Consider the following 56,915-nt stretch of genomic DNA (forward strand, 5'->3'; position numbering starts at 1 on the left):
GGTGCCTTTGAATCCCGAGAAAATGTAGTTGCCGTTGGCGTCGGTGGAATTGCTGAGCGTCATCAGGTTGTCGCGGTAACCCTGCAACTGGGTCGCCATCGACGCGCGGTCGGTATCGTTGAACGAAGCATTGCCCGCGCGGTTGACGAGTGTCTGGATGCTCTGCATCACATTGCCGATGCTCGTCAGCGTCGAATCTTCCTGCTGCAGCGAGGTCAGCGCGGCCGACTGGTTGGTGGCGTATTGCGACAGCGTGGCGGACTGAGTGCTCAACTGCACGGCTTGCGCTGCGCCAAGCGGATCGTCGGACGCGGTCTGGATTCGCTTGCCCGACGAAATCTGCGCGTACTGGGCCGCAAGCGAGGCCTGCTGGTCGCTCATTGTCTGGACGTTCAGCGTGAAGTACTGCGAGCTGGAAATACGCATCGTGAAAACCTCAGTTGAAGATGCCGAGCAGCGTCTGGAACAGCGAAGAAGCCGTCTGGATGACCTTGCTGTTCGCCTGGTAAAGCTGCTGGTACTGGATCAGGTTGGCGGCTTCCTCGTTCAGGTTGACGCCGGAAACTGCCTGCTGCGCCGACGTCGCCTGGTTGAGCACAGCCGTGGCCGACGTGCTCGATGCCTTCAGTGCGTTCGTCTGGTTGCCGATCTGGTTGACGAAGTTCGCGTAGGAACTGGTCAGGGTGTCGGTGCCGCCGTTCATCGACTTGGCGGTGCCGAGGTTGGCCATGGCGAGTGCGTTGCTGCCATCGCTCGTGCCGCCTTTGTTGATGGCGATCGTGAAGCTGTCTCCCGTCGAGGGCGTACCGCTGATGGTCGCGCTCACGCCGGTGCCGTTGGAAATGGTGAGGCCCTTGTTTGAATCGTACGCGAACGGCGTGCCGGCCGGGACCACGGTGTTGTCCGGCAGCGTGACCGGCTGGTCCGCAGTCATCGTACCGGTGGTGGCGTCGTACTTCAGGTTGATGTCTTTCGGCATCGAGTACCCCGCCGTCACGGTCGCCGCGGAGATCTTGCCCACGCCGGTGTTCCCCGTTGCCGCCGATGCCACCGCTGGCGAAGCCGCTGCGATCGCCGATGGATTCGTGCTGGAAAGCGAAAAATTATCGAGCGAACCGCGCGTGGGCAGGATCGTGAACGAATCGCCTTTCGACATCGAACCGCTTGCAATCGATATGTTCATGCCCCCGATGGTGCCGCTCACCGCGCCGGTGGACGAAGCGGTCAACTGGCCGACCACCGCGCCCGACGAGCGGTCGGTGAGCGTGTAGTTCGTGCCGTCGAAACCGAGCGAATAGTCGCCGGTGGGCGGCTGCGTGCCATCGGCAATGGACACGTTCAGCGTTGCATTGCCGCTGTTGCGGGCGTTCGCGTAGACGGTCGGGCTGCCGGTCGAGAACAGCGCGCCGCCGGGGTTGCCGTTCAGGTCGATGCCCAGTTCGTTCTGGTTGTTGAGCTGGGTTGCAAAGCTGGTGGCGATTGCGCCGAGCTTGGCTTGCGCGGGATCGAGCGACTGGCTGCGAAAGTCGAGCAGGCCGCCAATCGTGCCGCCGCCGCTGAACATGGAATCCGGCAGGTACTGGGTTTGTTTCGCCGTTTGCGTGGAGCCGTCGGGCGACGCGTACGCAATCGACAATTCGCTTGGATCCGATGGCGAGGGCGCCGTGGTCAACGCATACGAACTGCTGCCGGCAACGAGTGGCTGGCCGTTGCCGAACGACACGTTGTAGCCGCCGTTGCTGGTGGTGACCTGCACGCTCACCAACTGGCTCAGGTTCGACACCGCGAGATCGCGCTGGTCGAGCAACTGGTTGGGCGGTTGACCGGCCGAGCTTGCGCTTGCGATCTGCACGTTGAGATCGGCGATCTGCTTGGCGTAGCTGTTGACCTGCGACACCGCGCTCGAAAGCGACTGGTTGACGCCGTCGCGCAACTGGTTGTACGTGGTGGCGGCGGCGTTCATCTGATCGGAAAGCGTTTGCGCGCTGCTCATCAGCGTTTGCCGCGTGGCCGTGGTTCCCGGGCTGTTCGCGATCGATTGCAGGCCGGTGAAATAACTGGTGATGCCGGCGCCGATACCCGTCGTCGGATCGCCGACGAGGTTGTTCAACTGCGAGAGCATCGAGTAATACGTGTTCAACGAGCTGCTGTTCGACTGCGAACTGTTGAGCTGCTTCGTGAGGAAATCGCTGTAGGAGCGCGCGACCGTCGCGGTTGTCACGCCTTGCCCGGCGAAACCGGAGGTCGTGTATTGCCCGGACGATTCCTGGTACACGGGGCTTTCGAGCGTATAGCCGGGCGTTGCGGCATTGCTGATGTTCTGGCCGGTCGTCGTCAGTCCCCACTGGGCTGCATTGAGACCGCTCACGCCAATATCGAATAGGTTGCTGGACATGCAAGGATCCTGGTAAAGGCATGACGCCCGGCCCGCCAAATGGCGACACTGATGTATATCGGCCGATATGGAAAAAAGTTGAGTGGCCGCGCGGCATTTCCGTCCATCCGCCGATGCACGACGCACAGAAAACATGCCGCACGCGAACTGCGCCTTGTCCGGATTATTCATCAGCGGGGCACGAGGCAATTCGTGAAGCAGCGGGGAAATTGGGGGCTAATTCGCCAGATGGAGCAAGGGACGTGAAGGCGTCATGCGCCGTTGAACGCATGAGACGAAAAAAAGCCCACGATCAAAACGCGGGCGTCATTCCAAAAGCATCCGGAAAACTCGAAACCGCTTAGCGCGCAAGCGACCGGCGCTTCATTTCCAGTTGGGTAATCAGGCGCTGCAAGGTGTTCTCAGCCGACCCGGGCAGGCTCATGAACTTGAAGCCAAGCGTATAGCGCCGGTCGCCCTTGGCATTCACCACTTGCCGGTTCGACATCAGTTGAACGTCGAGCACGACCTTGCCGGGATTGCTGAAATGCAGTTCGACGTCTTTCAGGATCACGCCGATTTCCAGCGCCGCCACGCGTTCGTCCATGGTCCGAAGCGCGACACCGCCAAGCGACAGGTCGTTGACTTCGAAGCGAAAGCGCTCGCCGCTCGGCAATGTGCCGCTGCAGATATACGGATCGAGCACGGGCGCTTCCACGCGGAAATATTCGCGCCGCTGCATGTAGAACAGAACCGGGGGAAAGTCGGCTTCGAACGCCGGATGTCCTTCGAAAACGATTTCACGCGGCGAACCTGTCGCAAACTCCACGCGAACGCCATCCGGGCTCGCGCTGAACATCAGGTTCTCGGTCGCGAGAACGGCCAGGTTCTGCTCGGCAACCGCGCCCCAGTCGAAAACGAACGTCCGGGCAAGAGGATTCACGTCGAGCAGGCGCGTCACGATCTGGCCCTTACCGTGATCGACGGTCAGGAAATCGCCTCGATTGACGAGATTGCGCAGAGAAACACCAATTTCCAGCGGATTGCGCCTGCCGAAATCGGGATGGTCGGACTCGTCGTCAGCGATGTCGGAACCGTTCGACTCATTCATGTTCATGGGCTTGCCGTGTTCGTTTGCTCGCGCCACCTCGACTGCCGAGGCTTATGCGCGTCCAGCCGGACCCTATGGATCCGGCACTTCGATGTTCCATTTAGCGGCAACAGGGCCGGATTATTTAGGGTTGACCGCGAAAAATTACCCAAAAACCCGCTTGAGACCCGCCTAAGCCCGCTTGGAGCCGATTAACCCCGATTCCGCAAACGAAGACATTCAAAGCGCACGAAAAGAAACAAACCCGCTCTCAGCCCCATTTCTATGCGGCTCGGCCGGCGACCGGTCCCGCGCGACTCTGAATGCGGGAACCGGGCGCCGGCCGGCTTCGTCTTCTATTGCGACTTTGGCCCCGTCGCTTATGACACATTACTCGTATTACTTTTCGCTCACCCGACAAATTGCAGCAAAACGCGCGCCAGTGCACGCTTCGTCACGCAATGTGACGCATGATCGAAATCAGTTTCTTCGCGTATTGCGGGTCCGTGGCGTAGCCGGCCTTCTGCATGCCGTGAGCGAAACCGACGGCGTCGCGCGACGCCTCGACCACCGGCGCGTAGCGCGGATTGCTCTTGAGCACGCTGGCGTAGTCGGTGAGGGCGTCTTCGTACGAGTCGTACGACCGGAACTTCTCCACGACTTTCTGCGGCTTGCCGTTCACGTATTCCGTGGTCACGGCGTTGGTGGTCTTGCCCGTCCAGTCGCTTGTCGCCTTGATGCCGAAGACGTTGTGGCTGGTGCTGCCGTTGGCGTTCTTGATCTCGCGCTTGCCCCAGCCCGACTCCAGCGCCGCCTGTCCAATGATGAAACGCGCGGGAATGCCCGTCGCGGCGGCAGCGGTCTGAGCAGGCGCGGACAACCGGTCCACGAACCCCGCCACCTTGTCCGATCCCACGCCGTGTGCCGGCGGTTCCAGCGCGCTGTTGGCGCTGTAGCCCTTGCCCTGCAGCGCGTCCTTCGACCCGCCCGATGCCGCCGTGTTCGCGTAAGCCTTCGCCATGGCGTTCATCGCGGCAATGTTACCGGCGTTCGCGCTGCTGTCGCCCCCCGCTTCAGCGCCATTCAGGCCGGCTTGCGTGCCCGCGCCCGCGTTGCGCATCAGTTGCTTGAGCATCATGTCGGCCACGCCAATGCCCTTCGAACCCATGTTCTGCGCCATCTGCTGGTCGAGCATGGAGGTGAAGGTGGCGGTGTCGTGGGAATCGAACGGGCTGTCCGAGGGCGTGGCGTCGCGCATGCTCTTGAGCATCATCTGCGTGAAGACGGCGTCGAACTGCTTGGCCGCCGCCTTCAAACCTGCCTGCGGCGCGGCGTTGGCCTGGGCGCGCATGGCGTCGAAACCTTGCACGTCGAGCGCAAACCGGTTCGATAAAGAATTCAGGCCGCCGCTCGTGTCCGAGCCGTTCAATGATGCCAGCGTGCTGTTTGCCGTCCCGTTCGCGTTCATGTGCGCTTAGTCCTTATATGATTTCCAGGTCGGCGCGCAAGGCGCCTGCTGCTTTCATCGACTGGAGGATCGAGATCAGATCAGCCGGCGTCGCGCCCAGTGCGTTCAACGCTTTCACCACGTCGGCAAGCGTCGCGCTCGCCGCAACCGTCTTGAGCGCGCCCGTGTCCTGCTTCAACTGGATATTCGATTGCCGCGCCGCGACGGTCTGGCCGTTCGAGAACGGTCCCGGCTGGCTGACCGCTGTTTGCGTATTGATCACCACGGAAAGATTGCCGTGCGCGACGGCGCAGTTCTGCAGCGTGACCATCTGGTTCATCACGATTGAACCCGTGCGCGCGTTCAGGATCACCTTGGCGGCGGCTTGCGACGGACGGACATCGATATTCTCGAGCTGCGCCATGAACGACACCTGGCTCGTCGGATCGGTCGGCGCGCGAAGCTGGATGGTGCGGCCGTCGAGCGCCACAGCCGTGCCCATGCCGAACTGGTTGTTCACGGCCGCCACGATCTTTTGCGCGTTATCGAAATCCATGTCGCGCAATTCCATCTGCATGGTGCCGCCGGGCTGCGTGAAGGCGCTCGGCACCGCGCGCTCGACCAGCGCGCCGCCCGAGATCCGCCCCGCGCCAAGCGAGTTGACCTGGACCTTGCTGCCGTTCGCGCTCGCCCCGGCGCCACCGATCACCACGTTGCCCTGCGCCATGGCGTAGACCTGGCCGTCCGCGCCCTTGAGCGGCGCCATCAGCAGCGTGCCGCCGCGCAGGCTCTTCGCATTGCCTAGCGACGAAACCGTGACATCGATTGCCTCGCCCGGCCGCGCGAACGGCGGGAGAACCGCCGTGACCATCACGGCCGCGACGTTCTTCAACTGCATGTTCTGCGTGGTCGCGGCGTTCAGCGTGATGCCGAGATTGCCCAGCATGTTGGTCAGGCTTTGCGTGGTGAACGGCGTCTGCGATGTCTGGTCGCCGGTGCCATCGAGGCCCACGACAAGGCCATAACCGATCAACTGGTTGTCGCGCACGCCCTGGAACGAAACCAGGTCTTTCAGGCGTTCGGCTTGCGCCGCTTGCGGCAGCACGGCGGCCAAAGCCAGAGCGAGCGCGCCAAGACAAAAACGGAGAGCGAGTTTCATGATCAGAAGGGCGCCACGTTGAGGAAGAAGCGCTGCAGCCAGCCCATGTTCTGCGCTTCATCGATATAACCCTTCGCCGAATACTCGATCTTCGCGTCGGCGACTTGCGTCGAAAAGACGGTGTTGGCGGCGGAGATGGTCGTGGGATTGACCACGCCGGAGAAGCGCACGAACTCGTTGCCCTGGTTGATGAGCATCTGCTTTTCACCGCTCACGACCAGGTTGCCGTTCGGCAGCACGCCGGTGACGGTCACGGTCAGCGTGCCGTTGAAGGTGTTGGCCGCGCTCGCGCCGCCCGAGCCGTTGAATTTCTGCGAACCGCTCGCCGACAGATTGGTGTTGTTGAAAAGACCGCCAAAAATTCCCGGCGTGGTCGGGACAGCGAAGGCTGCCGCGCTGCCGCGCGCTGCATTCGCTGCCGATGACTTCGTCGCGTTGACGTTTTCCGCGATCACGATTGTCACGATGTCGCCCGTATTGCGCGGCCGCTGGTCTTCGAACAACGGCCGTCCCGCGTAACCCGCGTTGTAGATCGCGCCCGGCGATCGCGCGGTCGTGGACGGCAGGGGCGGACGGGCAGTCATCGGCTGCTGGATGATCGGTTCTTTCGGCACGAGGCCGCATGCGCCGAGCGTAGCGGCGAGAACACCCGCCAGCACGACAGCCATAAGGCGGCGAAACGAGAAAGAAATGAGCGGCATCGTGATGATCCTTCGGAAATACGCAGCGGGCGTCGAGCCGGCTGAACCCATTAAACCTGCATCTGGCTAAGCGTCTGCAACATCTGGTCGGACGTGGTCACGGCCTTGCTGTTGATTTCGTACGCGCGCTGCGTCTGGATCATGTTCACCAGTTCCTGCACCACGTTTACATTCGATGCTTCCACGTAACCCTGCTGCAACGTGCCGCCGCCGTTCAATCCCGGCGTCGTGACGTTCGGCACGCCGGAACCGTTGGTTTCAGCGAACAGGTTTTCGCCTTTTGCATCGAGTCCAGCCGGGTTCGCGAAGGTCGCGATCTGCATTTGCCCGATCGTGGTATTCGCCGTGCTGCCCGGTTGCGTGACCGTGACCGTGCCGTCCGAGCCAATGGTCAGGCTCGTGTAGTTCGCCGGCAGCGTGATTGCCGGCGTGACCGGATATCCGCTCGATGTCACCAGTTGTCCTGTCGGGCTCGCCTGGAACGAGCCATCGCGCGTGTAGGCGGTCGTGCCGTCGGGCATGGTCACCTGGAAAAAGCCGTTGCCGTTGATGGCCACGTCTTTCGAGTTGCCGGTCTGCGACAGGTTGCCCTGCGTGTAGAGGCGCTCCGTTGCGACCTGCTGCACGCCCGTACCCAACTGGCTGCCCGATGCAAGTTCGGTCGTCTGCGTGGAGTTCGCGCCCGGCTGGCGGACGGTCTGGTACAGCAAGTCCTCGAACACCGCGCGCGAACCCTTGAAGCCGTTCGTGCTGACGTTGGCGAGGTTGTTCGAGATAACGTCCATCTGCGACTGCTGCGCATTCATGCCGGTTGCGGCGATGTAAAGAGAGCGGTTCATGTTTTATTGGCCTTTGGGCTAAACAAGCTAAGCACTATGAAAAGCGGGTTAAGCGAGATACGCGGGCGGCGGCTTAGCTGAAATCGAGCAGCTTGTTGGCCGACTGGTCCATCTGGTTCGCGGAATCGAGCATCTTGGTTTGCATCTGGAACTGGCGGGCGTTGGTGATCATGTCCACCATCGCGGAAACCGCATTCACGTTGCTGCCCTCAAGCGATGCCGGCGCGACCGTTACTGCCGGATCGGCGTCGGCCGGCTGGCCATCCGCGGTGCGAAAGAGTCCGTCGTCACCGCGCGCGAGGGTTGCCGGGTCCGGATTGACGAGCTTCAACTGATCGACAGCGGCAATTGCCGTCGCCCGGTCGCCCGGACCGATGGCGTTCACCGTGCCATCCTTGCCGATGGTGATTTCCGCGCCCGGGGGCACTGAAATCGGACCGCCCGTGCCGATCACCGGCAAGTTGTTCGCCGTCACGATCTGCCCGTTCGCGTCCACATGCAGGTTGCCGGCGCGGGTGTACGCTTCCGTGCCGTCGGCGGCCTGGACCGAAAGCCAGCCCGGACCCTGGATGGCGACATCGAGCGGATTGCCGGTCTGCTGGATCGGACCCGGCGTGTAGTCGGCCGTCGGCGTGGAGGCCAGCACGAAAGTGCGCGAGCCCGGATCGCCGTTCGCGTTGCCTTCGAAGTTCATCGGCACCTGGCGGAACGCGGAGAGCTGCGCCTTGAAGCCAGTCGTCGATGCGTTGGCGAGGTTGTTCGCCACCGTGCTCTGCTGTTCGAGCGACTGGGTGGCGCCGGTCATCGCGGTGTAGATCAGACGATCCATGCTGGCTCTCTCTCGCTTATATGTTGCTTATGTTGCTCAAGGCCGCGCTTACAGGTTGATCAGCGTCTGGTCGACCGTCTGCTGCGTCTTGATGGTCTGCGCGTTCGCCTGGTAGTTACGCTGCGCCGTGATCAGGTTCACGAGTTCGCTCGTCAGGTCCACGTTCGAGTTTTCCACCGCGCCGCCTTGCAGCGTGCCGTGGTTGGTCGCACCCGGCACCGAGATTTGCGCCGCGCCGGACGCGCCGGTTTGCGCGTACACGTTGCCGCCAAGATCCTGCAGGCCGTTCTGGTTGGCGAAGTTGGCGAGCGCGATCTGGCCGAGCGCCTGCGTATTGCCGTTCGAGTAATTGCCCGTGAGCGTGCCGTCCGTGCCGACCGAGAAACCCGTCAGGCTGGCCGATGCCGCGCCGTCCTGGGAACTGCTCTGAACGCCGCTCGTGGCGCCGAACTGCGTCGTGCCGGCAAAGTCCATCGATAAAGCTTGCGTGCCGCCGCTTACCGCGCCGTCGGGAATCGTGAAATTGAACTTGCTCGTGCCCGTCAGGTTGCCCGATGCGTCGAAGCTCACATTGCCCAGCACGCCGCCGCCCGCCGCCGAGCCAACCAGTGTCGGAGGCGTGCCGGTCGTGCCGTACGCGGTCCACGAACCGGTGGAATTCTTGACGAAATAGACAGCCACCTGATGCGTGCCGCCAAGCGAATCGTTGACGTTGATCGAGCTGGTCGCGCTATAGGTGCTCGAGTCCGTGGGATCGAAAGCGGTCGTGCTCGGAATATCGGCCGATTGCGAATTCAGGTTGAACGCGAACTTCACGTTCTTGGTTGCGACCGGCGGGAGATTGGCCGTCGATACCGTCAGCGGCACGGTTGCCGCGCTGTTGACGATCCCCGAGTTGTTCGCCGCATAACCCATCAGCAACTGGCCCGCGGAATTGCCGATCGTGCCATCCGCGTTCAGATGGAAAACGCCGTTGCGCGAATACACCGACGCGCCGTTGTCCGAGAGCTGGAAAAAGCCGTTGCCGTTGATGGCGACATCGAGCGCCTGATTCGTGGACGTGATCGTGCCCTGGCCAAACTGCTGCTGCACTTCGGCGAGCTTCGTGCCAATGCCCACCTGGTTGTTCACCGCGCTCGCAACCGAGTTCGCGTACATATCGGCGAATTGCGCCTGGCTTTCCTTGAAGCCAACAGTGTTCGCGTTGGCGATGTTGTTGCCGATCACATCCAAGTCGCTCGATGCACCCGACAAACCCGATAAACCTTGTTGGTAACCCATGACGGTCTCCGCTTTTGAATGTGGTTAGAGAATCGAGGCGACGCTGGTCAGTCCGACCGTCGTGCCGTTTGCGAGGCGCAGACCGGCGGTTCCATCGGCTTGCTGCACCACGCTTTGAACCTGCGACGCCGACAGCACCGTGGCCGTTGCCGCCTTGCCGCTGATCGTGCCAGCCGCCGAAATGGTGTACGTGCCGTCGGGCAGCGTTGCGCCGTTTTTGTCTACCGGCGTCCAGCCCGAGAGCGGCACGACGCCCGCCGGCTGAGCGCCGAGGTCGAGCGTGTTCACAATCTGGCCGGCCGAGTTCTTGACGTTGATCGTGAGGTCGTCCAGCGCGTTCGCGGTCTGCACGCCGAAGCTGGTCGACTTGCCGCTTGCCACCGTCACGCTGTTGCCCGGCGCGAGCACGGTCGAACCGATCAGCAACGCTGCCTGCGCCGACTGTCCCGCCGACAACTGCCCCGCGAGCGAGGTCAGGGACGTGTTCAACTGGCCGATGCCCGACACCGTGCTGATCTGCGCGAGTTGCGAGGTCATCTGCGAGCTGTCGGTCGGGTTCGTCGGATCCTGGTTCTTCAACTGCGTGACGAGCAGCGTAAGGAAGGTGTTCTGCAGGTCGGACGGAGACTGGGCGCCGGTCGCGCTGGACGCGGAACTCGACGACGAAGAACTCGACGTGCCGTTCATGGTGTCCAGCAGCGTCTGGGATACGGTTGTCCCGTTGTTGCCGATCGTGGTGTTGGTTGTCACGGGATTGTCCTCAGGTTCCGATCGTCAGGGTCTTAAGCATGAGCTGCTTGGCGGTATTGAGCGTCTCGACGTTCGCCTGATAGGAACGCGACGCCGAAATCATGTTGACCATTTCCTGCACCGGATCCACGTTCGGCATGGTGACGTAGCCGTCCGGATTCGCTGCTGGATTGGTCGGGTCGTAGCTGGTTTTCATGGGCGTAGGGTCGTCTATCACGCCCGTCACCTGCACGCCGCCCACTTGCTGGCCCGAGGCCGTGCGCGCGCCGCCGAGCGGATCGACGGCGAACACCACCTGCTTCGCCTTGTACGGCTGGCCATCGGGACCGGTCGTGCTGTCCGCGTTCGCCAGGTTCGACGCCGTCACGTTCAGGCGCTGCGCCTGAGCGGACATCGCCGAACCGGCCACGTTGAAAATGTTCATTAAAGATGGCATGGCCTGTTCCTCAGTTCGACGTAATGGCCGAGAGCATTCCCTTGATCTGCGACGAGATCACCGTCATGCCGGCCTCGAAGTGCAAGGCGTTATCGGCGAATTGCACGCGCTCCGAGTCCATGTCGACCGTATTGCCATCCAGCGACGGCTGGCTCGGAATCCGGTACGCGAGCTTGCCGTAGTCGTCGGTGCTGCCGCCGCTTGCCGTGAGCTTCGATGCCCCTGCCATATGTCCCTGCGACGTCACCGCCAACCCCGCGCTGGTCGAGACGCTCACGGGCTGCGCCATCTGCAGCGTGCCTGTGCTCGCGGCGGTGCCCGGCGCTGCGCCGGTCTTTTTCAGCGCGCCGGCCAGGGCGCTCGAGAAATCGACGTCGCGCGCCTTGTAGCCGGGGGTATCGGCGTTCGCAATATTCGACGACAGCAGTTCCTGCCGATACGCCCGCACATCGAGCGCCTCGCGGCCAAACGCAAATTCCTGGTCGAGCTTGTCCAGCATCACGGTTCTCCTTCGGCTTCCTGTGTCCTGCGTCCTGGGTCTTCGGTCACGGCGCTTGATGGCGTCGAAGGAAGACTTTTTGGCATGAGACGAATCTTAGAAGCGGGACGCAAGATGCAATCAGACGAATAACAGGGAAAGGCGGCCTCTATTCGACGGTTGCCTTTGGCCGTCAATATCTAGAATTCGTCTCGTAGGTTGACGAACGATGAGTTTTTGCCTGGGAGAAACGTAATGCACAGCGTCGCTGCGCCTGTCCGCCAGACGGCCACGCGCCGCCCGGAGACGGACGGCTCAACGCGCGATATCGCGTCGCGTTTGCGTGCGTTCCCGTGGGCGCTGGCGCTGGTTTGGGGATTTGCCGCGATGCCCGTCCAGGCGCAGGAAAACGGCGGCGCCATCATGATTTCGGGGCCGGGCGAGACCAATCCGGCAGCTGTCGTGGCGATGGCGAAGAATGCCGGCATGAATGTGAACGCCGCGCCGATGGCCCAGCCGATGGCGCAGCCGCAAGGCAGTGCGCAACCGATAGGAACGCCCAGTCCGCGCGGTTATGCGCGTGCCGTGAATGGCGCCAATGCCGCCATGCGCGCCGCGGCGCTTGCGCTCGATGCCCGCGCCGACGCCGCCGACGCTTCCTCCTCTTCCGCCGATAGCAGCGGCATGATCGTGATCCCGGGCAACGGCGAAGCCAAACCCGCGCCGCAGCCCAAACTGGCGATGACGCCAAGCCAAAGCACGGCCCCAAGCACGCCCCCGAGCACGCCTCAAAGCGCACCCGCGAGCGGCATGATCGAGATTCCCGGCAATGGCGAGCCTTCCGCGGGCGCTGCGCGGCCGCTGCAGCGCGTGGCGGTATCGGCGAGAGATGTGACGCCGGTTATCGTTCAAGCTGACGATCCCGCCAAACAGGACGCGGTCGTGCCGAACCGCATGGCGGCGCGCGGGTTTCAGGCACGGCCGATTGCCGCCGCCGCCGCCGTGCCGGTTGCAGGCGGCATGATGGCTGTATCGATGCGGCCTGCCGCGCCGATCCGCGCGCCCCTCACGCCGGGCGCTGCTACTGTGCAAGCGCCGCAAGGCGCGCAGCCTTCGCAGGACGGCGATTCCATCCGCGCCGCCGCGCTTGCGTTTCTGACGCAGGAAGCGGCCGGATTGCCCGGCAAGGCCGATATCACCGTGACGCCTGTTTTCCCGCGCGGCCTCGCCCCATGCGCGACGCTCGAGCCATTCATGCCGCCGGGCGCGCGCCTCTGGGGCCGCACCACCGTTGGCGTGCGCTGCACAGGCGACCGGCCGTGGACGCTTTACCTGCAGGCGCGCGTCTCGCTGCAGGCAACGTATTACCTCGCCGCCCGCGCCATGGCGCCCGGCGAAGTGCTGACCGCAGCCGACCTGAGCGCGCGCGATGGCGACATCACGTCGATGCCGCAAGCCATCGTCACCGATCCGTCGCAAGCGGTCGGCGCGACGACGTTATCGCGGATTGTCGCCGGGTTGCCGCTGCGCACCGACATGCTGCGCGGCGCCAGTTCAGTCGTGATCGGATCGTCGGTGCACGTGGTGACCAGCGGCGCAGGCTTTTCAATATCGGCGGAAGGCAGCGCCATGAACAACGCCGCGCCCGGCCAGCAGGTCCGCGTAAAAACGGCTGGGGGACAGATCATTACGGGCATCGTAAAGGACAGTTCGACCGTTGAAGTCCAGTTGTAAAAGCCGGGCTTGAGCGGCTTATGTGGGGTAACCCTCAGTTGTTGCACTTTGTTTCAATTAGCCGGAAGCCTTTCGCAATAAGGGTTTCGGGCCGATGTAACCTGACGGCGGGTGGTTCCGGGGGCGGGAGGGGTAAAGTTTTTACACCTGCTCGCCGATAAAAGGATCACATCGTCAGGGAAGACCATCGTGAAAATCGATTCCAGCAACACCAGCCAGATCGCAGCATTGCAGGAAGCTGCGCAACAACGTGCGGCGCAAGCCGATTCGCAAACGCCCTCCACGACGGGCGCAGCCGCGCAGGCCGCCACGACTGGCGGCTCGAATTCGACGGTGAGCCTGTCGGCTTTATCGACGGATTTGCGGACGTCGAGCAGCGCCGATATTGACACGGCGAAAGTCGCGGCGATCAAGGCATCGATTGCGGACGGCAGCTACAAGGTCGATTCGGGCAAGGTCGCCGACGGCATTTTGTCGAGCGCGAGTGAGTTGTTGAAGACGCAAACCCCGCCGGCCGGCGGCTGAGCCCGCGTTCGAGGTTCAGATCAAGCATCGTCGTTTTAGTGGCGGCGATGCAGCGCCGGGCGGCTTTTTTCGACCTTGGCACCGCCATTGAGCGCGGGCCGGAGTTTTTAGCGAGTCGCCCATGAAAGACGCTTTGCTTGACACTGTCATTGAAGAGATCGCCGCTGTGGAGGCGTTCGAATCGCTGCTTGCCTACGAAGAGAAAGCGCTCACGGCTGCTTCGCCGCTTGAGACGTTGCCTTCGATCATCGAACAAAAACTTGCATTGACCGGGCAGATCGCCGCGCTGGAGCGTGCGCGGGATGAGCGGCTTGGCGCGCTTGGTTTGCCTGAAGGTTTTGCGGGCATGGAACAGGCCGTTATTGGCGATGAAGCGTTGCATGCCCGATGGCAGGAATTGCAGGATCTGGCGCGGCGGGCCAAGCGCAGCAATAACAACAATGGTGTGTTGATCCGCACGCGCATGGAATACAACCGGACGGCGCTGGCGGCGCTGACCATCGCGCCGGTGAAGTCGGCGTTTTATGGGCCGGATGGGCGAGTGCCGGGGGTTTTGGGTCTTTAGAGGGGTTGGACGCTGGCGCTCGGGGGGACCCTGGCAACTCCCAACTGCCCCCCAACCGCCAGCGTCAATAAACCCCACATTCGGTGACAATAACGCCCAAAGGCAAATCAAACTCCCCCCGCGGTAGCGCATCGCACTTGGCAGATTCAAACGCCACGCCGATCGTCGTCGGCTTCCGCTCGCCAGGCCAAACCGCCAACGTCCGATCGTAATACCCGCCGCCATAACCCAACCGATACCGCTCGGCATCAAACCCCACGCAGGGAACAAGCAGCAAATCCGGGACAACCACGCGCTCCTCCTCCGGCACGGCAATCCCAAACCGCCCCTTCTTCATAGCGGAATCAGCCCGCCAGGCATGAAACACGAGCGGTTGCCTCGGTGCAACAACCACCGGCAACGCCGCCGTCCTCGACGCTTTCAACGCCAGCCAAACCGCCATTGCATTGCGCGCATCGAACTCACCGGCAACGGGCCAATAAAACCCAATGCACGATGCATCCGGATACCCCGCGACGACCTCCATCAAACGCCGCGCAAGCGCCTCGTCTCGCGCCTCCTGACCAGCCGCGCCGCCTTGCGCTTCGCGGGCTGCAAGCAAGCTCGCACGCAGCGCGCTTTTGGCTTCCATAAGAGGGTTGCATGCTATGCTCTGGATCACTTCGCGCTCCACAAAAAACGATGTCAAAACGTCTCAAACGAGTATATCTCGCGGCCGCCACAGCGCTCGCCACGATCACGCTGATCGGGTGCGGCACCGCGTCGGCAGTTCGCCCATCAGCCGATTATTCGCTGTCGCAAGACGATCGCACTTTCGTTCAATTGCGCGAAGCCGCGCGCTCGAATGACGCCGGCCGCGCCATGCAGCTCGCCGCGCAAATTCCGAATTATCCGGCGCCCGGTTATGTCGAATATTTCACGCTTAAACCGCAGTTGTTCGACTCGCAGGGCCATGCACGCGTGGACGCACCAGACGAGCCGGTGCTTTCGTTCCTGCAACGCTACGACGGCCAGGCAATCGCCGACCGCATGCGCAATGACTATCTCGTGGTGCTGGGCGCGCGTCACGACTGGCGCAATTTTCTCGATCAATATTCGCGCTTCGTCCTGAACGACGATACCCAGGTGAAATGCTACGCGCTCGAAGCGCGGGCTTCACGCGGAGAAAACGTGTCGGACGCCGCCCGCGCATTGCTCGTGGATCCCAAATGGTACGGCGACGGCTGTGTGGACCTGATCTCCGCGCTGGCGGTATCGCAGCAATTCACTTCCGACGACGTCTGGCAACAAATCCGCCTCGCATACGAACAAAACTACACCAACACGGGCAGCAAGATCGCGGACGCGCTCGGGCAGCAACGCCCAAGTCAGACCTCGTTCGATAGCGCCGCGAACACGCCGCCGCTGTATCTCGCGCGCGGCATTGGCCGCGACACGACTTCGCATCAACTTGCGTTGCTCGCCATCACGCGCATGGCGCGCAACGACCCGGCCATGGCGGCGGCGTCGTTTAGTTCAGTGGCGCCAGCGTTGACGCCGACCGAGCGCGCAACTGGCTGGGGGACGATTGCCTATCAGGCTGCGTCAAAGCGCATGCCGAGCGCCGTGGACTGGTACAGGCTGTCGGTGAACGCGCCGTTGTCGAATCCGGCTTACGAATGGCGCACGCGCAGCGCCTTGCTCGCCGGCGACTGGACCATGGTGCGCTGGTCGGTGGAACAAATGCCGCCCACGCTGCGCAATCAGCCAGCATGGATCTACTGGCACGCGCGCGCCTTGAAACAAGCCGGCGATACCGCCACGGCCGCCCAGGAATTCACGAGCATCGCGGATCAGTTCAATTTCTACGGCCAGCTTGCATCGGAAGAAATGGGACAGAAGATCACCGTGCCGCCGCGCACAACCGTGACCGATGCCGAAATTGCCCAAGCCCAGACTATTCCGGGTTTTGCGTTGTCGCAGAAGTTCTATGACATGAACCTGCGGCTTGAGGGAAATCGCGAATGGAACTGGCCGCTGCGGACCATGACGGATCGCCAGTTGCTGGCGGCGGCGCAATACGCGCGGCGTATCGAGTTGTTCGACCGCACCGTGAATACCGCCGACAAAACCAAGACCGAGCACGATTTTTCGCTGCGCTACCTCTCGCCCTACAAGGACGTGGTCGACCGTGAGTCGAAGAATACCGGGCTCGACATTGAATGGGCCTACGGCCTGATCCGCCAGGAATCGCGCTTCATCATCAATGCAAAGTCCGAAGTCGGCGCGGGCGGCCTGATGCAACTGATGCCGGGCACCGCGCAACTGGTCGCGAAGAAGATTGGCATGGGACCGGTCTCGCGTGAGCAGATGAATGACATCGATACAAACATCCTGCTCGGCACGAACTATCTGGCCATGGTCTACAACCAGTTCGACGACTCCGCCGTGCTGGCCACGGCCGGTTACAACGCCGGGCCAGGACGGCCGAAACAATGGCGCTCCACGCTCAACGCGCCGGTAGAGGGCGCGATTTTTGCTGAAACCATTCCGTTCACCGAAACCCGCGATTACGTCAAGAACGTGCTGTCGAACACCGTGTATTACGCGGCCTTGTTCGAGGGGCGTCCGCAATCGCTGAAGGCGCGGCTCGGCTACATCGCGCCATAAGCGGATTGCATCAAGGGTCGACCAAGGCTCGCCGCGCGTTTCGCTTATCCGGCAACCGGCGCGTCGGAAGCTCAAGCGCGGCGCGCCGCCTTGCATTTTCGCGCGCCGCCGCCGTCACTCACAGGGGCGAATATGCGACATCAAACCATTGCGTTGATCGGCGGATCGGGGTTTATTGGCAGTCATCTGGTCAATGCGCTTGTGGAAGTCGGCAAGAACGTGCGCATTGCCACCCGGCGGCGCGAGAACGCAGCGCATCTCACGCTGCTGCCCGTGGATGTGATCGAAACCAACGTCTACGATCCCGTTCAACTCGCCGCTTTCGTGTCGCAAGCCGATGCGGTCATCAACCTCGTCGGCATCTTGCAGGGCAAACGCGGCGTGCCTTACGGCCCGCAGTTCGCAAAGGCCCACGTCGAGTTGCCGAACAAGATCGTGGCCGCGTGTCAGGCGAAAGGCGTGCGGCGGCTGCTTCACATGAGCGCGCTCGGCGCGGATTCGAACGGTCCGAGCATGTATCTGCGCTCGAAAGGCGACGGCGAAAAAGCCGTGCGCGAAGCGAATCTGGCTGCAACCATTTTTCGTCCGTCCGTGGTGTTCGGTCCCGAAGACAATTTCCTGAATCAGTTCGCGTTCCTTGAACGGATCTTTCCCGTGATTCCCCTCGCGTGCTCGCAGGCCCGGTTCCAGCCGGTCTTTGTCGGCGATGTCGCCAAGGCGTTCGTCAACGCGCTCGATCTCGATGCAGCCAGCGGCCGCGCCTATGAACTCGCGGGTCCGAAGGTCTACACGCTCGAAGAACTCGTGCGCTTCAGCGGCGCGGCGATCGGCAAGAACGCGCGCATCATCCGCTTGCCGGAAAGCCTTGGCCGCCTTCAGGCAATGTCGCTGGAACTCGCGCCCGGCGAACCCATGATGTCGCGCGATAATCTGGATTCCATGAAAGCGCCGAACGTCGCGAGCGGTCCCATGGCGCCGGAGTTGGGTATCGATCCGGCGAGTATCGAGGCCATTGCGCCGATGTATCTCACCGGATCGTCGGCCCGTTCGCGTTTCAACACATTCCGGGCGTCGGCGGGACGTTGACAGCCGTGTTCCATTTGCTGTGCTTCAACCTTGAATATTCGCGATGAAACTCGTTATTGGTGACAAAAACACATCTTCGTGGTCCATGCGGCCATGGCTCGTGCTCAAGCACTTCGGCATTCCGTTTGAAGAGGTGATGATCCGCCTCGGCCAGCCGGATTCCAGCGCGAACATCCTGGCGCATTCGCCATCGGGCAAGGTGCCGTGTCTCGTGACGGACGCGGGCGATGCGGTCTGGGAATCGGTCGCGATCATGGAAACGCTGGCCGAACTGTTCCCGCAGCACGCCATGTGGCCGCGCGACACCGCCTTGCGCGCGCACGCCCGCAGCATCAGCGCGGAAATGCACGCGGGTTTTAACGACCTGCGCGAGCAAATGTCGATGAACATCCAGCGCCAGGCATTCGGGCAGGCGCTGACGGCGGGCGCATTGGCGAACGTGAAACGAATCGATCTGATCTGGCGCAACTGCCTTACCGCGCAGGGCGGCCCGTTCTTGTTCGGCAAGGAATTCGGTATAGCCGACGCCATGTTCGCGCCGGTCGTCATGCGCTTCAATTCCTACGCGCCGAAGATCAGCGACGCCGCGCGCGCCTATTGCCAAACCATTACGGCCATGCCGGAAGTCGCCGAATGGATAGACGGCGCGCGGAAAGAGCAATGAACATTTTTGTCGTGGGCGGTGCGATCCGCGATGAAATGCTTGGTCTGCCCGTGCAGGACCGCGATTACGTCGTGGTGGGCGCGACGCCGGAGCAAATGGCGGCGCAGGGTTTCAAACCGGTCGGCAAGGATTTTCCCGTGTTCCTGCATCCGCAGACGCACGAGGAATACGCGCTGGCGCGCACCGAGCGCAAGACGTCGGCGGGATATCACGGCTTCCAGTTTTTCTACGCACCCGATGTCACGCTCGAAGAGGATCTTGCGCGGCGCGACCTGACGGTCAACGCCATGGCGCGCGAAGTGCGGCCAGATGGTGAACTGACCGGGCCGCTGATCGATCCGTTCAATGGCCGCGCCGATCTTGAAGCCCGCGTGTTCCGGCATGTGGGCGATGCGTTCATTGAAGATCCGGTGCGGATTTTGCGGATCGCGCGATTCGCCGCTCGTTTTGTGGATTTCACCATCGCCGATGAAACCCTCGCGCTCATGAAGCGCATGGTCGCCGACGGCGAAGTCGATGCGCTCGTGCCCGAGCGTGTCTGGCAGGAGGTATCGCGCGGCTTGATGGAGAACAAGCCGTCGCGCATGTTCGAGGTGCTGCGCGCATGCGGCGCGCTCGTGCGGATCTTGCCGGAAGTGGATTCGCTATGGGGCGTCGCGCAACGCGCCGACTATCATCCGGAAGTCGATACGGGCGTGCACGTGATGATGGTGGTCGACTACGCGGCGGCTCATGGTTTCGCTTTACCGGTCCGGTTCGCCGCGCTCACCCACGACCTGGGCAAGGCGACCACGCCCGAAGATATCCTGCCGCGTCATATTGGCCATGAAGGTCGCAGCGTCGATCTGCTGAAGCCTTTGTGCGAGCGTTTGCGTGTGCCGAACGATTGCCGCGATCTCGCGCTGCTGGTGGCGCGTGAGCACGGGAATATCCATCGTGTGATGGAGTTTGGCGCGGCCGCGCTGGTGCGTCTGTTCGAACGATGCGACGCGTTGCGCAAGCCCGCGCGATTCGCTGAAGCGCTGCAAGCCTGTGTTTCCGATGCCCGCGGCCGTCTCGGTTTGAGCCAGCAACCGTATCCGCAAGCCGAGCGTTTGCGCGAAGCGCTGGTGGCGGCGCGCGCGGTCGACGCCGGCGCGGTCGCGCAGCAATACGCGAGCGAGCCGGGGAAGATCAAGGACGCGGTTCATGCGGCGCGCGTGGCGGCCGTGGAAGCGGCGCTTCAGAAAGCCTAAAGCGCCCGGGCGATCAGCGAAAGGATGATCGAAAGCAGAATGGTCGACATGAACGGAAACGAATACTCGCGCCCGAACACACGCAGCGTGAAGTCGCCGGGCAACCTGCCAATACCGAGTTTCTTCATCCACGGCAGGGACGCCGAGAGAATGGTCAACGCAATAAATGTGGTGAGAACCCAGCGGATCATGGCGTCATAGCGTGTGCGAGCGATCGCCGGACGAGAACGCGGCGATGGCTTCATCGATACCGCGCGAGAACGCGATCACCTTGAACAACTCGCCCATTTCTGCCTCGGACAATAACTTCTGCACCGCGTTGGCCGCCGGCAAAAAACGGCGGACATCGGTTGGATCGATGTCGGAAAGCGTGTCGGTGATTCCCGCGTTCATCAGGAATCGCGCCTGCGATGTAAAACCGAGCAGATCCGCGCCTGCGTCGGTTCCGGCTTCCGCAATCCCCGAAAACTCCACGTGCGCCGTGATGTCCTGCAAGCCCGGATACAAGAACGGATCGCCATGCGCCCGGTGCCGGTAATGGCACATCAGCGTGCCCTGCGCGCGCTGAGCGTGATAGAACTCGCGCCGCGGAAACCCGTAATCGATAAAAAACGCCGCGCCGCGCGTGAGCATCGTGCAAATGGTGCGCGTGAACGCCAGCGCGGCTTCGTGCGTCTCGCTCACGTATTCCATGAACGGCTCGTCGTTGACTTCGTCGATAGTCGTGTCGATTTCGGCGAGCAAGGGGTCATCGAGCGCGGCGAGAAGGGGTTTGTCGTCAAAGGCGAAATGATCCTGGGACCAGACGACGCCGCGCTCCTGCCACTCGCCTAACTTGCGCACGACCAGGCGCACGGGCATGGCGTCGAGCACCTCGTTGCCGATCACCACGCCTTCGAATTGCTCCGGCAGCGCGCTTAACCACCGGACTTTAGACGCCAATTCCGGGGCTTCGGCTTCAATCGTCGCGCGCTGGCGTTGCTGCAGTTCCCCGGATAAATCGACGATTGCGTAGCTATCGAACGGAACGTCGAGCGCCCTGAGCGCGTTCAGCAAACCCGCCGCGAGCTTGCCCGTGCCGGCGCCGAATTCCATCAGGTTGCGCGTGCCGCTGTCACGCAACGCTTGCGCGACGGGCCGTGCGAGCGTTGCAGCGAACAGCGGCGACATTTCCGGCGCGGTCACGAAATCACTGCCGTCGTCGCCGCGTTTGCCGAATTTCATCGCGCCGCCGCTGTAATAACCGAGGCCGGGCGTGTAAAGCGCGAGTTCCATGTATCGGCTGAACGGCATCCAGCCGCCGGCCGACGCAATTTCCTCGCGGATGCGCGCCGTCAGCCGCTCGGACTGCGCGAGCGCATCGGGGCCGGGAGCAGGTAAACTGTCGGATTCGTGAGTTTTTGGATTCATTCCGGCATTGTAAATGAGCGTTTCTTCGTCCACTTCTCCTGATTCTTCCGGCCCCAAAACCCGCGTCGTGCTGGTCACGGGCGCGGCGAAGCGCATTGGCCGCGGCATCGCGCTAGGATTCGCGGCGCGCGGCTGGGACGTCGCGGTGCATTTCGGCGGCTCGGAAGCCGACGCGCAGGAAGTTGTCCAGTCAATCCGCGCGCTCGGACGCAAGTCGATTGCGCTCGGCGCGGATCTTGGCGTGGAAGACGAGGTGGCGAAGCTGGTGCCGGCGTGCATGGAAGCGTTGGGTGGTTTGCATTGCGTGGTGAACAACGCGTCGCGATTTGTCGAAGATACCGCGCGGGATTTCGGCTATCCGCGCTTGCTTGAGATGATGGCGGTCAATGTCGGCGCGCCGCTCGCGCTGACGCGCGCGCTGCACGAGGCCACGCCCGACGCCGCGATTCACGACGAAAGCCTGCGCACGTGCGTCATCAACGTGCTGGACCAGAAGCTTTACAACATGAATCCGGATTACCTGTCGTACACGCTCAGCAAGGCCGCGCTGGACAATGCGACCATCGCGCTGGCTCAGGCGCTCGCGCCGAAGCTGCGCGTGGTCGGACTCGCGCCCGGCCTGACGTTGCCGTCCGCCGGCATGACGGACGCCGAATTCGAGGCGGCGCATCGCGTGACGCCGCTTGGCCGCGCTTCGCGAGTCGAGGATGTCGCAGCCGCGGCCTGTTACCTTGCCGATGCACCGGGCATAACGGGCACGACGCTGGTGGTCGATGGCGGCCAGCATCTCGTGCCATCGCCGCGCGACATCATGTTCTTGATGCAAAACCGCACGGCCGGTTAGGCTCTCAGTAAGTTAATCAGTTTCCAGGACACGACCATGCTCGCCGCACTTTCGCATCCCCGGCTCGCCGATTGCCGGCGGCTTTTTCTGCGCAATTACGAAGTGCGCATCAACATTGGCGTGCACGATTTCGAAAAGCAGGGCGAACAGCGCGTGGTGATCAACGTGGAATTGTTCGTGCCGCTGGCTTTATCTACGCCGGTCGAGGACAAGCTGCGCGAAGTCGTCGATTACGATTTCATGCGCGCGACCATCGCCAGGCGCGTGGGCAAAGGGCACATCCACTTGCAGGAAACACTGTGCGACGACGTCGCCGCCGCGCTGCTCGAACATCCGAATGTGCGGGCGGTGGTGGTATCGACGGAAAAGCCCGACGTTTATCCCGACTGCGACGCCGTGGGTGTCGAAGTCTTTCGCATCAAAGAGGTGGCGGCATGAGTTCGATGATCGAGACGCCGGCGGTCCCGCAACCGGTTCCCAAAATGCGCGAGCCAATGACGCGCCACGAGCAAAAGCAGGCGTACGAGAACAACAAGCTGTTCAAGCGCCTCGCGCGCCAGGTCGGCGAGGCCGTGGTCGATTACAAGATGATCGAGGACGGCGACAAGGTCATGGTGTGCCTCTCGGGAGGCAAGGATTCGTACGCCATGCTCGAACTTTTGATGCGGCTGCGCGAACGCGCGCCGATCAATTTCGACATCGTGGCGGTGAATCTCGACCAGAAGCAGCCCGGCTTTCCCGACCACGTGCTGCCGGAGTATCTGAGCAAACTCGACATTCCGTTTCACATCGAAAATCAGGATACGTACAGCATCGTCAAGCGGCTCGTGCCGGAAGGCAAGACCACCTGTTCGCTGTGTTCCAGATTGCGTCGCGGGATTTTGTATCGGGTGGCGGGTGAGCTGGGCGCGACGAAGATTGCACTTGGCCATCATCGCGACGACATTCTGCAGACCTTGTTCCTGAATATGTTCTACGGCGGCAAGTTAAAAGGCATGCCGCCGAAACTGCAATCCGATGACGGCAAGAACGTCGTCATCCGGCCGCTTGCCTACATCAAGGAAAAGGATCTGGAGAAGTTTGCGGAGCTGCGCGAATTTCCGATCATTCCGTGCAACCTGTGCGGCAGCCAGCCGAACCTGAAGCGGGCCGAAATGAAGGCGCTGATCCGCGATTGGGAAAAGCGCTTTCCGGGCCGCGTGGAGAACATGTTCAATGCGCTGTCGAATGTGGTGCCGTCGCATTTGATGGATCACAAGCTGTTCCCGTTCGGCGGCTTGCGCGCAACGGGCGTGGCCGATCCAGCAGGGGATATCGCGTTCGACGAAGATCCGTGCTCGACGGAGTCCCCGTCGCAAACCATTTCGATAGTTCAGTTCGATGATGTATAAGGCCGGCACGCGGAAAAAGTAATGTCCGGATGGTGCGAAAACCCCCGCAAATCGTTACTCAGCAAGGCAGCGCCTGCATTTCCGGTACTTGCCCGCGTGCTATATTGACGCCTCCAACACTTCCAAAAAAGCTGACGCCATGAACATTGTGATTTTGGCGGCAGGCACCGGCAAGCGCATGCGTTCCGCCTTGCCGAAAGTCCTTCATCCCCTGGCTGGCCGGCCGCTCTTGTCCCACGTGCTCGAGGTCGCGCGCACGCTCAATCCCACGCGGCTCGTTGTGGTAGTCGGGCATGGCGCCGATCAGGTCCAGAAAGCCGTTGGCGCGCCGGACGTCCAGTTCGCGGTCCAGGAGCAGCAACTCGGCACCGGCCACGCGGTCCTGCAGGCGCTGCCGCTGCTCGATCCCACCGTCTCCACGCTGATCCTCTACGGCGACGTGCCGCTCACGCGGGCGAGCACGCTGAAACGCCTCGCCGATACCGCCGGCCAGCGCTACGGCGTCCTCACCGTCACGCTTGACGATCCCACGGGCTACGGCCGGATCGTGCGTGACGCGATGGGCCGCGTGCAGCGCATTGTCGAGCAAAAGGACGCCAACGCCGATCAGCAGAAGATCACCGAGATCAATACGGGTATCGTGATTACGCCAACGTCGCAGCTTCGCGAATGGCTGGCATCGCTGAAAAACGACAACGTACAGGGCGAGTTCTATCTCACCGACGTGGTCGAGCGTGCGCTCGAAGCGGGCGTTGACGTGGTGACGTCGCAACCGGACGAAGAGTGGGAAACGCTCGGCGTGAACAGCAAGCAGCAACTCGCCGAACTGGAGCGCATTCATCAGGGCAATGTTGCCGAAGCGTTGCTGGTCGCGGGCGTGACGCTGCTGGACCCGGCGCGCATCGACGTGCGCGGCACGCTGACATGCGGACGCGATGTTTCCATCGACGTGAATTGTGTTTTCGAAGGCGCCGTGACGCTGGCGGATAACGTGACTATCGGGCCGAATTGCGTGATACGCGATGCGTCCATTGGCGCGGGTACGCGGGTTGATGCGTTCACGCACATCGAGGGCGGGACGACCGGCGCGAATGTCGTGCTGGGACCGTATGCGCGTTTGCGGCCTGGCGCCGTGCTTGGCGACGAAGCCCATGTCGGCAACTTCGTGGAAGTGAAGAACGCAGTGCTCGGACGCGGTTCGAAGGCGAATCATCTGAGCTATATAGGCGACTCGGATGTCGGGGCGCGCGTGAACATTGGTGCGGGAACGATCACGTGTAACTACGATGGCGCGAATAAACTGCGTACGGTGATCGAAGACGATGTGTTCGTCGGCTCCGATACCCAACTCGTCGCGCCCGTGCGCGTGGCGCGTGGTACGACCATCGCAGCGGGGACGACGGTCTGGAAAGACATCGTCGAGGAAAACCAGCTTGTGATGAACGAGAAAACGCAGATCAGCAAAAGCGGATACGTGCGGCCGGTGAAGAAGAAGGCGTGAAGAAGCGCCATGGCTTGCGCGTCTGGCGAGCGCCTATGCGGCGAACGCAGCGTGTTTCGAGTCATTCGAAAACAACTTGAAGGATAGATCATGTGCGGAATTGTGGGCGCGGTCGCGCAACGTAACATCGTGTCGGTGCTGGTCGAAGGCTTGCGGCGGCTCGAATACCGCGGCTACGATTCCTGCGGCGTTGCCGTCATAGCCAATGGCGAAACGAAGCGCGCGCGCAGCGTGGCGCGCGTTGCCGATCTCGCCGACCAAATCCGCGAAGGTCATCTGAACGGCGTGACAGGCATCTCGCACACCCGCTGGGCCACGCACGGCGCGCCCGTCACGGACAACGCGCATCCCATCTTCTCGCGTAACGAACTGGCGCTGGTGCATAACGGCATCATCGAGAATTACGAAAGCCTGCGGACCATGTTGCGCGAAAAGGGCTATGAGTTCGTCTCGCAGACCGATACCGAAGTGATCGCGCATCTGATTCACAGCATGTATCGCGGCGACTTGTTCCAGACCGTGCGCGAAGCCGTGAAGCTGTTGCACGGCGCATACGCGATCGCCGTGATCCACAAGGATCAGCCGCACACGGTGGTCGGCGCGCGTGCCGGCTCGCCGCTCGTGGTCGGCGTGGGCGATGGCGAAAACTTTCTTGCGTCGGACGCGCTGGCGCTTGCCGGGAGCACCGACCGCTTTGCGTATCTGGATGAAGGCGACGTGGTCGAGATCACGCTCGATGGCGTGAAGATTGTCGATCGCGACGGCATGCCGGTCCAGCGCGAAGTGCGCGTGGTCGCGGCGTACGGCGGCGCGGTTGAACTCGGGCCGTATCGGCATTTCATGCAGAAGGAAATTTTCGAGCAGCCGCGCGCGATCACCGACACCATTCCGCAGGCCGAGCGTTTCACCGCTGACCTGTTCGGCGCGAACGCCGCAGAAGTTTTCGCCGATATCGACAGCGTTCTCATTCTCGCGTGCGGCACGAGTTCGTATGCGGGCATGACGGCGAAGTACTGGCTTGAGTCCATCGCCAGGATTCCTACGCAAGTTGAGATTGCGAGTGAGTACCGGTATCGCGAATCCGTGCCGAATCCAAAGGCGCTGGTCGTGGTGATATCGCAGTCGGGAGAAACCGCCGATACACTCGCCGCGTTGAAGCACGCGCAGTCGCTTGGACACAAGCACACGCTGGCCGTGTGCAATGTGGGTTCGAGCGCGATGGTTCGACTGACCGAACTGACGTTCCTCACGCACGCGGGCACCGAGATCGGCGTGGCTTCCACGAAGGCTTTCACGACGCAACTTGTCGGCATGTTCGTGCTGGCCGTGACGCTCGGGGCGTTGCGCGGGCATGTGAGCGCCAAGCAGGAAACCATGTATCTCACGCAGTTGCGGCATTTGCCGGCGGCGCTCAATAGCGTGCTGGCACTGGAGCCGCAGATCATTGCGTGGGCGGAAGATTTTTCGCGCAAGGAAAACGCGCTGTTTCTCGGCCGCGGCTTGCATTATCCGATCGCGCTTGAGGGCGCATTGAAGCTGAAGGAAATCTCGTACATTCACGCCGAGGCTTATCCGGCTGGTGAACTGAAGCACGGGCCGCTGGCGCTCGTCACGGAAGCGATGCCGGTCGTGACGGTGGCGCCCAATGACACGCTGCTGGAAAAGCTCAAGTCGAACATGCAGGAGGTGAGGGCACGCGGCGGCGAGCTATATGTTTTCGCCGATGCGGATACGCGTATTGTCAGCGAGGACGGCATTCATGTGATCCGGATGCCGGAGCACTATGGGTTGCTGTCTCCGATTCTGCATACGGTGCCGTTGCAGTTGCTGGCGTATCACACGGCTTGCGCGAGGGGTACGGACGTGGATAAGCCGCGGAATCTGGCGAAGAGCGTGACGGTGGAATGAAGGGGATGGTTCGTTCGTGATCGTAATGCCCGTCAATAATGAAAGTGTACCTCGGCCTCAGAAAAGAAGTGTTCCTGAGGAGGGGTGCAATACCCTTCAAAGCCTTGCCAGCAAAGGCCGGGTACACAATCAATTGACCTAGGCAGTGGTCATCGAGCAAACCCCTCGTTGCCCCCTCGATTTTGCGCAATTTTATGGGTGCAACGTCCCCGGGGAACACTTCTAGCCGAGGGGGCTACATCGCTAGGGTCAGGCGAGTGTCCCTCCAGAAAGGCAAATCAGCGTATTGCGAAGTTTGATTGCTGAATTGCCGTAGCCAAACGCTCAGCCTTTTACTCGAGGCGTCATCAGCCGCCCTATCGCTCCCGCCAGATAGTCATCCGGCCATTCGCTTGCCAGCAATTCCGCCGCGCTCCAGATTCGTGCCATCACCAATGCGTGCTGCGCGTCCTCAAGCTCTCCAACCTTTGCTCGGGTTGCTTCCAGCACCTCCTGCGCACAATCAAGTCGGCACAACGCCCGCCGCAGTCGCTCACGCATCGCAGTTCAGTTCGCGAGCGACGACCTCCACATCAGTGGCGACGTCGGTCAGCAATTCCGCCATCAGTTCAGCGATTTCTGCGCGCAAGCGGTCATTGCAGCCAACCAGCCGAGCCGCGGTCGAGTAATTCGAGTGGATTTCCATTCGATGTGTAGTGCAGCCGCTCTATGCGCTGCCGCCAAGGCTCGGTGCTATGCTGATTTGGGCACTGCGCATGGGCCGGGCGCATGCTGGTGTGAGCCTAGCTATGCCAAATGGGTGCAAAAGTCTTCGCGAAACGAGAGCGAAGATGCATGTGGTTCCAGTCGGACACCTACCTGCTGAATACGAGACTGACGAGCAGTCGGGCAGACCGTCTCTCGAATCGGTGCGTTCGGGTTTTCAAATTCACGTCTATCTATGGTCGCAAAAACCCTTCCAGCCAAGCTGTATAAGTACCGTACTTTCAGTACGACAACACTGCGCATGTTCAGTCAGGCGGAGGTTTTCTTCGCCAAGCCCGCCAGTTTTAACGACCCATTTGATTGCAACCCGCAGGTGTATGTCGATGTGGAGTGGCGCGAAGTGGAGCGCCTCTGGGAGTCCGTAATGTTGCTACAAGTGGAGGCCAATAAAGCGGCCGAAATGATGGGCACCCATAGATACTTCGCGACGGAATATGGTGGGAAGTATGATGACGACGGAGGTGGAACAGCGACCTACCTCAACTACTTGGTTCGCGATATCGATGCGTACCTGAAAGAGCGATTCAAGGACTTTGGCGTTTTTTCCTTGGCGTCGAACTGGGACAACCCGCTGATGTGGAGTCACTACGCCGACGAGCATCGGGGAATTTGCATTGAATATGAGACCGATGACCATCGATGCAAAGAGTTGGGACCAGTGAACTATCGTTCCAGTCGCTTCATCCACATCAGCGACTTGCAACAGTGGCTTTTGAAGAAGTCGGCCGCGGCGGAGCGCAAAATTTTCGAGCAATACTTCTTTGCGAAGGCTCCTCAATGGCGTTATGAGCGTGAGTGGCGTGCAGTGTCACCAAAGAGCGGAGTGGACGACCGACCATTCCGTATCCGGTCAGTTTTTTTCGGTCTGCGGTGTGACAAAGCAATCGTCACAACGATTGCTAAGCTTTTCAGTGACTCAAAAGACAAACCCAACTTTCATCAAGTAACGGCGCGCGCAGATGGATTCAAGCTCGGACGTTACGAGCTCGATGCGGATGAAATCGACATTTTCGGGATTCGCGAATCAGCGCTTTTCGCTGCTGACGAGTGGGGTTTTGACTCGCCTGCGGCTACTCGAGACATCTCCGGACAGCAACAGGAAAAGGACGGGTGAGGCAAGAGCCTCAAGTATTTTCCCCACCGGCCGTTACCGCAGTCGGACAATAACGACTGAGAGCAAGATGGCGCAGGAGTACGACGCAGAAATTGGCCGCACGCTTGGCTGGGACCTCGCATCCTACGGATGGACACCGCGGAACGACGCACCAGCTCATGTCCTTGAAGGGCACGCGGAGGGCAAGGCCCGATTCGGACCCAACACCAAGGTGCCGACTCGCTTTGAACGCAAATGGCTGCAACTGCGACAGAACGCTTTACGACGCGGAAAAATTGTTGATGCGGCTATCACGCCGAGATTCATCGAGTTCATCGACTATCCGACCTGCCCGGTGACTCTCGTCGAAATGACGCACAGCACTGGCGCGGACACAGACTGGTCCGTGGACCGTGTGAACAACGACGGAGCGTATGCTGACGGTAACCTCATCGTGATGAGTGTTCGCGCCAATAAAGCCAAGGGCAGCAAGAGCCTTTTAGACGTCAAGGAACTGCTCGCAAATTGGGAACCGCTGCCGGGCCTTTCTTTTCGAGAATCCTTCAGATTGCTCAGCCTTATGGAGAAACCGTGCAGTTCTCCAACAGCGCAAGAGCCCCGGAATACGCTTTTCACGCGGTTATGTTTCGGCACCGCCCGTACCAACTACCAGAATCTCCAGCACATTCTGGTTATGTGCACCACGGTGGATTCCAGCAAGCGCAACGCAATGTTTCGGACCCTATCCGATGCGCATACACATGCGGATTCACGCGCGAGCGCCAGCCTCCTAAAGCTTGCATACGAGAAGCTGGTGAAGCGAATGCAGTCCGTTGATTACATGTACGACGCGTGTAGCGATGAAGCATTTCAGACGCTGCTTCGGCGATGGGTCGAGACAATTCCGAGTACCCGCAGAAAGGCGTTCGACGCCAAGCTCGAGGCTATCACCGGTGGCAGTGGCATACCGAAAGAGGTATTGCGGACATGGGCTCTGGAGTCAAAGGGAAGGTTTGCGGATTGGTGATGGCCGGCCTGCAATCGCCCGGCGCGGCACGCGTTTCTTTGAGTTCTTCCCTGTGGCCTGCCGGTCGCGTTGCTACTATCGCAACCGGCTAGCGTCTGCCCAAGCGCTCTCACTCAGTGAGCATCACGGATGTAACGGCGCCAGCCATGCAGTCGCATGGCTATCGGCTGGCAGTTCCCCTGCAGCGCACCTCGCACCGTAAATCTCCGGGTCGATTTCTCGTTTCCCGCGCACCAGCCGCCACTCCCAAGTCAGCTGCCGGGCGACGAGTGGCAGCGACCGACCAAAAGAAAACTGGTGAGTAGCGCAATTACTGTATATATATACAGTAATTGCGCTACCGTTGTGATAGCCCTTCAAGCAGAGCGACCGTCCGCCGTGCGTTATCCAGTGCGCCTTCCAGCCCTAACTCTGAATGTGAGTGGTCACTAACAAAGCTCGCGAGACGCACGAGGCAGTAGTTAATCAGATGTGTCGGAGCGCCCAATTTCTCCGACTCGTATCTGGAAAGGGTCGATTTGTGGACACCAGTCGCTGCTGCAAATTCGGCTTGGGTACTTTCGCCGCGAGCCCATCGCAGGAGTTCGCCCTGGCTTCGAGGTGGAAACATGATTGATTGAGGATGCTGTAATCGCAATGAGATTGCTATAATAGCAACATTTTATTCGACCGGAGTCTATACTTCGGTCTGAGACTTCTGAGGTTCCAATGGCCCGTTCTGACCAAGTGAAAGCACTACTGCGCGCATATGCTGGTGACAACCACGAGCATTTCTACGCAGTGGCTATGCAGATGGCTGCAGACGAGGCTCATCGCGGCCATACGAAGTTGGCGGCGGAACTGCGTGACCTTGTCGATGCCGCGAAGGCTGGCAAGAAGCCAGGCTTGTCGTCAGTGCAGAGCAAGGGTGCCCAACGGCCGACTCCACTGGCGCAGCCGAAGGGAGAACTGTCCGAGCTCCTGACGGTGCAGTATCCGCACGAGCACCTGCAGCAAATGGTGTTGTCTGACGCCGTGCGCGGAAAGCTGGACCGGGTCCTGCGCGAGCAACGCCATCACGAGCAGTTGCGCAGCCACGGATTGAGCCCGCGTCGGAAGCTGCTTCTGGTCGGCCCGCCGGGAACTGGCAAGACGATGACCGCTGCTGCCTTGGCCGGCGAACTGCGCCTGCCGTTGTTCACCGCGCGATTCGACAGCCTCATCACCAAGTTCATGGGTGAGAGCGCGTCCAAACTCCGGCTGGTGTTCGAGGCGCTGAAGTCGACCCGCGGCGTCTACTTTTTCGATGAGTTCGATTCGCTGGGTCTGCAGCGAGGCAGCCAGCATGACGTGGCTGAGATGCGTCGCACGTTGAATATGTTCTTGCAGCTCATCGAACAGGATGCGTCGGACAGCCTCCTGATTGCCGCGACCAATCACGGCAAAGACCTCGACAGGGCTCTTTTCCGGAGATTCGACGACGTTATCAAGTATGAGGCGCCGGACGAGCGGCAGATTGAAACGCTGCTGAGAAACAGCTTGGGTACCTTCGGAACGTCAGGCATCGACTATCGTCATCTCGCGCATGTTGGCAAAGGTGAATCACACGCTGACATAGTAAAAGCATGTCTCGATGCTTTGAAAGACGCGATTATGGAGGGCGAGAAAACCGTAAATGAGGCGAGCGTCATTCGCCATTTGGAAGAGCGCGCTCAAGGCAACAACATACACTCCTAAAATTAACATCCCGGTCGAAAGATTCGAGAACTCTTGCGGTAGACTCTCAGGCGAATAAAACTAAAGAAGAGCCTGAGAAAATGGCGGACGAACTGAAGAGTCACCTGTCCATTGATGGATTCGTGAGGACGCTTGAATTTCGCTCGCCCCTGTCCGTCCAGCGCGAAAACGCGCCGCAAAGGGACCGGGGGACGCACGGCCAACGTCTGTTGGCTCAGATTCAAGAGATTGCCGGCAGCATTGTCGAACTCGAGGAAACTCGGGAAGCCTTGGGGTTGCCCGAGCGGCGCGGCATGTCTATCGCCGTCGAGTTCAGTCCTCGTGGGTCATTCGATTATGGAAAAGTGGAGTGGAAGTCAGCAGGCATCGAGCTACTGACAGTTCTGGCTCACACGAACTCCGACGTTGCCGTATTGCACGTTCCGGATGGCAAACTCTCTGCGTTCGTAAAACGCGTCACCGAATATCTCGAGAAAGATAATCGCAACGGTACAGCTCCCCAGCATGCCGCGCTCGTAAATGCGATTGAGAATATTCGCCGGGCTGCATTCACAGAGTTATGGACCGACGCTGCTGACCCACCCTCGGACGGTGAACCTCGTTGGTTCCAGATTTGGCTGAGACACGTTGGCGGCAAAGTCGCTGACGTCGTGACGGAGTTTCGGGAGGAGGCCGGAAAGCTCGGCATTCATGTCGAGCCGGGCCACGTCAGGTTCCCTGGCCGTGTGGTCGTCGCGGCGCACGCGACCCGGGCCGCTATCGAGCAGGGTGTCAACCTGCTGGACCTTATTGCCGAAATCCGGTTTGTCGAGGAGAACGCAGAGTTCTTCCTGAGCGACCTGACGCCGGCAGAGCAGGCGGACTGGGTCGAAAACCTTCTTGAACGAACCACTTTCTTCGTTGGCGAGGACGTGCCGCATATATGCCTCCTCGACACCGGCGTGAACAATGGACATCCTCTGCTGGAGCCGGCCTTAGATGAAGCGGACCTTCATGCCTACAAACCGGACTGGGAGACGCATGACCACGCCGGCCATGGGAGTGAGATGGCTGGCATCGCGCTCTACGGAAATCTGACCGCGGCCTTGCAAACAGCGGATGAACTGGAAATCCCGCATCGCCTCGAGTCAGTCAAGATTTTGCCGCCTGACGGGGAAACAGCCCCTCATCTCTGGGGCGCCGTGACTGCGGACTCCGTTGCTCGGGTCGAGGTCGGTACTCCTGACAGGCCGCGGGTGTTCGCGATGATGACGACCTCGGTTGGCCATCTCCTCGGCGCGCCCTCCGAGTGGTCCGCGACGGTCGACCAACTGGCGTTTGGTCGTGCTCCTGTCGATGTCACTGGGTCGACAGAGGAGGAAGACGAAGACGCCGTCCGCATCCCCAGACTCTTCGTTCTATCTGCGGGCAACGTTCAGTGGGCCCAGTGGGACAATTATCCGAAAAGCAATGCAATGAGCCCGGTCCAGAATCCGGGGCAAGCGTGGAACGCGCTCACAGTCGGCGCGGCAACTTCGCTGACAGATTTGGATGCGAAAAAGCATGCGACTCTGGAAGCAATTGCCAAAGCAGGTTTGCTCTCGCCAGCGTCGACCACCTCGGTGTTATGGAGCAGTACGCCTTGGCCATTCAAGCCGGACGTCGTTGCCGAAGGCGGCAATGGGTCACTTGATGGCGGCATCCACGTAACCGTAGGTCCGGAGTCACTTCGCCTGTTGACGACCTCGAACACTCCAGCAAAAAGCCTGTTCGCGGATACTGGAGACACGAGCGCCGCAGCCGCTGAAGTAGCACGGATTTGTGCACACGTTCGCGCACGGTATCCGGAATATTGGCCGGAGACGATTCGAGCACTCGTCGCTCATGGCGCTGAGCACACCGCCGGCATGCGGGGGACACTCCCACAAGAACCAAAGAAGCTCGACAAGGACAAGCTTCTGCGCACCTTTGGATATGGGCTGGTGACGCCGGCTCAATCAGAATATTCGACTGCACACCGGCCGACACTGGTAGTTCAGCGGCAGTTCAATCCGTATTATCGCAAGCCGAGCGGCTCGATTGTCCTGGGCGAGATGCAGTTGCACGACATGCCTTGGCCGATGGATGAGCTATTGCAGCTTGGTGAAGTCCCGGTCGAACTTCGCGTCACGCTTTCGTATTTTGTTGAACCGAACCCGAGTTCGCGCGGTTGGCTCAGCAAGTTCCGCTACCAGTCCTATGCCCTTCGTTTTGCGGTCAGAGGTGCAACCGAGGACGAGGTTCAGTTCAAGGCTCGCATCAACAGGCTCGAGCGGACACAGACCGAAGACAGTGGATTTGGCGACCCAGACGTTGCCAACTGGAAATATGGTGCACAGTTGCGCGCCCGAGGCTCCCTCCATTCAGACACTTGGACCGGGACGGCGGCCCAACTCGCCACGAAATCGCAGATTGCAGTGTTCCCCGTTGGCGGCTGGTGGAAAGACTGGAAGGAGGTACGGCAGTGGGATAGCGAGGCTCGCTATGCCCTGGTCGTCTCGTTGAAGGTCGCAGACGACATCGAAACAGACATCTATACGCCTATCGCGACAGTCGTGGAGCAAAAGGCCGTTGTCGACCTCGATGTACGCGGGGCAGACCTTTAGTGAACCAGATGCATCTGAAGGCATTGTCGCTAGCAAACGGCGATGTTAGGTCCGTATAAATTTAAAAAGTGACTAGCTTTTAACGATTTCAAGACTCACGTCGACCACATCACCGGCTTTAACCGCCGGAAAGCACATTGAAGGGGAAGAGAGATGGCTCGAAAATGCTTCTTCAGTTTTCATTACAAGCCGGATTGTGTACGTGCAGCACGAGTTCGCAATATCGGGGTAGTGGAAGGAAATGAACCCGCGAAAGATAACGATTGGGAAAAAGTCACTGGCGGCGGAGACAGAGCTATCGAAAAGTGGATTAGCGACCAGATGGCCGGCAAAACCTGTATGGTGCTGCTAGTAGGGGAGAACACAGCAAATCGGAAGTGGATTAACCACGAAATTATCAAGGCATGGAACGATGGCCTCGGGGTCGTAGCAATCCGCATCCACGGACTTGTGAATTTTGAAGGCCATACGGCGAACCAGGGCGCGAACCCTCTTGATTACATCTCTCTCAAGAACGGCACAAAGAAATTATCCGAGGTCGCGAAGTGCTACAACCCGCCCGGCGTCGACAGTAGAGCTCGCTACAACTGGATTGCGGACAACATGGCGGCAATGGTGGAGCAGGCTATCACCATTCGGAAGGACTATCGTTAGTTGGACTGCAGCGTCCGTTGACGAGTAAATCAACATTTTGAAAAAGTGCGAGATTCAGCGTGTCATGCTCGCGCTCCGCGTTTGATAAATAAGAATGGAAGCAAGGGTATGAGCAATGTCGACTAATGATTTAGAAGCCTTTGTAAATGAGTATGTGAAGGAGCTCCACGAGGGAACGGCCGCCGTGTTTCTCGGAGCAGGGATGTCAGCCCCAGCGGGATTTGTGGATTGGGTGAAGTTGCTGGAACCGCTTGCAAAGCAGCTTGGCCTCGACGCAAAGATGGAGGCTGACCATTTGGTCGCACTCGCGCAATACCACGTCAACGACAACGGCCAGAATCGAAGCGGATTGACTAAGCGCCTCATCCAAGAGTTCCCGACCTACGCTAAGCCACCGGAAAATCACAAGCTACTGGCCAGGCTTCCCATATCCACTTACTGGACTACCAATTACGATAAGCTCATCGAAAGAGCTCTTGAAGATGCTGGAAAAATCGTCGACGTCAAATTTCGAACGCCCCACCTTGCTAGCACGAAGCCACGCAGAGACGCCATTGTCTTCAAGATGCACGGCGACGTTGAACACGCGGATGAGGCTGTTATCACGAAAGATGACTACGAGCGATATTCACTCGACCGGGGCGCATTCGTAAATGCGTTGACGGGTGACTTGGTTTCCAAAACCTTTTTGTTTTTGGGATTCAGCTTTAAAGACCCGAATCTGGACTACATTCTTTCCAGAATTCGCATCACTTTCCAGCAGCATAGTCGCCAGCATTACTGCATCTTCAAGAAGGTGATGAAGGAGGCAGGAGAGTCGCTCGCAGACTTCGAGTACAAGCAGCAGAAGCAACGACATCTCATTGAAGACTTGAAACGCTTCAATGTTCGGACGCTATTGGTCAGCGACTACCCTGAAATTACCGCCATCCTTCAACAAATCTACCGGACATATCGGCGTAGGACGATATTCATCTCCGGAAGTGCCGATGAACTAAACGGTTGGGACGAAAAGGATGTGCATGAATTTCTGTTCAGCCTTGGACGGATTCTCATTCAAAAGGGGTATCGACTGGTATCAGGCTTCGGATTGGGTATCAGCAACGAACTCCTCTCAGGTGCCATCGAACAAATTTATGCACAACGTCAGGGGCACATCCAGGACCATTTAGTCGTGCGTCCGTTCCCCCGCGCGATAGCCGACGACAATAAACGAAAAGCGTTCTGGCACGAGTTCAGAACCGACTTGATATCACAGGCTGGAATCGCTCTATTCCTGTTCGGAAATACTCGGTTGGACGGTAAGATTGTTCATGCTGATGGCGTGGACAAGGAGTTTCGAATCGCTCAATCACTAGATTTGGTTATGTTGCCGGTGGGCGCCACGGGATATTCCGCGAAATCATTAGCAGAGGAAATGAGCCCAGCGGTCGAAAGCACCACGGAGAACCCAGAATTCAAGGACGCATTCCGTCGACTGCAGGAGGTTGTCACAAAACCTCAGGAGTTGCTCGACAAAATCTCTAGTGCACTTGATTCTCTGAGTAAGCACTGAAATCGACGTCAGGGAAGCCGACCATTCTAAGAAGCATGGCTGTCCCACTGAAAACATGAAGAAAAAGAGACTCGCTTATGTTTAAAGGATTTAACCTCAAGTTTGATGATGCTTCGGACTTTAGTACCCGCTTGATTACCCAGTATGGTGCTCTCTCCGAGCGTTTTCGAACCAGAAAACTTGATGCAAGAAGCCACATTTCGAGTTATCTAAAAAATGGCGCAGTTGACGCCAGAAAGCTTCAGAGCGATTGGTTTGCAGCCGTAAAAGCCGATGTCTTCATATCGCATTCACATGCCGATGAAGCGTTGGCCATGGCACTCGGTGCTGCTCTCGAGTACAAGTTTGATTTGCGGTGTTTTATCGACTCTTGTGTCTGGGGTAACTCTGACGAGTTGTTAAAAGAAATCGACAATGAGTTTTGCCTGCGCCCCTCAAAAGAAACGTACGACTATGACAAGAGAAATCGGTCGACAAGTCACGTCCATATGATGTTGCAGGGCGCACTCACGAAGATGATTGACCATACTGAATGCGTGATTTTTCTCAACACGCCACAGTCGATGGTGACGGGCACAGGGCTGACGCAAGAGTCGCAAACGGCGTCCCCTTGGATTTATGCCGAGGTATTGGCGACCAAAGTCATCCGCAAGCAACAGCCTAAACGAGAGATTGAAGGTCACCGCAAATCAGCGATGGAGAGCGAAGCCGCAGTCTATGATAGCGTCCCCGCCTTCTACCATGACTTAGACCTCCAGCACCTTACATTGCTACGCTCTCACGAGGTCGAGCGGTGGTTAAGAAGTGGAGAACGAGGGCTCAAGGCGCTGGATTATCTGTACCTGATGTAGACAGCTGCGAAAGAGCCGGCGGGCGCATATTGGTCACCCGGATTGGGCCCGTCTCGAATTCGATGCGGTCTCTGCGTCGCGGGGCGTTTGGGACAGTAGCGGATGCCGTTCTCCCGACGCCCGCAAACTAGTTTGGCTAGCCAAGACTGCGGTTGGCGCGGTTTTCGCTCAGCCAATCAAATATTTCTTCCGGTCCGTTGCACCAGCAATCCAGCCTGGCGCACGACCACGTCCGCTCCAAGTCGCACCAGACTTCGGGTCACGATACAGCGCCGGCTGCGGACCTTTGGGTTGTCCCTTCCCCGAGCGGGCGCCGACCGTCTTCGATGCCTTCTTGGCCGTAACTTTCGCTTTGCCAGCAGACGCGGACTTCACAATCGCCGCGCCACTATCAACAAGAAACTTGTCGCGGTTTTTCGCACCGGCAATCCATAGCGGCGCGCGCCCCCGTCCCGACCACGTCGCTCCGCTCTTGGGGTCGCGATATTTGAAAGCAACAACGCTCTTCTTCGACGTCGCAGCAGTTCCAGTCTTGCCGAGGCGGCCCTTGCTCCGCTCATGAGCTTTGATGTCAGCAGTGGTCAAGCCGTGCTCTGCCATCAACTCGCGAATCTTCTCAATGACGCCGGATGCTTGCTTCGTTACGAGGGCTTCAGCTTGCTGCTCTAGCTTTTTGATTTTTGCCTGCAAAAATTCAAGTGTTGCCATTCTCGGTTTCTCCCGTTGAATTCCTCGCAATATGCCATGTGAACGGGGCGCAGTCACGCTTTCGCCCGGCCCACTTCGATTGCGCAGACAGTCTGTCAGACATGTTGATTCGGAACGTTGAATGATTCGCCTCAAGTTCTCAACAGATGTTCCGTAGAACACTTTGGCGCTGATTGCGCCAGGAGGTCAGTTGGAACCGCTTTGGTTCAAGGGAAATCTATGAGCGTGAGAACTATGGTAGCAATTGTCTTCGCTTTCGCTGGACTGTTTTTCGGCATCAAGTCTCTTTTGAGTGGTGAATACTTTAGTGCAGGCTCGTCCATCATATGCGGTGGCATGGTCGCCACGGCCGTCACCTTGCGAAACTTCGACGTACTTTCGTCAAACTGGTGGGAAGTCGGCGCTTGTCTCTGCACTGCAGTGTCCCTTTTCGGTGCCTTTGCTGAGAGTCCCGCACTTGACATGGAGCGACAAGAGATACAAAACGAAATCTGGCAGCAATCGGCCGAATTGGCATTCGGGGTCTATGGAACACGAGTTCTAGCAACTGAGGTCACCGCAGAAGCTGAAAACTTGCTCAAATCGTGTGCTATGCAGGCTACACTCGATTTGCAGGCGACCACTGTCAATGCACAGAAGGCCCTTTATCTCGGACCAACCGCGAGTCTGCTCGAGGCGTCGGCCGAGCTAACTTCAAAGCCACCGCCACAAGATTGTCTCGCAGCGTTCGCAAACTTCAACCGCGCTCATCCTGAGTTGTTCATCCGGGTTACGAGGAAGCATGCAGAGTGGTTGAGAAGGCACAAAATCATCGGCTGAGTGGCGAACCTCCAGCGAAGAAATCCTTGCTATCTGAAATTCGGCGACTCGCTAATCCGCTCTGGCGTAGCTTCAGCTGCGTGGGACTATGCCTTACGCGCGGTCCATCGCGCGCCCTCAACGGCTTTCATCTGCAACTGCACGGGCACACTTGCTTGCATAGTGACCGGCCCGACGGGCATCACGACTACATTTGGGCATTCGACATCCACGTCATACGGTCCTAATCGCTGCCCGAAGAGATTGATGTCTACCTTCTGCGTCAGTTTGACGGCGTTCGGTTTGTGATTCTGGACTGCCAGCACGAGCTCATTGACGCTCTCATTCGGAACAAGCGTCATAGTCACCCCTTGCTCCTGTGACTCATGAATATCAACTAATGCCAGTATCTCGTCGTGTTCGCCGGCACCCCGCAGAACATCATCTACGTCTTCCGGCATACGGACATCCAGGCCGAAGAAAGCATCGATTTTCCGCAGAAACTGAAGCTCTGTCAGGAAGGCATGAAGGTGCCTCGAAGCATCGCCTGCATCAAGCCTGCCCCTGCAAATCTCGCGCTCTTCATCAGCAGTGGTCAAAGCAAGCTTCATGTCTGTTCTCTTCCGTAACGCCCGTGAAAACTGCATAAGCTTCGGAAAATGTGGAAGGCGCAGTAGTGGCTTTCGACTCCATCGGTCTAGCCCAAAATGAAGTTTGACGTTGACGTCTCGCGTCGCGCGGTCGTATTGAAGTTCGACGCGCAAAAGCCCGTCGTACGCGCTGCCCCCAATTCGGTAGCCAAGGGCTCCCCCGGATATCTCGCCGATAAAGTCGACAACAACTGCGTCTTCCTCCGAGGAGCCGAAGGCCACACTCAGTGTGGATTCGCGGACCTCGGTCGAAATGGCGAAACGCTTGACCACACCGTCGACCTCTGCGAAAACCGGTGAGCCCTCCAGCTTGATGTCTACGTTCTCGAATGACCGTGAGCCACCGTAATCCAGGACATCACGTATTGCCGTCAGAACTGCATGTCGGTCTTCGCCATTCATTGTTATGCGCGGGGCAATGGGTTCGCGTGCGCGCATCTCATGCACGGGTCCGTGTTCGCCCCAAGTCACCGACGTACTGAACCGTGAGTCGAGTTGTTCCAGCCTTTCTTCCTCATTAAGGCAATACAACTGGACCGCCCGGTTGATTTGCGTAAGCGATTTCGAAGCAATTGCTTCTTCGACCGGATGGCGGTCAAGGCGCTCTCGCGCTCTATTCTCTGCAACCTGCTTAAAGCGCACAAGGTCGGCTACCGAGTACGCGGAATCATCTTGGTCGATAAGGTCGGCACAATGTGGGCAGGCGAAGATACCGTTCGCGATGGAGCGTCGCTCCTCCCTGGTCTGCTCGGGGTCGTATCGAGGACCGCCAGGCGCAGCTGCCTTTATATGCGCAGCCCTTCCAAGATATATAGGTGCATCTGAGCCAGACTTTGGACCAGCTGTATGGTTGTCACATATCGAACATCGGAAGTTGACTCGCTTAGCCAAGTCGAGCTTTACCTTCCCGGGGAAATCATCACGCTTGCTGGTGCTCTGCTTCGTCATGCACAGGTCCGCTCACTCGTTCGTTTGTTCAATTCTATCGAGTTATGCTGATGCAGCTAACCCTTTGGATTTAGCTTGCGGGGAAGCGTAGTATTGGCGCACATGGCTATAGGTCGCACTCGCAAGTCGGAGTTCATCAGGCGTGGAAGTCAATCCATTCCTGAGCCCACCTGACCCCCGCATCCATTGCGTCTTCATCTGATTGGTACACAGCAAGAACACCGCTGCTCTGCACAAGCTTGCCGTCTTGAACGACGGTGCCACTGGCAGCGAATCCGTCTTGCTGCTCGATGGAGTGGCCATACAGTAGGAAGCCCTTGTAGCCTACGGTTTGCATAGTTTTCGTCTCGCCTGATGCCGAAGGGTCAAGAATACCGCCGCCACGAATCGGGCGGCGCAGGCGGCGGCTCGCTGGAATGCCCGCCCTGGCGTGAACGTTCGTCGTTGAAGAGCACGCGCATCTTCTCGAGTGCGATGAGGTGCGAGCGAGTCTCTTCCTTCCATGCGTATTGGACGGACCCGCATAGGGAATCGAGTTCGTACATCAGCCGCCGTAGCCGAACGATTTCCAGAATGAGGTTGCGGCTTGCCTGGTCGTGGGCGGTTCCGGAGCCATACTCAGTCCAAAGCCGTCGGAGCTCCTTGAGCGTCGGCGATGGCGAATCGGGTAAGCGGCGATTCGCCATGGGAACATCCTTTACGGTACTGTATGCAAATACAGTACCGTGCGTGACACTTTCCAGTCAACTGTTGCGCGCGCTGACGCGCGTGGTCACACACAGCAATACGCGTCGTACAATCTTCTCGCGCTCGTTATCCTTCCTCGGGTAAGACTCACCGGCGCAGCTCTCAGCCTCTCCGCGGCCACAGCGGAGAGGCTTTTTTCATTTTTTGGCTGAGGGTTGCTCTGTTGCGGTCAGCTCGCGCGCGGGAACGGTCGACAAACATCGAGGGTGAGTCATCGGAAGTTCTGCTCAGCTCAATTGAAGCAAGCTACCGACGATATGGCTGCAGCTACGAGGCTTCGGTTAGCGTAGTTGAAAACTTGGGAACGTCACTTTCGAGGTGAGAGAGGTTTTGGTTTTGTCCAAATATCAAGAATATCTGAAATCTTGAATAGGTTTTCGTCTAATTGGTCTTTCTTGACTTGCATCGCAATAACTCGTTTGAATTCTTCTGGATTCACCTGTCTCAAATAGGCTAGGTCGTTCAATTTCCCAATCACTTCGGCTTGGTATGCTTCGCCAGTCGTTCCGCGCGGAAAGATTTCGACAGGCGTGGGGTGAATCCGTGAATTCTGAGTCGTATTCATTAGCCTCGTATCTACTCGTGGAACATAGTTGCTGGCGCAGTAGGTGTTGGTGAAGGTTGCTTCGGTGTGTGGAATTGATAGCTTAAAGTCTCCGTTTTTAGAAGTGGTGACGCTCTGCAATGGCTTATTGCCGAAGATAGGACAAGTGGTTTCACCTGGTTTTGTTTCGACTAATTCCGCCCAGGCAGTGACGGCCGCGTCGACGGGGGCCCCACTCGCACCGTCTAAGACCTGTCCCGAGTGGGAATAGCCTGTCTCTCCAAACCCGGGGGATGAGGTCGTCAGCAGCAGTGTGAAAACCGCTACCGTCGGAAAACGTAGACGAGATTGATGATGCATAAAAATGCTCCGTATATGACTAGCCATCTTCTCCACGCCGCGGAACGCTCTGCGCTGAAAACTTCTACCGTTGCTGGGAGTACCGAAGGCTCAAGGTCGCTAACTTCAAGCGTGTCATTGCACAGCAAAAATGTAATTTGAGGATGTCGGAAGTTGACAAACTGCAACTGCGGATTCGGAGAACTGAAATCAACCATCCGCACCGCCGCTTGTGATTCGAGCTCTCGGGAGTCAAGCGGTCTGCATGACGGAGCAACTTTAGCGGGTAGTCGGAAAGTGGCGTCGCTTGCCGCTTGGAGGCCTGCATGAAACTCAAGCAAGCTCTGCGTCTTAAACATTGTGGCGCTGCGGGAAACTGATAACGGTACGTTTGACAGAACGTAGTTGAGGAAGAAGACCAGTCCGATAGAGATAAGACACAGCGTGAATCCGACTTGCAGACGCAGGAACGTGGTTGAGATTTTTTTGCCCGTAAAGCCAACTTGTTTTGGAAAGTCAGTGAGCAATATCGCTAGATTCGCTATGAGAAGCGCGCCAGCAACTCCTGAAACGCAGAGCGTCACTATCGTCGGCATCGTGGTGAACTGCCACAGTGCGGGCCATGCCGGCGCCAACGTAACAATCGCGCTCGCGCCAATTGTCGCGATTTGCGTACCTTTAGCCGCCACGACCGTTCCTCCCGTGCGGTTAGCGTTAGGAAATCCAGACGACTACTCTCTCCGCCGAACAATCTCCGTGCGCTATGCGCACCCTGGTGCGGACCGCATTAAAGATAGTTCCCGACACTAAAAATTTTATGAGGACTTTTCCCAATAACAATCGAGCACAACGAAGGACTTCGGTACAAAAATCCCAGCGCTCAACCTCAGCAGTTCAGCCTGCTCAAGACGTAATAATTGTATGCCTTTCGACTGCCTTGGCGGCGTTGCATAACTGTGACCAACTTCCACTGAGCAACGCTCGACTTTCGCAGCTGCCTCGGGGTTACAGACGGAAGAGCAACGCCGCAAATGTCCGGCCGGTTTCCAGCTTAATGTGGGAAGTCACGCGGCCAGCCGATGCTCGTAATACGGGCGGTCACGGTCATCAAGAATCGCGTACATCGCTTGGAGGTTTTTCGGGTCTGGATTCAGCCAGGCGTCGATGTTTTCTGGTTTGATTGGAATGATGCAGCGGTCGTGGCCGGCCGCTGCAACCTCTGTCGGCGGTTCGTCGGTGATTGCCGCGAAGGAAAGCAAATCCGGTTCGCCGTGCGCGGACCATCGCGACCAGAGGCACGCAACGTGCATCAGCTCGCCACTGCTCGGACGAAATTCGAGAACAATGTTCTCGTCTCGGTCGTGTGTCTCGGAGAGCGTGCCTTCAAACTTGGCCTTGCTCACATTTTCATAGAAGACATCGACAAGCATCACCCCGTGCGTGTATCCAAAACACGGCTTCCAGAATCCGGTAAGGTTATCGCGCCGCGCGTTGTAGGTGCCCGGATATTTGACGTCATAGGATGCTGGCTTGCCAGCAATGCGGCATTGGTATCGCATCGGTTTCACAATGCGCTTGCCATCCTCCATGACCAGCAGTGGAGCGTAGCTGCCCGGAAAGATACGCGAGTCACGCGCCTTGAGCTCAGTGCGCTCAAGGTCAGCGAGCCGGCGCATGGTCGCATCAATTTTGTCGGTCGAGATTCGCTTGCTTTCAGTGGCTGCTTTCGTCGTCTTTGTCAGCAGCGTGCGCTCAGCGTCAGCCAGCCTCTTCCTTTGCTTGAAGAGCTCTTGCTCGAGCTTTGTCGCTTGCTCCGCGTTAAACCGGGCGATGAGCGTCTCGATTTCCCGTTCAGTATTGTTCTGCGGTGACGCGAACGCGGCCTCCATTGCTTTGGGGATTTTCGCCTTGCTGATGCCTTCGGCGCGTTCAAAGAACAGGCGGGTGAACTCGTGAATGTCCATCGTCGCGCCGAACATGCGCACAAATCGCTGGTAGTCCGCTTTTATTTGAGCTGAGTAGCACATGGTCACCTCTTTGGTCGAACAAAAGGACGGGCTTGACGATGCCACCACGTATTGCCGCGCGGGCGGTGCCTTGTGCCTGCACGCATCGACTGCGACGACTGGAAGCCAACGCCTGCCTCTTCAGTGTCGCACACCTTGTATTGGCCGATTTGCCGACAGGCTTGAGGCAGCAAGGATACGGAGCAGCGCATCCAGCGTCGCGTGCAACTCATTGGTGACACCAATAGATTCAGCGGCGTCCATCATCCCGAAGCACGTTGAGATTGCCATGGAGCACTGGTCGTCAATTCTCTGCTGTGCCGCATCTCGCGACAACGAATAGTCTCTCGCTGATTCCATCTCCGCCTCCTGCGGTTCGTCCTATGCGAGCCCAATGAACAGAGCGCTCTAATGGCAGTCTAGAGGGTGCATCTGCGACCACATGATTTTTCTGAAAAAGATGGCGTTGTGCGGGCTGAAGGCCGCTGACGTTGCCCGACATAAATCCTGTTCGCAGCAAACGGACAGCCGGGAGCTGATGCGACACGGAGATGTAACGGCAATTCAGTCGTTTACCGGCTAACAACGTCGAAGAACAGCGAGCTGCTCGTGCGCGCGGCCAGCCGCAGCCTTTGGCGCGCATCTGCTCGAGCATGGGACTGCCATAGCAGCACGGCGCCGCAGGTTCCCGCCTTCAAGGCCTGTTCGGCCCTTCACAACTGGTCACTGACTCGCCTTGCCCGTAGCAACAAAAGCTGGCTTACCGGCACACCCGAGTAAGCCAGACCCTGACCATTGGGCTGGCTGGGCGGGTCGACCAGCACGATGGGCTTTTCGAGGGATGCAAGTGCTGGCTCGAGCAGCCGGATTTCGCCGGAATCGGTGGCTCGAGAAAGGATTTCAGTGAGCGCCCCGACAGGCCATCCTCAACCCGGAGGCTCGCGTGACAGCGCTGGGTGACCTAGTCAGTGAAGCCAAATAAACAATAGGGGCCGGGCGGGCCGTGATTCGAAATAAATCGCGATTTGTTAAGACGATATATTCGACGATGTGGTCCTGCGTGAGGGTCTGTTCAAGAACTTTCTTGATGTCGGCTCGAGATGAAGTCAGGCGCAAAGAAGTTGGGCAGGATAGAGGGCAGTGCTTGCTTCTTCGTAGAAAATGTCAAAGAATTGAACTCGCTGCTTGATAGTCGAGTCAAGCGTCACGCCTACAATGCATCTGGTCTGAGGTAACTCAATATGAGAAGACAGACTGTACTCGCGCATGTAGCATCGTTTGGCTATCAAGCCGCTTGCCGTGCAGTGCCAATCGCTACCATTTTGGCGTTGGCAGGTTGCAGCTTGTTCAAATCACAGACAACAGCCGATGAGCCCAAGATTGAGCAAGTAACATTGCAAGATTATCTGCTTGATATCAAGCGGCAAATTGCCGTGTTTCAATCGTATCAAATAGCAGATGCCAAAATTTTCGAGTCTAATTCGAGACAGAAAAATGACGAATATGAATGTGGTAACGGAGGTGACGTATTCATTCTCACGTCGGTCAAATTGGATGTCTTGACTACAACTGACCGAAACTGGAAAGCGGATGGAACCGGGAACGCGGCAGGTGGCTTTATAACAATACCTAAACCCACTGGGTCAAAGGAGACAAAAGCCAATCAACATCTCATCTACACACAAACTATTCTTCCTGAGCTCGCGCAAGACCAAAGTATATTCACAAAGTCAAATATGGACATCTTGAACAAGGCTCCGTCTCCGATAGCCGTGACGATTGAACGACTCAAGAATGCATTGGATGTGACGTCGAAGAAGCACCAGGAAACTAAAAAAGGGGCCTTTCTTGGGAAGCTACCATGTCTTACAGCTGCGCCGATTTCAAAAAAGGTTACGGACCATACGTTCACCCTTGAGCTCGATACCACAACGGATTACGGCTTTAAAGCAACTGTCGTCGTGGCGGACTATGGGATAGGCCTCGAGCATACAAATACCGAGACCAACACTTTAACTGTAACTTATCAGGTGTGGCCTTGGGACCTTTTGCCGAAATCGGGTAAGGTCGGCGGAAAACCTATTAGCAGCGATACCGAGTTTATTTACTGTCAAGGCGAAAACCATCTTGTCAACATATGTAAGGTGACTGGAAAGGAATCTCCTGTTGCCGTTTCACCGAATGAGCGTAAGACTCTTTCGGAACAGTTGCTCTTGCGGAACCGTATTCTTCTTGATGCCCACTGACGGTACATTGCAACCGACATGAGGCTGAGTTTTCTGTCGTTGTATTCGATTCAGGCTCTTTCGACTACCTTGTATACGGTGAGATTTCCCAGCAGTTGCGACGCAGGAAAGCCTGTGTTGCGAGCAACGCCGGAAGATGGGCGCCATGCACGGCGAATTCACGATAGCACCTCTTCGGTTTTCCGGTCTCCGACCTCGCAGGCTCACCGTTTCGATGGCCTGAAGCTACTTCGATTTGTCGAGTCGGTCCGGAGCGAAGGTTGGTTCTTCGCCAACGTGTCTATCTGTTTGAAGACACGGCTAAAATCGTCGACTGACGTCAGTTAGAGCTCCAGGCTCACTACTATACTTAATGTCGTCCACACTAAAAATCCGCATGCGCTCCGCGTTGCTTAAAGCGCGCGCGACTCCAGTCAGCAGTTTTTGGCACGCAGGGAAGATGGAACCCAATTTCTATAAAGAGTGTGAGGTGTGGGGGTATGCCATCCCACGGGACGGACGCTTTGACGCAAGCACCACCATCACGTATGGCAGAAAATCTATCGAAGGTTCTGGCGTACTCGCAACCTGCGATACCGATAAGGAAACACGAGCCGTGGGCGTGTCGTGGGCACGAGCCTGGGTTGATACGTGAGGCTAGGCCCATCGGACGGCAAAATCGGACGGCAAAAAGACGCCCATCCACTGCATGGATTTTGTGTCTGAAAGAGCTTTTTGAGTGGACGAAGATGTTAAAAAGACATCTAACGAACGGGGCTTTAACTTTTTGCGAGCGACCGTTTTAGAATTTATGGCGCCGGCAGCGCATCGCCGAATCAGCCGATTATGCTTGCCCCTTCATCCGGCGCCCGGCGGCGGGCCGCGGTGAACGCGTGCCAGCAAACAGCGACACTTACGGTAGCCACCGCTCCTCCGAAGGCTGCCCTTCGAGAGTGCGATTGATACGTCAGAAGTGACTTGACCAGTGACGCAGGTTAAGCCGCCACGGAACCTTCTATGCGTCGTCATTGTCTGGCGCAAAGCCGACAATTATCAAACCGTAGGCTGTGTGTTCGAATGGGTACGCAGTCATTGTTTCCCAGTCAATGACGTTCGAAAGTTCAAAATAGGAGCCCTCAACGCGGACCGCAGAGTCGACCGTGCTCCACAGGTCGCCGAGTGATTGAACCTCCTGGTTCGTCTGAATTCGTTCTGAGCCACCCGAGAAGAGTTTGCAGGACCAGATATCACCAAGAAGCGTCAGCCACGAGATGAATTCCTTGTTTCCGTGCTTCATCTCCTTGAGCCGTGAGGCCAAAGCAGCCCACATTTCAAAGCTCCCATCGATGTCAACCCTATTGCCGGGATTCGCCCGCTCGCTTGCGTAACGGGCCATCTCAGACAAGCGTCGATTGATAGTCCGAGGCTTGACGTCCGGCCTGTCTCTCCAGCGGCTAAGCACAGGCACCAGCCACTCGAGCAGTGATATTGCCCAAGTTAGCTTTTCATGGTTCTGACGCATGAGTATCGAAACTCCCACCCAAACGTCCTTTCTGCCTGGCACGGGTGCCCAGTCGAATCTACCAGCCGACATGCCGAATTCGGTCTCGTCGGTCAGGCGCGCGATGCCTTCAAACTGTTCCAACGCTTGAGTCCAGCAGAGGAAGTCACCTGCTTCCTTAAAAAGCAACGGTGCATCAAAGTCAGACGGCGTGGCTTCCACCTCACCCGCGGGCGGGTCCATCAAAAGAACCTCTAACGTGTTATCCGGCGGCGCAAAATAGGTCATCACGCACGCTTGCTCAGCCGGAACTGCGTTGACAGTGGTTAGTGAGCCTGCATCAAGCCATTCAACTCTTTTAAGCTTGCCTGCTTGATGCAAGCCCGATTTCAGGACTTCGTTGTTCTGGTCTCCGAGTGACCCTTTGGTTTCGATGCAGGCCCAATGGCTGACTCGACCATCAAACCGTACTAAAAAGTCCGGGTTGAGTGCCTTGCTCGCGCTCGTGACCTTGAAATTGACGGCATGACTGGAGAGCACGCCGTAGTGCCAGAATGCGCCGACTTTTCCCCACCTGTTTTCTTGCCCCCAAAGACCTGTTGCGACGCGGGCGTACAAAGTGCCTAGCAAGTATGAAAGAGCGGATTTTGCGGACTTCTCCAGCTCAGGAGCAAACGGCTGGAGGACCGATATTCCCCCTGTCCCCGACTTAATCAAGGACAGCGCCAAGTCTAGCTGGCGCCACAGATGCTGGTACAGCGAAACTCGGTCCGCAACAGGCATGGCCGGCATCGGTGCCGCATTCGCTCCGTATCCGCTGTCGAGTGCAGCGGCGAGCAAAGCTATGTATCCATGTAGCGTGGCGGGGTCCGGCAGTTTGGACGTGACTGGCGTTGCTGTTCCGGGTGTCGTCACGGCACAGAACTGTGCTCGGAACGGTCCAGCGGTGAGCGTGAAATCGAGCGGGACGCTCGTCGAGAAAGGCTCGATATATTCAACGACGTTCGGCATGTACTGAGCGACTCGGACGGTCTTTCAAGTTGGTATTGTGCGGTCCCCCGTCGATGACAGCATTGCGCCGTGCCGTGCGTTGCTTTGAAGGGACCTTTGGCGTTGTGCATTATGCAACGGGACGCTCCGTTGCCGGGTCATTCAGGATTGGATTTGCAGAGGAGGAGAGCATAGAAGGGAAGCAATGACCGCGGGGGTCCTCCGGAAGTAGTGTGCGTGGCGTCCGGCCTGTGGAACGCGTAGGTCGAGCCGGCAAGCTCTAGCGACTAAAAGAAGAAGTGTCGCAATGGCGTGAGTGCCGCGCCGAGTGCAGATGCACCCCCGTTGGTCTCGCTGAAGACAAGCTTTGGCCGAGGCGGGGGCCGGTCATAGCGGCTGTTCTCATTCAGGAAGGAGAGTCGGTCCATCAACAGTTGGGCGAGTGTGCGGGGTATCTGGACACCAAAGACATCGGCATTGGGGTCTATCAACCCGGAGATACCGTTCATTACCAGGTCGCTGACAGTATGCCAGGCCCGTGGAAGCTTGCCGAAGGCGACTTCATGGTCGGCGATGCGATTGGTCATCAAGGCGGAGCATGTGGAGCAGTGGTCGAATCCGGAGACGAAGAATATGGCATCGGCCTACGCGATTCTTGTTGACCGACGTCGCCCGTATTAAAAGCACCGCTCGCGATGTAGCTGTCACCAGCTCAAGTCACCGATGGGCGCGCTGACATTTATGACCCGTTCAAAATAAGACGGGGCGCAAAGCACCCCGTCGCAAGCAGTCAGAGGGTGCTATCCCTCGGCGTTCAAGCTACTTCGTAGCCTCAATCATCAACGTACCTGCGACACCTCGCTCACCAGCGGCATCAGACGGGTAGCGCAGCGAGCGCGATAGAGTTAAAGCGGGGAGTCATGAATCCTCTTGTGGAGTTGAAAATTCGAGGCGCGACTCTATTGATGGAATATGAATCTGTCGTGTTAGCTATCCGGAGAAACGAGGCCGACACAACGGCTCGATGCCTCTCTTAACGTCGCCTTATAAAAAATCGCCTGCAGCACATGCGAACACGTTATGTCCGAGCAATGACTTCAGACTGCTACTCATCGCTCGGACAGGGCGCTCCGCCTTGCTTAGCGGGCTAGACGGGCTTATCGCAACAGGCTCGTAGAAGGCGGATTGCCGCGGTCACCGCCGCAAGAACGGCGAGGACTATAAATCCGATTGATACCAGTATTTATGACAGCTTCATGGACGCAAAATAGTCATGTCTTAGTATCCGTTTCACCGGACGCCGCTCGCCAAACGCAAAACGGCTTCCGATGAAAACACGACACGCACCTGACTCCAAATGGTGTTCCACCAGCGGAAAACCAAAGAAGAAAGCAAGAACATTATCAAGTTGTGCTAATTATCTAAATGTGGGATGGCGGAGAGGCATAAAATGAAGAAAGTAATTGGGATGGCCATTGGCTGCTTGGCGGCGAACCTGTCATACGCACAAAGCTCCGTCACCCTGTACGGTGTCGTTGACGATGGCATTCAGTACACGAACAATCAGGCGGGCGCGTCGTCTTGGGCGCTTTCGCAAGGTGGCCGCGGCAGCAGCAAATGGGGGATGACTGGAACCGAGGACTTGGGCGGAGGATTGCACGCCTTCTTCAAACTGGAGAATGGCTTCAACCTGAACAACGGGGCACTCGGCAATAACGGCGCGCTGTTTGGCCGACAAGGTTACGTTGGACTCGGCAGCGACAAATACGGTGAGGTTCGATTGGGTCGCCAGTACGACTTGCTCTTCGAGAGCCTCGTTCCGTTCGCTGCGTCAGGAAAATTCGGTGGAGGCTTGGGTGCCCATGCCGGGGATGTCGACAACACCTGGGGCGACTTCAACCTGAACAACACGGTGAAGTATCTTTCGCCGACTCTCTACGGCGCCCGGCTTGGCGTTGCCTATTCATTCGGAAACGTCGCCGGTTCGATGGGCCGCAATCAGGCGGTGAACGTGTCGCTCACGTACGGCAACGGCCCGCTGACCATGGCGGCAGCGTACCTGAAAGTCAACAATCCGGCGACGGCTGTCTGGGGAGCGACCAGCTTGCCTGTGGCAGGTGCCGCGTACACGAACCCAGTGTCTTCGCCAATTTACCGGGGCTATGCGACGGCGGACGCTATCCAGATTTCGGGTGCAGCCGCGAACTATAAGCTTGGCAACTCAAATGTCAGCGTTCTATTTACCAGCACGCAATTGCAGGACGCGGTCAAGACAACGACTACGCCGCTCGGTGGTAGTGCGCACTTCAATACCCTTGAGGGTGATTACACGTACAACCTGACGCCAGCTCTGCAATTGGCGACCGCATACGCTTACACGTGGGCGAACGATGCACGATATGGGCAGGTCAACCTCGGCGCTACATACAATCTCTCCAAGCGCACGTTCCTCTACGCAATCGGCGCCTGGCAGCACGCGACCGGAAAGAACTCGCTGGGCGCCCCTGCAGTCGCCGCAAACACGAATATAACGGCATCATCGACCGACAATCAGGTGGCAGTGAGATTGGGCATTCGTCATAGTTTTTAATGTCATGCCCCAACTGTGAGGACCATTCCCTTCAATCCGCCTTGCCGAAAAAGCGGGCGGTTTGCGAAGCCGTGTTCTTATTGTCAGGGCTTCGCACTGTCGGTTGAAACGTGCCCGGTCAAGGGCAGATTTACGCGCTCAAGATTTGATGCCGGTTAAAGAAGAAGTGTCTCAACCAGGCATGCGCAGGGTCAGTTTGATACCGCTCATGCCAGTAAAGAGACATCTTCACCGAGGGAAGTTCGATAGGCGGCTCCAGAGCAACCACATCAAGGTGCTTCGAGAAATGCATTGCGACGCTCTTCGGTACGGTCGCAATGAAGTCTGTTTCAGCAACAGTGAATGGCGCAGCGAGGTAGCTTGCTAGTGTTAGCCCGATAACGCGTTTGCGCTTCATGTCCTGAAGCTGCAAATCGAGCCTTTCACTATAGTTCCTCGTGTGCGCCGCAAGGTCGATGTGTCGATAGGCGAGCCAGGTATCAATGGTCCATTCTTCACGCAGGCAGGGGTGGTCGCGACGCACCAACGAAAGAACCGGCTCCTCAAATAGCGGACGAGCCCGAAGGTCATCGGATGGAGTCGGATAGTAGCCAGCCACGAATTCGGCGTGATTTGACGCCAGCATTGCCAGACCATGATTCGGTCGCGCGGTCACGACACGCAGCCTTACTGCGGGCGTTTCGCGGTCGAGTGCTGATACCAGTTTGGGAATCCAGGCGAACTGCAGATAGTCGCTCGCGTACAAGGTGAAAGTGTGGGGAGTTTCCGCGTCGAAGATATCCCTTGGCGCTGTCACCCGCCTCCACGTTTCTAGCAGCGGACCAAATTCACGGTGTAATTCCAGAGCGCGGTCCGTCACCTCGACAGCCCCTTGACCCGTTATCAACAGCGGGTCGTTAAAGAGCCGGCGCAATCGACTAAGTGCTGCACTCATGGCCGGCTGTGTAACGCCCATCTGGGTTGCGGCGCGCGATAAGTTGCGACACGTTACAAGCGCATCCAGGTGAAGCAGAAGGTTAAGGTCCGCGGGTTTCATCGAGCTATCAATGTGATTGATTGAGACATAACAGGCCCTTATTCGACGCCAAAAAAATGACTGTCTACGATTGACTTGACGGTCACACATTGGCAACAAAGGTCTGCTGCCGATGCAAGGAAGTCGAGAATCATATTTTGGCCCAGAAGTATCTGGGAAACGCGGGTTTTCCATAAATCCGCTGCCCTCCGCCCGCGGAGTTCTGTAAAAAGGTGCCGGTCCCGCCGGCCTATTAGGGACACATTTTCATGTATCGAATCGGAATCGATGTCGGTGGCACGTTCACCGACTTCACACTCGTCAACGAGGCCGACCAGAAGGTTTCGTTCCACAAGGTACCGTCCACGCCGCACGACCCGTCCGAGGCTATCGGCAACGGTATCGCTGGCTTGCTGGATATGCACAAAATCGCGCCGTCGGAAGTCGCTCACATCGGACATGGGACGACCGTCGCGACGAACCTTGTCATCGAACGTAAGGGTGCTCCGACTGGACTGATTACGACGCAGGGATTCCGCGACGTTCTTGAAATTGGTCGCCAGGTGCGCCCTCATCTTTACGATTACGGCGTTGGTAAGCCTGCCCCGATTGTGCCGCGACGCCATCGCGTAGAAGTGGCCGAGCGAATCGACGCCAAGGGCAACGTGCAGACCCCTCTCGACGAAGATGCGGTCCGCGCTGCAGCTGTGTCGTTCAAAGACGCTGGGCTTGAAGCAGTGACGGTGTGCTTCCTTCATGCCTATCGCAATCCGGAGCATGAGCGTCGCGCGGGCGAGATTGTCCGCGAGGTGATGGGTGACGTCTACCTGAGCCTCTCGAGCGATGTGCTGCCCGAGTTTCGTGAATTCGAACGCCTGTCCACCACTGTTCTCAACGCTGCTGTCGGCCCGAAGATGGCGCGTTATCTGGACCGCTTCGTGTCACGCATGGATGAACTCGGCATCCAGGACGAGCCGTTCACGATTCATTCAAACGGCGGTTTGATGTCGATGAAGACGGTGCGCGATTATCCGGTGCGCACCTGCCTTTCAGGGCCCGCTGCTGGTGTAGTTGGCGCCGCAGTCGTAGGCCGCGCAATCGGCTTCCCAAATCTCGTGACCTTCGATGTCGGCGGCACCAGTACCGATGTCTCGCTTGTGTACGACGGCGAGCCGTTGTTCACATCGAGCCGCCAGGTTGCAGGTTATCCGGTGCGCACGCCGATGGTCGATATCCATGTTATCGGCGCGGGCGGTGGGAGCATCGCATGGCGTGACGACGCAGGCTCGCTCAAGGTCGGTCCGCATAGCGCGGGCGCCGTTCCCGGTCCGGTCGCATACTCGCGCGGTGGTGTCGAGCCGACGATTACCGACGCTGAAGTCGCACTGAAGCGCCTGAATCCGGTCACGCTCCTAAATGGCCGTATGAAGGTTGACTACGAAGGCGCATGCCGGGTACTCAACGAGAAAATCGGTGGTCCGCTCGGACTTTCGCTCGAAGAGGCCGCCGAGGGCGTGCTCCGCATCGCCAACGCAAACATGAGCCGCGCCATCCGCTCCGTTTCGACCGAGCGCGGCTACGCGCTGTCGGACTTTGCGCTGTATGCATACGGTGGAGCTGGTCCGTTGCACGCGCTGGACGTCGCCGAAGAATGCGGCATCCCGGTTGTCATCGTTCCGCAAGAGCCGGGCACGATGTGCGCGCGTGGCATCCTGCTCACAGACGTATCGTTTGACTTCGTTCGCAGCCAGATTGAACTGGTCTCGAAAGAGAGCTGGGCGAAAGTCTGCCAAAGCTTCAAATTGCTGGACCAGGACGCTGCGGCATGGTTCGAATCCGAACGTGTTTCGGAGGAGCGTCGGGAAGTGCATCGCGTAGTAGACGCTCGCTATGTCGGTCAAAACTTCGAAGTTCAGGTCGCGATGACCACTGTCGGCGAAGCGGATTTCGATACTTTTGTCGAGCAATTCGCCGCGGCACACATGCGCGAGTATGGTTACAACGTCGCGGGTCGCGAGATTGAAGTAATCAACTGCCGAATGAAGGCAGTCGGTCAGGTGCCGAAAGCCTCGCTGGGCCGGGTGCCTGCAGGAGCAGCGGACGCAGCGCAGACCGGTGAGCGCTCTGTCTTCCACGGTGCCGCGCACGGCTGGAAGGAAACGCCAGTCTACGACCGGGCTCGCCTTGGCAGTGGTGCCCGCATCGAAGGCCCTGCCGTCATCGAAGAGATGAGCTCAACAACCGTAATTGGGCCGGCGCATAGCCTTGTTGTCGATGATTTCGGCAACCTCATCATCCGACTTTCGTGAGCGATTTCATCATGACAAACTCCACAATTGCTTCCCGAGACGAAGCGAAACTGCACGACCCGATTGAGATGGAAGTGTTCATGAATCGGCTTCTGTCGATTACTGAAGACATGAACAACACGCTCGTGCGGGCGTCCTTCTCAACGAACATCAAGGAGCGCAAGGATTGTTCCGTAGGGCTGTTTGACGCGAGCGGCCGCCTGGTTGCTCAAGGAACGCAAATCCCGCTGCATCTGGGCTCTTTGAACGGCGCCATCGAAGCTGTTCTCACGCGCTTCCCCGAAGCGGTCATCGCTCCGGGCGATGTCTTCATCTGCAACGACCCGTATCTCGCAAAGGGCAGCCACCTGCCTGACATCAGCATCGTCACGCCCATCTTTCACGAGAACAAGCTGGTGTTCTTTGCGGCAAACGTGGCGCACCACTCGGACGTGGGCGGCAGCGTGCCTGGCTCAATCTCAGGGAGCGCTCGCACCGTTTTCGAAGAAGGCATTCGCATTCCCGCTACGCGCATTGCAATAGACGGCAAGGTCGTCGAGGAAGTTCTGCAGCTGATTTGCAGCAACACGCGAGACCCGGAAGAACGCAACCTCGATTTGCGCGTGCAGATTGCGTCGAACCAGCGCGGCGTCGATGCAGTCGAACAGCTCATCGGACAGATGGGACTTCCGCGAGTGATTAAGGCAGTCGACGATGTGATTCGTTACACACGTCAGCGCCTCGAGAATCGCATCTCCCAACTCAAACAAGGCAGCTACTCTTTCGAGAACTGGCTTGACGACGACGGCCTGGGCGGTGGCGAGCCAGTAGCCATTCGCGTGAAGGCTACCGTGACGGGAACACGTCTGCACTTTGACTTTGAAGGCTCTGGACCCGAAGCGCGTGGCGCCATGAACTTGCCTGAGAGCGCATTGAACGCGTGTGTCTACTACGCTGTTAAGGCACTTCTGGACCCCGAGCTCCCGCCGAATGCTGGTCTCTTCGAAACCATCACTATCGATGCGCCGCTTGGCACCATCGTGAATCCGCGCCCGCCGGCTGCAGTGGGCGCCCGGTCGATTACTGCGCAGAAAGTGGCTGGCGCAATCTTTGGTGCTTTCCGCGGAGTGTTGCCGCCCGAGCGCGTGATGGGTGCCTGCAATGACGTTTGCCCGGTCATCGTGTTCTCGGGTCAACTCGGCAGCCGTCCCGGCGAGTTTGTTTATCTGGAAAGCATCGGTGGCGGCGCTGGCGCGCGCCTCGATGGCGACGGGATGGACGGCGTACACGTGCACATGACCAACTCTTCGAACCTGCCGGTAGAAGCGATGGAGAACGAGTATCCGTTGCAGGTGACGGAGTACGCGCTGATTAAGGATTCGGGCGGTGCGGGCCGTACGCGTGGCGGATTGGGCATTGCGCGCCAAATTACCGCGCTCGCGGAAGGTCTGATGTTCTCCGCCCGTTCGGACAGCCATCTGGTTGGTGTGCCGGAAGGCGTCGATGGTGGTCACAACGGTCGCCGTGCGCGGCTTATCAAGTTCGCTCCGAATGGCGAGGAAGCTGTATTGGCATCCAAGCCCAGTGCTATCCGCCTGATGCAGGGGGAAAGTATCCGCATGGAGACGTGTGGCGGCGGAGGTTACGGCGCACCGCAAGAGCGGCGGCCGGCTGACCTGGAAAGCGATGTATTGGACGGAAAAGTGTCGCGGGACGCCTCACTGGCTGACTACGGCGTCACTCCCGATATGAACTCCAAGTCGGCACGCGTCTAGGCCATCTTTCAGGGAGGAACAGAACATGAGCACCCCAGTCGATTATTGGCCGCTTATTGGCGTGGTGGTTGTCGCGCTCGGATTCGTTTGTCGCTTCAATCCGATGTTGGTTGTGACTTTTGGTGCCGTGGCAACAGGCTTTGCCGCCAAGATGTCCCCGCACGACATCCTGGCGCAGCTTGGCACTGGCTTCATCAAAGCACGCAACCTGCCTCTGATTACGTTGCTTCCGCTTCCAGTAATCGGGCTGTTGGAACGTCACGGATTGCGTGAATTTGTTCAGCGCGCGATTGTTCGTATCCGGGCGGCAACTGCGGGACGCTTGCTTGTTCTGTACCTCTTTGTTCGTGAACTCTCTGCCGCGCTTGGCCTGGTCAGCCTCGGCGGGCACGCGCAGATGGTCCGGCCGCTTATCGCGCCCATGGCAGAAGGACTGGCAGAGGAACGTCACGGTGACATTGGTGATGCTCGCTATCGAGTTCGGGCGTTCGCTGCCTCGGCCGACAACATCGGCCTGTTCTTCGGCGAAGACGTTTTTGTCGCCTTTGGCGTGGTGTTGTTCATGGAAAACTTCCTGCGCGGTGCCGGCATCGAGGTGAGTCCATTGCAT

The 56,915-nt window shown here is 58.6% G+C and carries 52 protein-coding genes (2 of these 52 running past the window's edge); 25 read left to right on the top strand and 27 right to left on the bottom strand.

Annotated elements, in window-relative coordinates:
* The 12 genes from flgL to flgB all read right to left on the bottom strand — a co-directional run.
* Positions 1 to 426, bottom strand: the beginning of a protein-coding gene (flgL, locus tag AWB64_RS06035; protein ID WP_060817674.1) for a flagellar hook-associated protein FlgL. It extends 828 nt beyond the left edge of the window; the window shows 426 of its 1,254 coding nt (coding positions 1-426); its start codon is at positions 424 to 426; the stop codon falls past the left edge of the window.
* Positions 427 to 436: 10 nt separating this feature from the next.
* A complete protein-coding gene (gene flgK, locus AWB64_RS06040; protein WP_060817675.1) occupies positions 437 to 2,395 on the bottom strand; it encodes a flagellar hook-associated protein FlgK in 1,959 nt (652 codons plus the stop codon).
* A 340-nt stretch (positions 2,396 to 2,735) separates the two neighbouring features.
* Positions 2,736 to 3,491 carry a flagellar brake protein gene (locus tag AWB64_RS06045; RefSeq protein WP_060817676.1) on the bottom strand — a complete coding sequence of 252 codons (756 nt, stop codon included), beginning with the start codon at positions 3,489 to 3,491 and terminating at the stop codon, positions 2,736 to 2,738.
* 427 nt (positions 3,492 to 3,918) lie between these two features.
* Positions 3,919 to 4,932, bottom strand: coding sequence for a flagellar assembly peptidoglycan hydrolase FlgJ (gene flgJ, locus AWB64_RS06050; RefSeq protein WP_082850372.1), 1,014 nt, complete (start codon positions 4,930 to 4,932; stop codon positions 3,919 to 3,921).
* Positions 4,933 to 4,945: 13 nt separating this feature from the next.
* Positions 4,946 to 6,070, bottom strand: coding sequence for a flagellar basal body P-ring protein FlgI (locus AWB64_RS06055; protein WP_060817677.1), 1,125 nt, complete (start codon positions 6,068 to 6,070; stop codon positions 4,946 to 4,948).
* Between the two features lie 2 nt (positions 6,071 to 6,072).
* Positions 6,073 to 6,771: a flagellar basal body L-ring protein FlgH gene (locus AWB64_RS06060; RefSeq protein WP_060817799.1), complete on the bottom strand. Its 699-nt coding sequence runs from the start codon at positions 6,769 to 6,771 to the stop codon at positions 6,073 to 6,075.
* A 50-nt stretch (positions 6,772 to 6,821) separates the two neighbouring features.
* Positions 6,822 to 7,610 carry a flagellar basal-body rod protein FlgG gene (gene flgG, locus AWB64_RS06065; RefSeq protein WP_060817678.1) on the bottom strand — a complete coding sequence of 263 codons (789 nt, stop codon included), beginning with the start codon at positions 7,608 to 7,610 and terminating at the stop codon, positions 6,822 to 6,824.
* Between the two features lie 73 nt (positions 7,611 to 7,683).
* Positions 7,684 to 8,439: a flagellar basal-body rod protein FlgF gene (gene flgF, locus AWB64_RS06070; RefSeq protein WP_060817679.1), complete on the bottom strand. Its 756-nt coding sequence runs from the start codon at positions 8,437 to 8,439 to the stop codon at positions 7,684 to 7,686.
* A 48-nt stretch (positions 8,440 to 8,487) separates the two neighbouring features.
* Positions 8,488 to 9,720 carry a flagellar hook protein FlgE gene (gene flgE, locus AWB64_RS06075; protein WP_060817680.1) on the bottom strand — a complete coding sequence of 411 codons (1,233 nt, stop codon included), beginning with the start codon at positions 9,718 to 9,720 and terminating at the stop codon, positions 8,488 to 8,490.
* A 24-nt stretch (positions 9,721 to 9,744) separates the two neighbouring features.
* Positions 9,745 to 10,470 carry a flagellar hook assembly protein FlgD gene (locus AWB64_RS06080; protein WP_060817681.1) on the bottom strand — a complete coding sequence of 242 codons (726 nt, stop codon included), beginning with the start codon at positions 10,468 to 10,470 and terminating at the stop codon, positions 9,745 to 9,747.
* A gap of 10 nt (positions 10,471 to 10,480) precedes the next feature.
* Positions 10,481 to 10,906, bottom strand: a complete 426-nt coding sequence (gene flgC / locus AWB64_RS06085; RefSeq protein ID WP_056356433.1) for a flagellar basal body rod protein FlgC — start codon at positions 10,904 to 10,906, stop codon at positions 10,481 to 10,483.
* 10 nt (positions 10,907 to 10,916) lie between these two features.
* On the bottom strand, positions 10,917 to 11,405 hold the full coding sequence (gene flgB / locus AWB64_RS06090; RefSeq protein WP_060817682.1) for a flagellar basal body rod protein FlgB: 489 nt from the start codon (positions 11,403 to 11,405) through the stop codon (positions 10,917 to 10,919).
* A 234-nt stretch (positions 11,406 to 11,639) separates the two neighbouring features.
* Between flgB and flgA the strand changes: the two genes are divergently transcribed.
* The 3 genes from flgA to AWB64_RS06105 all read left to right on the top strand — a co-directional run bounded on the left by flgA (position 11,640) and on the right by AWB64_RS06105 (position 14,208).
* Complete coding sequence (gene flgA / locus AWB64_RS06095) at positions 11,640 to 13,118, top strand: flagellar basal body P-ring formation chaperone FlgA (RefSeq protein ID WP_060817683.1); 1,479 nt, start codon at positions 11,640 to 11,642, stop codon at positions 13,116 to 13,118.
* 189 nt (positions 13,119 to 13,307) lie between these two features.
* On the top strand, positions 13,308 to 13,643 hold the full coding sequence (gene flgM, locus AWB64_RS06100) for a flagellar biosynthesis anti-sigma factor FlgM (protein WP_060817684.1): 336 nt from the start codon (positions 13,308 to 13,310) through the stop codon (positions 13,641 to 13,643).
* A gap of 121 nt (positions 13,644 to 13,764) precedes the next feature.
* Entirely contained in the window at positions 13,765 to 14,208 is a 444-nt protein-coding gene (locus tag AWB64_RS06105) for a flagellar protein FlgN (protein WP_060817685.1), read from the top strand.
* Positions 14,209 to 14,272: 64 nt separating this feature from the next.
* On the opposite strand, the gene AWB64_RS06110 is transcribed toward AWB64_RS06105, so the two are convergent.
* On the bottom strand, positions 14,273 to 14,839 hold the full coding sequence (locus tag AWB64_RS06110; protein ID WP_082850373.1) for a 5-formyltetrahydrofolate cyclo-ligase: 567 nt from the start codon (positions 14,837 to 14,839) through the stop codon (positions 14,273 to 14,275).
* 50 nt (positions 14,840 to 14,889) lie between these two features.
* Here AWB64_RS06110 and AWB64_RS06115 point away from each other — a divergent pair, with 50 nt between their 5' ends.
* From AWB64_RS06115 to AWB64_RS06130, 4 genes are all read left to right on the top strand, one after another.
* Entirely contained in the window at positions 14,890 to 16,857 is a 1,968-nt protein-coding gene (locus tag AWB64_RS06115; RefSeq protein WP_060817686.1) for a lytic transglycosylase domain-containing protein, read from the top strand.
* Positions 16,858 to 16,989: 132 nt separating this feature from the next.
* A complete protein-coding gene (locus tag AWB64_RS06120) occupies positions 16,990 to 17,943 on the top strand; it encodes a complex I NDUFA9 subunit family protein (RefSeq protein ID WP_060817687.1) in 954 nt (317 codons plus the stop codon).
* Between the two features lie 43 nt (positions 17,944 to 17,986).
* Complete coding sequence (locus tag AWB64_RS06125; RefSeq protein ID WP_060817688.1) at positions 17,987 to 18,607, top strand: glutathione S-transferase family protein; 621 nt, start codon at positions 17,987 to 17,989, stop codon at positions 18,605 to 18,607.
* Positions 18,604 to 19,842 (top strand): multifunctional CCA addition/repair protein, encoded by a 1,239-nt coding sequence (locus AWB64_RS06130; RefSeq protein ID WP_060817689.1) that lies wholly within the window; start codon positions 18,604 to 18,606, stop codon positions 19,840 to 19,842. The genes AWB64_RS06125 and AWB64_RS06130 overlap by 4 nt, the downstream gene beginning before the upstream one ends.
* Here AWB64_RS06130 and AWB64_RS06135 read toward each other — a convergent pair.
* Positions 19,839 to 20,033: a DUF2905 domain-containing protein gene (locus AWB64_RS06135; RefSeq protein ID WP_060817690.1), complete on the bottom strand. Its 195-nt coding sequence runs from the start codon at positions 20,031 to 20,033 to the stop codon at positions 19,839 to 19,841. The genes AWB64_RS06130 and AWB64_RS06135 overlap by 4 nt on opposite strands.
* A gap of 4 nt (positions 20,034 to 20,037) precedes the next feature.
* Positions 20,038 to 21,252 (bottom strand): class I SAM-dependent methyltransferase, encoded by a 1,215-nt coding sequence (locus tag AWB64_RS06140; protein ID WP_060817801.1) that lies wholly within the window; start codon positions 21,250 to 21,252, stop codon positions 20,038 to 20,040.
* Positions 21,253 to 21,265: 13 nt separating this feature from the next.
* On the opposite strand from AWB64_RS06140, the gene AWB64_RS06145 reads away from it, so the two are divergent.
* From AWB64_RS06145 to glmS, 5 genes are all read left to right on the top strand, one after another.
* Positions 21,266 to 22,096 (top strand): SDR family oxidoreductase, encoded by an 831-nt coding sequence (locus tag AWB64_RS06145; RefSeq protein WP_060817691.1) that lies wholly within the window; start codon positions 21,266 to 21,268, stop codon positions 22,094 to 22,096.
* 36 nt (positions 22,097 to 22,132) lie between these two features.
* A complete protein-coding gene (locus AWB64_RS06150) occupies positions 22,133 to 22,534 on the top strand; it encodes a dihydroneopterin aldolase (RefSeq protein WP_060817692.1) in 402 nt (133 codons plus the stop codon).
* A 5-nt stretch (positions 22,535 to 22,539) separates the two neighbouring features.
* Positions 22,540 to 23,487, top strand: coding sequence for a tRNA 2-thiocytidine(32) synthetase TtcA (gene ttcA / locus AWB64_RS06155; RefSeq protein ID WP_062876901.1), 948 nt, complete (start codon positions 22,540 to 22,542; stop codon positions 23,485 to 23,487).
* Between the two features lie 139 nt (positions 23,488 to 23,626).
* Positions 23,627 to 24,988, top strand: coding sequence for a bifunctional UDP-N-acetylglucosamine diphosphorylase/glucosamine-1-phosphate N-acetyltransferase GlmU (glmU, locus tag AWB64_RS06160; protein WP_060817694.1), 1,362 nt, complete (start codon positions 23,627 to 23,629; stop codon positions 24,986 to 24,988).
* A gap of 90 nt (positions 24,989 to 25,078) precedes the next feature.
* A complete protein-coding gene (glmS, locus tag AWB64_RS06165; protein ID WP_060817695.1) occupies positions 25,079 to 26,896 on the top strand; it encodes a glutamine--fructose-6-phosphate transaminase (isomerizing) in 1,818 nt (605 codons plus the stop codon).
* A 324-nt stretch (positions 26,897 to 27,220) separates the two neighbouring features.
* Here glmS and AWB64_RS06170 read toward each other — a convergent pair whose 3' ends face one another.
* Together AWB64_RS06170 and AWB64_RS31495 are read right to left on the bottom strand one after the other, a co-directional pair.
* Positions 27,221 to 27,436 (bottom strand): hypothetical protein, encoded by a 216-nt coding sequence (locus AWB64_RS06170; protein ID WP_060817696.1) that lies wholly within the window; start codon positions 27,434 to 27,436, stop codon positions 27,221 to 27,223.
* The gene (locus AWB64_RS31495) at positions 27,429 to 27,581 is read right to left on the bottom strand and encodes a hypothetical protein (RefSeq protein ID WP_157766591.1); all 153 of its coding nucleotides are present in this window, start codon (positions 27,579 to 27,581) and stop codon (positions 27,429 to 27,431) included. The genes AWB64_RS06170 and AWB64_RS31495 overlap by 8 nt, the downstream gene beginning before the upstream one ends.
* 255 nt (positions 27,582 to 27,836) lie before the next feature.
* On the opposite strand from AWB64_RS31495, the gene AWB64_RS06175 reads away from it, so the two are divergent.
* Both AWB64_RS06175 and AWB64_RS06180 read left to right on the top strand, forming a co-directional pair.
* Entirely contained in the window at positions 27,837 to 28,775 is a 939-nt protein-coding gene (locus AWB64_RS06175) for a DUF2971 domain-containing protein (protein WP_082850374.1), read from the top strand.
* 67 nt (positions 28,776 to 28,842) lie between these two features.
* On the top strand, positions 28,843 to 29,781 hold the full coding sequence (locus AWB64_RS06180) for a hypothetical protein (RefSeq protein WP_060817698.1): 939 nt from the start codon (positions 28,843 to 28,845) through the stop codon (positions 29,779 to 29,781).
* Positions 29,782 to 30,118: 337 nt separating this feature from the next.
* Here AWB64_RS06180 and AWB64_RS30785 read toward each other — a convergent pair whose 3' ends face one another.
* Positions 30,119 to 30,391 carry a helix-turn-helix domain-containing protein gene (locus tag AWB64_RS30785; protein WP_075643244.1) on the bottom strand — a complete coding sequence of 91 codons (273 nt, stop codon included), beginning with the start codon at positions 30,389 to 30,391 and terminating at the stop codon, positions 30,119 to 30,121.
* Positions 30,392 to 30,489: 98 nt separating this feature from the next.
* Here AWB64_RS30785 and AWB64_RS06185 point away from each other — a divergent pair, with 98 nt between their 5' ends.
* The 5 genes from AWB64_RS06185 (at position 30,490) to AWB64_RS06205 (ending at position 37,181) form a co-directional block, all read left to right on the top strand.
* Positions 30,490 to 31,497 carry an AAA family ATPase gene (locus AWB64_RS06185; protein ID WP_060817699.1) on the top strand — a complete coding sequence of 336 codons (1,008 nt, stop codon included), beginning with the start codon at positions 30,490 to 30,492 and terminating at the stop codon, positions 31,495 to 31,497.
* Between the two features lie 80 nt (positions 31,498 to 31,577).
* Positions 31,578 to 34,121, top strand: a complete 2,544-nt coding sequence (locus AWB64_RS06190; RefSeq protein ID WP_060817700.1) for a S8 family peptidase — start codon at positions 31,578 to 31,580, stop codon at positions 34,119 to 34,121.
* Between the two features lie 153 nt (positions 34,122 to 34,274).
* On the top strand, positions 34,275 to 34,775 hold the full coding sequence (locus AWB64_RS06195) for a TIR domain-containing protein (RefSeq protein WP_060817701.1): 501 nt from the start codon (positions 34,275 to 34,277) through the stop codon (positions 34,773 to 34,775).
* Between the two features lie 115 nt (positions 34,776 to 34,890).
* Complete coding sequence (locus tag AWB64_RS06200) at positions 34,891 to 36,330, top strand: SIR2 family protein (protein ID WP_060817702.1); 1,440 nt, start codon at positions 34,891 to 34,893, stop codon at positions 36,328 to 36,330.
* Positions 36,331 to 36,407: 77 nt separating this feature from the next.
* The gene (locus AWB64_RS06205) at positions 36,408 to 37,181 is read left to right on the top strand and encodes a hypothetical protein (RefSeq protein WP_060817703.1); all 774 of its coding nucleotides are present in this window, start codon (positions 36,408 to 36,410) and stop codon (positions 37,179 to 37,181) included.
* A gap of 168 nt (positions 37,182 to 37,349) precedes the next feature.
* On the opposite strand, the gene AWB64_RS06210 is transcribed toward AWB64_RS06205, so the two are convergent.
* Positions 37,350 to 37,889: an H-NS family nucleoid-associated regulatory protein gene (locus AWB64_RS06210; protein ID WP_060817704.1), complete on the bottom strand. Its 540-nt coding sequence runs from the start codon at positions 37,887 to 37,889 to the stop codon at positions 37,350 to 37,352.
* A gap of 234 nt (positions 37,890 to 38,123) precedes the next feature.
* On the opposite strand from AWB64_RS06210, the gene AWB64_RS06215 reads away from it, so the two are divergent.
* Complete coding sequence (locus AWB64_RS06215) at positions 38,124 to 38,708, top strand: hypothetical protein (RefSeq protein WP_157766592.1); 585 nt, start codon at positions 38,124 to 38,126, stop codon at positions 38,706 to 38,708.
* A gap of 86 nt (positions 38,709 to 38,794) precedes the next feature.
* Here AWB64_RS06215 and AWB64_RS06220 read toward each other — a convergent pair whose 3' ends face one another.
* The 5 genes from AWB64_RS06220 to AWB64_RS06240 form a co-directional block, all read right to left on the bottom strand.
* Positions 38,795 to 40,285: an HNH endonuclease gene (locus AWB64_RS06220; RefSeq protein ID WP_060817706.1), complete on the bottom strand. Its 1,491-nt coding sequence runs from the start codon at positions 40,283 to 40,285 to the stop codon at positions 38,795 to 38,797.
* A 365-nt stretch (positions 40,286 to 40,650) separates the two neighbouring features.
* Complete coding sequence (locus tag AWB64_RS06230) at positions 40,651 to 40,971, bottom strand: hypothetical protein (RefSeq protein ID WP_060817708.1); 321 nt, start codon at positions 40,969 to 40,971, stop codon at positions 40,651 to 40,653.
* Between the two features lie 368 nt (positions 40,972 to 41,339).
* A complete protein-coding gene (locus AWB64_RS31500) occupies positions 41,340 to 41,936 on the bottom strand; it encodes a hypothetical protein (RefSeq protein WP_157766593.1) in 597 nt (198 codons plus the stop codon).
* The gene (locus tag AWB64_RS06235) at positions 41,900 to 42,604 is read right to left on the bottom strand and encodes a hypothetical protein (RefSeq protein WP_060817709.1); all 705 of its coding nucleotides are present in this window, start codon (positions 42,602 to 42,604) and stop codon (positions 41,900 to 41,902) included. The genes AWB64_RS31500 and AWB64_RS06235 overlap by 37 nt, the downstream gene beginning before the upstream one ends.
* 375 nt (positions 42,605 to 42,979) lie before the next feature.
* Entirely contained in the window at positions 42,980 to 43,942 is a 963-nt protein-coding gene (locus tag AWB64_RS06240) for an SOS response-associated peptidase family protein (RefSeq protein WP_060817710.1), read from the bottom strand.
* A 1,220-nt stretch (positions 43,943 to 45,162) separates the two neighbouring features.
* Here AWB64_RS06240 and AWB64_RS06250 point away from each other — a divergent pair.
* Positions 45,163 to 46,167, top strand: a complete 1,005-nt coding sequence (locus tag AWB64_RS06250) for a hypothetical protein (RefSeq protein ID WP_060817712.1) — start codon at positions 45,163 to 45,165, stop codon at positions 46,165 to 46,167.
* A 994-nt stretch (positions 46,168 to 47,161) separates the two neighbouring features.
* On the opposite strand, the gene AWB64_RS06255 is transcribed toward AWB64_RS06250, so the two are convergent.
* On the bottom strand, positions 47,162 to 48,658 hold the full coding sequence (locus AWB64_RS06255; RefSeq protein WP_157766594.1) for a hypothetical protein: 1,497 nt from the start codon (positions 48,656 to 48,658) through the stop codon (positions 47,162 to 47,164).
* Between the two features lie 266 nt (positions 48,659 to 48,924).
* On the bottom strand, positions 48,925 to 49,224 hold the full coding sequence (locus tag AWB64_RS06265; protein ID WP_060817715.1) for a hypothetical protein: 300 nt from the start codon (positions 49,222 to 49,224) through the stop codon (positions 48,925 to 48,927).
* Between the two features lie 863 nt (positions 49,225 to 50,087).
* Between AWB64_RS06265 and AWB64_RS06270 the strand changes: the two genes are divergently transcribed.
* Positions 50,088 to 51,227, top strand: a complete 1,140-nt coding sequence (locus AWB64_RS06270; RefSeq protein ID WP_060817716.1) for a porin — start codon at positions 50,088 to 50,090, stop codon at positions 51,225 to 51,227.
* A 130-nt stretch (positions 51,228 to 51,357) separates the two neighbouring features.
* Here the strand turns inward: AWB64_RS06270 and AWB64_RS06275 are convergent, their stop codons facing one another.
* Positions 51,358 to 52,263, bottom strand: a complete 906-nt coding sequence (locus AWB64_RS06275; RefSeq protein WP_060817717.1) for a LysR family transcriptional regulator — start codon at positions 52,261 to 52,263, stop codon at positions 51,358 to 51,360.
* Positions 52,264 to 52,511: 248 nt separating this feature from the next.
* On the opposite strand from AWB64_RS06275, the gene AWB64_RS06280 reads away from it, so the two are divergent.
* The 3 genes in view from AWB64_RS06280 to AWB64_RS06290 are tightly spaced (at most 25 nt apart) and all read left to right on the top strand, a layout consistent with a single transcriptional unit that may run on beyond the window.
* Complete coding sequence (locus AWB64_RS06280) at positions 52,512 to 54,551, top strand: hydantoinase/oxoprolinase family protein (protein WP_060817718.1); 2,040 nt, start codon at positions 52,512 to 52,514, stop codon at positions 54,549 to 54,551.
* Between the two features lie 11 nt (positions 54,552 to 54,562).
* Positions 54,563 to 56,305 carry a hydantoinase B/oxoprolinase family protein gene (locus AWB64_RS06285; protein ID WP_060817802.1) on the top strand — a complete coding sequence of 581 codons (1,743 nt, stop codon included), beginning with the start codon at positions 54,563 to 54,565 and terminating at the stop codon, positions 56,303 to 56,305.
* Between the two features lie 25 nt (positions 56,306 to 56,330).
* Positions 56,331 to 56,915, top strand: partial view of a DUF969 domain-containing protein gene (locus AWB64_RS06290; RefSeq protein ID WP_060817719.1) — the 5' portion only. The gene runs 174 nt beyond the window's last position; 585 of the gene's 759 nt are visible here — the first part of the coding sequence; the start codon lies at positions 56,331 to 56,333; its stop codon lies off the right edge, out of view.

This window comes from Caballeronia sordidicola (assembly GCF_001544455.2).
GTDB lineage: Bacteria > Pseudomonadota > Gammaproteobacteria > Burkholderiales > Burkholderiaceae > Caballeronia > Caballeronia sordidicola.

Excerpts from the sequence above, each read along its gene's own strand:
- AWB64_RS06220 (WP_060817706.1), bottom strand. The coding sequence starts at position 40,285 with ATGACGAAGCAGAGCACCAGCAAGCGTGATGATTTCCCCGGGAAGGTA.
- AWB64_RS06135 (WP_060817690.1), bottom strand. The coding sequence starts at position 20,033 with ATGATCCGCTGGGTTCTCACCACATTTATTGCGTTGACCATTCTCTCG.
- AWB64_RS06110 (WP_082850373.1), bottom strand. The coding sequence starts at position 14,839 with ATGGAAGCCAAAAGCGCGCTGCGTGCGAGCTTGCTTGCAGCCCGCGAA.
- AWB64_RS06180 (WP_060817698.1), top strand. The coding sequence starts at position 28,843 with ATGGCGCAGGAGTACGACGCAGAAATTGGCCGCACGCTTGGCTGGGAC.
- flgK (WP_060817675.1), bottom strand. The coding sequence starts at position 2,395 with ATGTCCAGCAACCTATTCGATATTGGCGTGAGCGGTCTCAATGCAGCC.
- AWB64_RS06185 (WP_060817699.1), top strand. The coding sequence starts at position 30,490 with ATGGCCCGTTCTGACCAAGTGAAAGCACTACTGCGCGCATATGCTGGT.
- AWB64_RS06270 (WP_060817716.1), top strand. The coding sequence starts at position 50,088 with ATGAAGAAAGTAATTGGGATGGCCATTGGCTGCTTGGCGGCGAACCTG.
- AWB64_RS30785 (WP_075643244.1), bottom strand. The coding sequence starts at position 30,391 with ATGTTTCCACCTCGAAGCCAGGGCGAACTCCTGCGATGGGCTCGCGGC.
- AWB64_RS06130 (WP_060817689.1), top strand. The coding sequence starts at position 18,604 with ATGAACATTTTTGTCGTGGGCGGTGCGATCCGCGATGAAATGCTTGGT.
- AWB64_RS06275 (WP_060817717.1), bottom strand. The coding sequence starts at position 52,263 with ATGAAACCCGCGGACCTTAACCTTCTGCTTCACCTGGATGCGCTTGTA.
- AWB64_RS06175 (WP_082850374.1), top strand. The coding sequence starts at position 27,837 with ATGGTCGCAAAAACCCTTCCAGCCAAGCTGTATAAGTACCGTACTTTC.
- AWB64_RS06230 (WP_060817708.1), bottom strand. The coding sequence starts at position 40,971 with ATGGCGAATCGCCGCTTACCCGATTCGCCATCGCCGACGCTCAAGGAG.
- AWB64_RS06115 (WP_060817686.1), top strand. The coding sequence starts at position 14,890 with ATGTCAAAACGTCTCAAACGAGTATATCTCGCGGCCGCCACAGCGCTC.
- flgC (WP_056356433.1), bottom strand. The coding sequence starts at position 10,906 with ATGCCATCTTTAATGAACATTTTCAACGTGGCCGGTTCGGCGATGTCC.
- AWB64_RS06215 (WP_157766592.1), top strand. The coding sequence starts at position 38,124 with ATGGTAGCAATTGTCTTCGCTTTCGCTGGACTGTTTTTCGGCATCAAG.
- AWB64_RS06140 (WP_060817801.1), bottom strand. The coding sequence starts at position 21,252 with ATGAATCCAAAAACTCACGAATCCGACAGTTTACCTGCTCCCGGCCCC.
- AWB64_RS06255 (WP_157766594.1), bottom strand. The coding sequence starts at position 48,658 with ATGCCGAACGTCGTTGAATATATCGAGCCTTTCTCGACGAGCGTCCCG.
- AWB64_RS06240 (WP_060817710.1), bottom strand. The coding sequence starts at position 43,942 with ATGTGCTACTCAGCTCAAATAAAAGCGGACTACCAGCGATTTGTGCGC.
- glmS (WP_060817695.1), top strand. The coding sequence starts at position 25,079 with ATGTGCGGAATTGTGGGCGCGGTCGCGCAACGTAACATCGTGTCGGTG.
- AWB64_RS06205 (WP_060817703.1), top strand. The coding sequence starts at position 36,408 with ATGTTTAAAGGATTTAACCTCAAGTTTGATGATGCTTCGGACTTTAGT.
- AWB64_RS06250 (WP_060817712.1), top strand. The coding sequence starts at position 45,163 with ATGAGAAGACAGACTGTACTCGCGCATGTAGCATCGTTTGGCTATCAA.
- AWB64_RS06150 (WP_060817692.1), top strand. The coding sequence starts at position 22,133 with ATGCTCGCCGCACTTTCGCATCCCCGGCTCGCCGATTGCCGGCGGCTT.
- flgG (WP_060817678.1), bottom strand. The coding sequence starts at position 7,610 with ATGAACCGCTCTCTTTACATCGCCGCAACCGGCATGAATGCGCAGCAG.
- AWB64_RS31500 (WP_157766593.1), bottom strand. The coding sequence starts at position 41,936 with ATGCATCATCAATCTCGTCTACGTTTTCCGACGGTAGCGGTTTTCACA.
- flgE (WP_060817680.1), bottom strand. The coding sequence starts at position 9,720 with ATGGGTTACCAACAAGGTTTATCGGGTTTGTCGGGTGCATCGAGCGAC.
- glmU (WP_060817694.1), top strand. The coding sequence starts at position 23,627 with ATGAACATTGTGATTTTGGCGGCAGGCACCGGCAAGCGCATGCGTTCC.
- AWB64_RS06280 (WP_060817718.1), top strand. The coding sequence starts at position 52,512 with ATGTATCGAATCGGAATCGATGTCGGTGGCACGTTCACCGACTTCACA.
- AWB64_RS31495 (WP_157766591.1), bottom strand. The coding sequence starts at position 27,581 with ATGGAAATCCACTCGAATTACTCGACCGCGGCTCGGCTGGTTGGCTGC.
- flgF (WP_060817679.1), bottom strand. The coding sequence starts at position 8,439 with ATGGATCGTCTGATCTACACCGCGATGACCGGCGCCACCCAGTCGCTC.
- AWB64_RS06210 (WP_060817704.1), bottom strand. The coding sequence starts at position 37,889 with ATGGCAACACTTGAATTTTTGCAGGCAAAAATCAAAAAGCTAGAGCAG.
- AWB64_RS06195 (WP_060817701.1), top strand. The coding sequence starts at position 34,275 with ATGGCTCGAAAATGCTTCTTCAGTTTTCATTACAAGCCGGATTGTGTA.
- AWB64_RS06265 (WP_060817715.1), bottom strand. The coding sequence starts at position 49,224 with ATGACCAATCGCATCGCCGACCATGAAGTCGCCTTCGGCAAGCTTCCA.
- AWB64_RS06060 (WP_060817799.1), bottom strand. The coding sequence starts at position 6,771 with ATGCCGCTCATTTCTTTCTCGTTTCGCCGCCTTATGGCTGTCGTGCTG.
- flgB (WP_060817682.1), bottom strand. The coding sequence starts at position 11,405 with ATGCTGGACAAGCTCGACCAGGAATTTGCGTTTGGCCGCGAGGCGCTC.
- AWB64_RS06125 (WP_060817688.1), top strand. The coding sequence starts at position 17,987 with ATGAAACTCGTTATTGGTGACAAAAACACATCTTCGTGGTCCATGCGG.
- AWB64_RS06285 (WP_060817802.1), top strand. The coding sequence starts at position 54,563 with ATGACAAACTCCACAATTGCTTCCCGAGACGAAGCGAAACTGCACGAC.
- AWB64_RS06145 (WP_060817691.1), top strand. The coding sequence starts at position 21,266 with ATGAGCGTTTCTTCGTCCACTTCTCCTGATTCTTCCGGCCCCAAAACC.
- AWB64_RS06190 (WP_060817700.1), top strand. The coding sequence starts at position 31,578 with ATGGCGGACGAACTGAAGAGTCACCTGTCCATTGATGGATTCGTGAGG.
- flgA (WP_060817683.1), top strand. The coding sequence starts at position 11,640 with ATGCACAGCGTCGCTGCGCCTGTCCGCCAGACGGCCACGCGCCGCCCG.
- AWB64_RS06200 (WP_060817702.1), top strand. The coding sequence starts at position 34,891 with ATGTCGACTAATGATTTAGAAGCCTTTGTAAATGAGTATGTGAAGGAG.
- AWB64_RS06105 (WP_060817685.1), top strand. The coding sequence starts at position 13,765 with ATGAAAGACGCTTTGCTTGACACTGTCATTGAAGAGATCGCCGCTGTG.
- flgJ (WP_082850372.1), bottom strand. The coding sequence starts at position 4,932 with ATGAACGCGAACGGGACGGCAAACAGCACGCTGGCATCATTGAACGGC.
- AWB64_RS06055 (WP_060817677.1), bottom strand. The coding sequence starts at position 6,070 with ATGAAACTCGCTCTCCGTTTTTGTCTTGGCGCGCTCGCTCTGGCTTTG.
- AWB64_RS06045 (WP_060817676.1), bottom strand. The coding sequence starts at position 3,491 with ATGAACATGAATGAGTCGAACGGTTCCGACATCGCTGACGACGAGTCC.
- AWB64_RS06120 (WP_060817687.1), top strand. The coding sequence starts at position 16,990 with ATGCGACATCAAACCATTGCGTTGATCGGCGGATCGGGGTTTATTGGC.
- ttcA (WP_062876901.1), top strand. The coding sequence starts at position 22,540 with ATGATCGAGACGCCGGCGGTCCCGCAACCGGTTCCCAAAATGCGCGAG.
- AWB64_RS06170 (WP_060817696.1), bottom strand. The coding sequence starts at position 27,436 with ATGCGTGAGCGACTGCGGCGGGCGTTGTGCCGACTTGATTGTGCGCAG.